Below are 49,732 nucleotides of genomic sequence, written 5' to 3'. Positions count from 1 at the left end.
GACGCTTGAGCAATTTGAGGGCTCCGCGCCCGGCGCGCTTGCCCAATCAGACGACGGAGAATATGAAAACCAGACCCGCAGACTCTCGTTATGAATAAGGGAGCCTCGGGGGGCAGGTCAGCATCTGTTTGCTCCATCAAGAGGTTGAGCAAACTCTACATTAAAGTGCGGGAGATTTCGGGGGGCAGGTCAATCGGAGTAGGGGCGGGCGGCTAAGTCTATACAAACCTTTGGGATTGTCAGTGGCGATCTCACCCACAGGAAAACTGACTGCTAGGAAGCGATAAGATGCCAGCGAGGCGATCAACAAGGTATCCGGCCGTAATGTCTATGCCAGCGGCATGCGCCGTTCTGCCATTGCGACAAACCAGCTGCAGCCGAAGGGAATGACCTCGTCATTGAACTCATAGGACGGGTTGTGAAGATCGGCACTGTCGCCATTGCCTATGAACAGATATGCCCCAGGGCGTTCCAGGAGCATCTCGGAAAAATCCTCTCCCCCCATGATTGGCTTCAGATCACGATGCGCTACACCAGAGACCTCGAGGGCAACCTCTGCGGCAAGATCCGCTTCCCGCGCGTGGTTCACCAGCGCAGGTGGGCCGGAGATATGCGTGACTTCAGCAACCGCGCCGTAGCCAGTTGCCGTGGCCGTCGCCAGCGCATCGATGCGGGCCCGCACCAGCTTCTGAACCCCGGGTTCGAACGTCCGAACCGTGCCACGCATGTGAACGGAATCCGGGATTACATTGTATGTGTCCGTTTCTGTCCGAAAGCCGCAGACCGAGACCACCACGTTGTCGATGGGATCGATGTTGCGTGATGCGATGGATTGCAGGGCCACAACGATCTGCGACGCCACCAATGTTGTATCAACGCTCTTGTGTGGCATGGCACCGTGGCCACCCTTTCCGCGCACGATGATTTCAAACTTGTCCGGAGAGGCCATCTGAGGCCCGCTGCGCACCGCAAATTCGCCGATGGGCATCCCCGGCATATTGTGCATGCCGTAGACTTCTTCGACACCCCATCGCTCCATCAACCCGGCATCGATCATCGCCCGCGCACCACCGCCACCTTCTTCGGCGGGCTGGAAGGCCAAGACTATCCTGCCGTCAAAATTCCGCGTCTCGGCCAGGTATTTCGCCGCGCCCAGGAGCATTGATGTGTGCCCGTCATGCCCGCAGGCGTGCATCTTCCCCGGAACGGTCGAGGCATGAGGCAAATTTGTTGCTTCCTGAATCGGAAGGGCGTCCATGTCTGCGCGAAACCCGATGGTTTTGCCCGAAGTGTTTGACTTGCCGTTGATCACAGCGACTACACCGGTTTCACCGAAGCCCGTCACAATCTCATCGCAGCCAAATTCCTTGAGTTTCGATGCCACAAGCGCCGCCGTTCGATGCTCCTGAAAACGCAATTCGGGATGGGCATGGATATCGCGCCGCCATGCTGAAACTTCTGGCAACATTTCGGCGAAGCGGTTCAAGACAGGCATCGGTTTCCTCCAGGTGAGTGTTATTGCACTTTGGGACCAGGTGACAGCAGAGGCAAGATACCGTGCGCATCCGATCCAAAGGACGTTACCTCTCAAAGCACCCATTCTAGGCATGTGCGCGACGTCAGAGATCCGGGTGACAAATGCAGCCATAAAGTCACCTTGTAGGTCGTCCTTCACAGTCGTAGCAGGCATCGGCCATTAGGGACTGCGCGGCCATAACCGGGTACTGGCCGAACCGCAGATCAGAACTTACAGAACCTTCTGCCCTCACACGTAAAATCCGACTTTGCAGCGTCTGCTATCGCTCATTTCTATTTGGGTCCTGGCAGACCTCAATCGAATGGGCATCTTGGGCCACCGTCTGAGCGGCTGTTTCGTCCGCACTGTGTGAGATCACGGCTTCAGAACCTCGCAGTCGCAGTGAACGGCAGAAACAGCGAACTGCACCGCAGCACAAACCCTCAGCTGGTTGCGTAAAACGGCCAAGTTTGCAGAGGGCACTTCCTGCGCTTGGTGGACCTTCGTTCCCTAGGCAGCGTCAGTCAAGGTGGGCTCTTTCCATACCCCGCAGGCGTTGCTGCATCGTATGGTATTCTGCACGCGTCAACGTCGGGTTGTCTTGGAGGTTATGACATCCGGCAAAATCAAGGAACGCACGTCGGTTCTACAAAGCAAGACGCAGAAACCTGTCCGTTTCGAAATCTCAGAAGGCACGCGGGCATCTCTCGACAGATGGATGCTAGACCCGCTGATGGTTGGCTCCGAATACCTCTGGCCAGGCCGACTTCACGAGCGCCTTCATATCTCGACCCGCCCAAATGCTCGGATCGTCCGCGACTGGGTTACATCGATAAGGTTGGAAGCAAGTGCCTATGGCACGCACTCGATGCGTCGCACCAAGGTGACGCAGATCTACAAAAAGACCGGCAATCTGCGTGCCGTCCAGCTGCTGTTGGGACACACCAAGATGGACAGCACAGTTAGGTATCTGGATGTTGATCTTGAGGAAGCTCTTGCGATCGCAGAGGCGATTGAGATCTAGCAAACTGGGCCGTCTTCACGGACGGTCCGAACTGGACATTAGCCATGTGGGCATTTGGGATGCGCTTCTGCTAGGGTCGGCGCCGCCCGCATGACTGGATTCCCCGTGGCGGCCGGGAAGCTTTGGCTGGGAGGCCCCGTGAACAAGACCGAACCAAGTATGTCCAAACCGGGCACCGACACTGCGCTTTCTTCTTCTGATCCTCGTTCGAAGGCCGACATGACACAGCTATCGCATATGGTCTACGATGTCGCCCTCGACAATTCCCGCTGGGCCGAGATGATTGGCCGGATTGAAGCTCTCATGGCAGCGGGGGATGTGGCAGGTGTTGAGAGTGCGGAGCAGCTGGAGGATCTGCGGCAGCATGTCGAGCGCGCCATGCAGATATCGGATCGTCTAAGTGCCGCGCGGGATGAAAGTGATCTTGGGCGCAAGCTTCTGGCCAGCCTGTCGTTGTCTTTTCAGCTTTTTGATAGCGATGGCCACGAACTGCCGCCGGAGCCGATTTTTACCGATGCCACAGCGGGGAGTTTTACAGACGGGGACGATAGCGCAGGGCTGGCGCGAGATGTTCTTCCGCAAACGCTCCGCAGCCAATACGCGGCGACGCAGAACCCAATGCGTCTTGCCGGTAAAGGAGATGATCCGGCAGAGGAAATCCTGCTGGGGCCTGATCTGGTTCGAAAGCTCGGGTTGCCTGCGCGGGTAGTCTGGGCACGTCTGCGTCTGACACGAGACCCGCAGCGTATTGCAGCCAACCTTGGTGCGACTTACGGGCTCACGGCGGGGCGGCGCAAGTTCCTTGGGGCCTTTCTTGAACATGCAGACCTGCGCAAGGCCGCAACGGCCGTTGACCTGAGCTATGAGAGTGCGCGCACCTACCTCAAGGATATCTGCCAGACGCTCGGCTTGTCAGGACAGGCCGAACTGATCCGCGCCGCCTTGCAGAACCCGCTGTCAGTCATTGACGCTGATTTCTCTCAGACCGAACGATCTGCGGTGCGTTGCCAGATCGAACGCCCCGAGGGGGGCGTGATCGAGTATTTCGCGCTTGGCGCTGCGGGTGCCTATCCGATCATTCATTACGATGCACTGTCTGGGGTAGGTTTGGATGTGCTGCGTTTCCCGGAGGTGTTCGAGGCGGTGCTGAACCGCCTTGGTGCGCGGCTGATCGTTCCCTGTCGGCCGGGAACGTTCCGGTCGACCTTCATACGGCGCAAATCGGCGGCCGGGGATGCAGAGGATGTGCGTCTGTTGTGCGCGGCCCTCGAGATCGACCGGTTCGCGCTGATTAGCAATTCCTTTGGCGCGGTCAGTGCGCTCAATGTTGCTGCCGCGTTGCAGGACCGCTGTGACCGGGTTGTGCTGGCAGCGGTTCATAATCCCGACCGGGAGACCGAGCGAAGCGCCGCCGGGAATTATCTCCACAAGATTTCCGCAGTGATTGGGCGCCGCTCTCCGCTGGTCTTGCGCTGGTTGATCCCATTCCTGTGCAAGTCGGTGATTCAGGACCCCGGCAAGTTCGCAGAAAAGGCCATCGCCGAGGCGACGAGCGATCATGAAAAAGCGATCTTGCGGGCGCCGAGCTTGCTTAAGAGCGTGCAAATGATGCTCGAAGAGCGCACGGCGTCGGGCTTTGACGGCGTCATCCAGGAACATCGTCACATCGGGCGCAACCTTGGTTTCGATCTGTCGGAGTTGCAGGTGCCGTTGCATCTGTTCCAGGGGGACTGTGATCGGATGAACCCGGTGGAAGGTGCGGTCGCCCTTGCGGAGAAAGCGCCGCACGCGACGCTGCATATCATCAAAGGGATGGGCCATTCGATGATCAAGGCCGAGTGGGATTGGCTGTTGGCTGCCGCTGCCGGTGCAGACTACGAGATCCCGGCAGCAGATCGCCGCGGACCACTGGCAGAGGCTCTGGCCCGTTAAATTACAGCGGGGTCCCCAAATGGGAATTGTTTGAAATTCAAGGCAAAATTAAAAACCTGCGAGTTTTGAAATTTTGCCTGAGTGAATTGATGACATATGCTTTTTATCTGAGAAACTGCGCATCGTATGTGGCGATGGTCGCAATGTTGTGCGCGATGACCGGGGCGCAGGCTCTGGCTGGGCCAAAAGGCGGTGCAGTCACCTCGGGCAGTGCTCGGATTTCTTCAGGTGGCGGCGGGGTCACAACGATCCGTCAGAGAAGCAATCGGGCCGTTATAGACTGGCAGAGTTTTGACGTCGGAACGCAGGAGTCGGTTTCCTACCTTCAGCCGGGTCAGCATGCCGCCATCCTCAACCGGGTGACAGGCGGGGCAGGGGCTTCGCAGATCGACGGCAGTCTCACAGCGAACGGACAGGTGTTCGTGCTGAACCCGGATGGCGTGGTTATCGGTGAGACGGGCCGGATCGCATCGCGCGGAGGTTTCGTGGCCTCCACTCTGGATATCGAGGATTCCATGTTCATGCGCGGGGGCGATCTGCGTCTCAACGGCGATGGCTCTGGCGCCGTCATCAATCGGGGTGTGATCGAAAGCGAGGCGGGTGACGTCGTTCTGGTTGCGCCGCGGATCGGAAACTTTGGCACCCTGAGAGCCAAGGCCGGGACCGCGGCGCTTGGCGCGGGGTCCGCGGCATGGTTGCGGCCTGCGGATGACCAGATTCTGCACATTGATACAGGCCTGCAGATTGGCGGTCGCGGCGTAGACAATCAGGGCGTTATCAAGGCTGCGCAGGCAGAGCTGAAGGCCGCTGGCGGGTCGGTTTACGATCTTGCGATCAATCAGAGCGGAACCGTGCGTGCGACAGGCGTTGAGCGCAGGAATGGCCGCATCCTGCTGAGTTCGGGTGGTGGCTCCCTGGAGGTGTCAGGCACACAGGAGGCCCGCAATCAGGATGGCTCCGGCGGCGAGATCTATGCCGGTGGTGGGTTCCAGGGGAGTGATGCCGCGATCGAGAATGCCGAAACGTTGACGGTGAGAGACACGGCAGTCTTCGATGTGTCGGCCAGTGCCGGGGAAGCGGACGGTGGCAGGGTTATTCTGTGGTCTGACGGTCTGACCTCGTTTCAGGGCAGTATCAAAGCAACCGGCGGAGCCGATAGCGGTGACGGCGGGTTTGCCGAGGTCTCCGGGCAGGAGAGGCTGGATTTTAGACCGTCCTCGGTGGATCTCAGTGCGGAAACGGGCAGCGCGGGTACTTTGCTTCTGGACCCGGACGATCTGTTGATTGTTGACGCGCGTATGCAGGGCGAAGCAGCCGTCGTCGACACGGGCAGCGGCACCGTCACCCCGGAGCCGGGCTCGGGTGTGTGGGATCCTGATTTTGCCGGATCCGAAGTATTGGCGGAAACTGTCGAGGGGCTGCTTGAGACAACCAATGTAGTCCTGCAGGCAAGCGGCAGCATCTTTGGTAGGGCCCCAGTCGAGACGACCGCTGGCAGTACCAACAACCTGACCCTGACAGCTGGACAAGACATCATCCTTGAAGAGGTGATCAATCTTCAGCAGGGGGACCTGTCGCTGCTGGCCCAGGGCAGCATTCAAGGTCCTTCGGCCTTCCCCGGTTTCCCGGGGATTGGCGGTAACCCGATCACGGCCAACCGGATTTCCATCGGGGCCTCTGGTGGTGCGGGCCTTGCTTCTGTCGATCTGGGCTCGATTGCTCTTTCCGCGCAGGCGGTCGACCTCGATTTCGGCACGGCGATTTCCGGTGACGTGAACCTCGGGAATGCAGCCAATACTATCGGCGAAGTCAATCTGCTGAACGCCGGGAGCGGGGGCTTCTCTGGCGCGTTGACGCTGGTGAATGATGGGGATGGGCTGACCGTCAACGGCAGCCTCGCTGGCACCGACCTGACCGGCTTGTCCATCGTGACGGACGGTGACCTCTCTCTTGGGGCGGACTTCGATCTCTCCGCTCCGGCGACCTCGGGTGCGCTGGATCTTGTGCTGGCCTCCACCAACGGCGACATCAAGAGCCAGGCGCCTGCAAGCGCCTTTGCCGGGCTGGATGCCGGTGCGAACCAACGCCTGCTGGCCTATTCCACCAACAAGTCCCAGACGACCCTCGCGACCGATCTGTCTCTGACCGAGGTCACGCAGGAAAGCTATGCGTCCGCGCCGCCCTCGGGGTTGCCTGCGGATGGTACCAGCCGGATCTTTTACCTGTCGGGGCTGGGGCAGCTGACGCTGACGGCAGATGACGTCAGCCGCGCCTACGGGAGCGCGAATGGTGCGCTGACCTTTTCGGTCGAGGGTTTGGTCGGCAGCGACACCTTCGACGCGGTAACCACCGGGGCGCCCGCGTTGTCCGTCGCCGCAGATACCGAAAGCAATATTGGCAGTTACGAGATTTCGATTGGCCACGGTGATCTGGAGCTAACCTCTTCCACCTATACCGGTTTTTCCTTTGTGCCGGGTAAGCTGTCGGTGACACCGGCGGAGCTGATTGCCTCTCCGGTCACAACCACAGTGACATATGGGGACAATTTCCGCATTCCTGTGACCTTCACGGGTTTTCGTAATGGGGATACGGCGCACAGTCTTGGTTTGCAAAATGCTGAAGCAGCGGTGCCGGGTGCGGGCGGCACACCGGACGTTGGCCGATACGATGCGATCTTTACTGCAGGAACTTTCGGAAATTACCGGTTCGTCGATAATGGCGCCACTGACGAGCTGGTTGTGACGCCGCGCCCGTTGACCATCCGCCTGCGCGACAGAAATCGCATTTATGGGGAAACCAACAGATTTCTCGATCCGACTTTCGAGGGGCTTGTACGGTCGTCCCATGAAGAGGATTTCACCGTCAGCCAAAGCACTGCCGCGACGGTGGCCAGCGATGTCGGCACCTACGCGATTTCTGGCGCGGCTTCGGCGGCGGGAAGCAGTGCGTCGAACTACGATGTGAGCATTGTGCCGGGGCGCCTGAATATCACGCCTGCGCCGCTCAGCCTGGCGGTCGACGCGACCAGCCGGGAATACGGCGAGGATAATCCCGTCTTTTCCGCAACGCCCACCGCCGGGACCTATTGGCGCAATGGAGATGACGCGTCCGACGTCAATTTGAGCTTTGCAACGGATGCTGACCGCACATCGGATGTTGGCACCTACGGTGTGCGGGTCAGTGGTTCGGCCCGGAATTACACCATCGAACCGCGCCTCAGTGGCAGCGCGCTGACCATCACGCCCGCTCCGCTGACCATCACGGCTGAGAACCTGGCAAAGGAATATGGCGACCTCCTGGATGGCGCGGGGCTAAGCTTTGACGCCGTAGGGCTGAAACTGGAGGACCAAGTGGCAGACCTTGGTTCGTTGCAAGCAACTTCTGATGGGTTTGCCGCCGAAGCCGATGTGGTGACAGATGGCTACGCGGTCAACATCACGGGCCTGTCCAATCCCAATTACAGACTAACCTCGGCAAATACGCCCACCCTGACGGTCACCCCGGCTGAGCTGAACCTGAGCGTTGGCGATGCGTTCCGCGCCTATGGCGACAGCGCGTTCGAGGTTTCCGGGACCACCGCCACGGGCTTGCGGTCCTGGGACAGTATTCAAGATCTTGGGCTGAGCTACGCCTCTGCAATCACTGACAGCAGTCTTGATGCCGGGCAAAGCCGCCCGATCACTGCGCAGCTTGGGGCGGATGTGGTCAACTACACGTTGGCCGATGTGACACCAGGTGCCGCCACCGTCACACGCCGGAAGGTGCGCGGCTATATCTCGCGCTTTCAAAGGTTCTTCGGCAACACCAGTACGCCGAACATGACGGTCTCTGGACTGGTAAATGGGGATACGCTGGCGGATATTGACGGCTTCAGCTTCGACGGCGTGCATGACGATGCCCTGACGGATGTGGGCACCTATACCGTCACCGGTTTGATTGAGGATAACAACTATGAACTGGCCAGCCCTGCGCGGGGCACTCTGACGATCATTCCGCGCCGTATCACTGTAATCGTACCGGAGCAGAACCGGACCTATGGCGACGCAGGCCCAGTGCAGGTCGAGATCGGCAACATGGCGCCGGGGCATACGCTGGAGGACGTCCTGAATGGCGGCGGGTTCTTCAGTGCAGGTGCGGATCCCCATGCCAATGTCGGCACCTATGAGGTCACGGGTCGTTTCCATAACGACAACTACGAGGTCCTGAGTCAGGTTATCGGCGATGTGAACGTGCGGCCAGCGCCCCTGACCATCGATATGAGCGATGTGACCGTGGCCTACGCCGAGAGGCCGAATGCCACATACACGGTAGAGGGGCTGCAGAACGGCGAAACTCTGCAAAACCTCTTTGTCCAATACGGTCCGCAATATCTGCTCAGCGAGTTTTCCCTGCCGGACGGGCGCAAGGAAGATGTGGTGGCATTCAGCTATCAACCCGCAGTCCTTGCCAATGGCGAAAAGCCGATGGACAATTATTTCATCCGTGTCGGCCGCGGCGCGATGGAGGTCATCAAGCGGCAGATCTACATCGCCGCCCATGACATCCTGCGAGAGCTGGCCGCGGACTACCAGCGCGAAGAGCTCTACCCCGGTCTCGTCTACGAGGGCGGCACGCTGGTCGGCGGGCGGCTGGTGAACGGCAACGGCCTGGGCCTGGCCTATATCGGCGACGAGTCGCTCAGCGTGATCCCCGGCAACAACGTTGCGGATGTGCTTCAGGTGGTGGTGACCCTGGACGGGCGGACCGAGGACCCGGATGCGGATCGCAAGTACGACATCACCTATGTCGGAGAGCTGGGCGACGTGATCACCAAGAACAATCAGATCATCGAGCTCATCGAAATCGACACCGAGGTGGAATCGACCACGACCAGCGTCGTGATGGACAACTTCATCGCCACCAACGACCAGGGACAGATCGTCGACCCCGAGGCCTGTGAATCCCTCGGCAAGGTCATGGTGGACGGGGTCTGCGACCTCAGCCACGTCGAATACACGCTGACCAAGGCTCCCGACGTGGTTTCGCCCCTGACGGCGGGCCTGATGGACGATCTGACGACCGAGCCCTCGGATACCCTGGTTGAGGTCTTCTCGAACTACCTGATCGGCGGCATCCAGACAGGCGCCCTGAGCACCGACATGATCTACCTGATCGACGACCTGCGCAACGGCAGGATCAGCGGCGACGCCTTTATGGCGCGGGCGCTGGCCGAACCCGGTGCAGGCAGCGTGCTGATGGAGGCGATGGACGGTTACATTCAGGCGCTGGTCAATGCCGATCCCGGCAGCCTGACCGAGGCCGAAACCCTGCTGCGCGGGCGCTACGAATACCGGGCGCGCCGCATGGCCAACCAGATGTACTGGGACCTGGTCGCGGCCAAGGAACAGGATGACGCCCGGCGCGCCTCGGAGAACGCTACCCTGGGCGGGCTGGTCGCCAAGGCTCCGGCTGGCTACGTGCTGGACGGCGTGCTGGGCAATTACACCCGCGATCTGGGCGACCAGATGCTGGCGATCAGCGGCGGGGCAAGTGTCGCAGGCTTCGCCGGCGGCGCGGCTGCCGTGCCGATCGCCTATGTCGCCCATACGGCGGCACAGGCAGCGCCCCTGGGGGCGATCATCACGAGCAATGCTTCGAGCAAAGCGGCTGTCGTTGCGGCCAACCTCGCCCTCAACAAGATGTCGGCGGTGTTCGGCAGCACCGTCACTGCTTCGACAGCGGGCGTGGCCGGTGGGATCTTCCTGACCGCGGCCATCATCGGCGTGCAAAGCGGCATCGCCCAATCCGAAGCCGCCAACCGCGAGGCGGAACTGGCCTTCTTCATGGAGCGCCTTCACCCCGACAACTTCTATCCGGGCAACGTGCCACCCGCGATGCATGCCCTGATCATGAGCGAACTGGCCACCGGCGCCACGCTGGGCGGGAACTGAGACCAATGAAAATGACCAAGACCCCGGGCCTTTTGGCCCTCCTTTGCGGTGCGCTGCTGGCCCTTGTGCCCGCGCTGCCCGTCACGGCGCAGCAAGGCCCCGCACCGCAGCTTGCGGCCTTATCAGGCGAAGAGGCCCTGTTGCCCCGACTTAACGGCCTGGCCCTGGTGGCCCGTGCGCCGGGCACCACCGCCAGCCGCCAAACCGGGGTGCAAATCTCTCAGCGGCTCGAGGCGCCCGACGAGGCCGCCCTGGCCGCGCGCCTGCAAGGCACCATCGGCCGCCCGGCCTCGCTGGAAAGCCTCCACAGGCTGGTGGCCTATGTGCGGCTGCACTTCCGCGAAGCGGGCTACCCCTTCACCCTGGTGACCCTGCCCGAGCAGGACATCACCCATGGCACCGTGGCGATCCTGGTGCAGCCCTCGCGGCTTGCGCAGGCGCCGGCGGTGGACGGTGCCGAGTATTTCAAAGCCGAAGACTATCGCCGCGCCATACGCGTGCAACCCGGACAGACCATCAATGCCGAGATCCTGGAAGCTGATGTCGCCCTGCTGAACGCCAATCCCTATCGTGATGTGAAACTCGTCTCGGCGCCGGGCCGGGAGCCCGCCACCACGGCGCTCACCTTGGTGACGCAAGAGCAGCGACCCTATGACTTCACGCTGGGGTTCAGCACGGACGTTTTTGATGGTGAAACGAGTACGAACCTGAATGGCAGCGCAGTTTTAGGGAATGTGCTGGGGAGAGGAGATGTGCTGCGCTACGATCTGGGTGCGGATCCGGACAACTCCACCTCCATCGCTCATACGCTGACATTCAGCCATTTCCTGCGGGGCGGGCGAAGGCTCCAGGCATCGGCCTATTACACCAAGCCAAAAAACGAGTTTTCGGGGGTTTTCCGTCAGGTCCAGTCGACTGCGCGCTTTGGCCTGACCTATCACGCGCCAGGCCTTGGCACGAAAGCCGGAGAGCAGCAGGACTGGTATGTCGGCGTTGAGGTCTCCAGCGAGGAATACGAGCTGCAATTCGCGGGCATTCCAGTTTCGCGAACGGATGTGGACCTGGCCTATCTAAAGGCTGGTTGGAGCCGCGCGCGGAGGCTCGAGCGGGGGCAGCGCAGCTACGGGGTGGATCTGCTGCTCAGCCCTGGTGACTTTAGTGGCGGAAATTCCGACGCCCGGTTCAATGCCGCAAGGTCAGGGGCCACAGCTGACTATGCCATCCTGCGGCCGCGGTTCTCGCAGTCAATGGCGCTTCCGGTGGGTGGGACATGGTCGATTGCGGCGCGTGGACAGATGGCGACAGGCAAGCTGTTGCAATCACAGCAATTTAACGCGGTGTCAGGCAACGCCGTTCGGTTTGGCGATGTTTCCGTCTACGGCGATCATGGTCTCGCGCTGCAAAACACCCTGACTGTTTCTGACTGGACCTTCGGCAACTGGCGCTTCACACCGCAGCTGATGGGGGATGTCGCCGCAGTCCGCTGGACCGGAAACAGCACCGGCGCATTGCGGAATACGCGACTGGCGGTTGGCCTTGGCGCAGGGATCAACGCCGATATTTCGGGGCGTGCAACTCTGTCGTTGAATGCAGGGAGATTGTGGTGGCAAACCACCAATGAAACGCGCAGCGAGTTTGCCCTAACGTTCAGTTTGAGTGTCGGGCTTTGAGCGCGGGAAAGCGCCGGTGGTCGGCCCCACCTGAGTGGTCCAGCTTAATTGTTAGTGCATGATCAGTCTTGGGTCCATCGGTACGATGGTTTCCTGGGCTGGAGGGCGGTAGCCCAAAGCACTGTGTGGTTGTTTCGTGTTGTAGTGTTTCCTCCACTGTTGATCAGCGGTCTCCGCTTCCCGGAGGCTGTAGAAGACTTCCCCGTTCAGCAGTTCATCCATTGCCCGGCAGGCGCATGCAACGCATGCTGCCGAGAGGGGCGGAACCGGGCGTTGAAGCTTTCGCAGTAGCCATTCTCCCAAGGTGACCCAGGTTCGATGTAAGCGGTCTTGGCGCCGACAGCCTTGATCCAATCCTGGACGGCCTGAGCTACGAACTCAGGGCCGTTGTCGGACCGGATGTAAACCGGGACGCCTCGCATGATGAACAGATCGCTCAAGGCGCCGATCACGTCACCCGAGTTCAGCTTGCGTTTCACCTTGATCGCCAAGCACTCCCGGCTGTGCTCGTCTAGGATGTTGAGCGTCCGGAAGACCTTTCCATCATCGGTCCGGCAAGGAACAAAGTCATAGCTCCAGACGTGGTTGCGATACTCGGGGCGCAGCCGGACACATGATCCGTTATTCAGCCAGATCCGTCCCTTCTTCGGTTGTTTCATTGGCACCTTTAGCCCCTCTCGCCGCCATAGGCGCTCGACGCGCTTGTCGTTCACCTCCCAGCCCGCATCTCTCAGCAGAGCCGCGATGCGACGATAGCCGTAACGGCCGAACTGGCGTGCCAGCTCAATCATGTCCGCGACCAGCCGTGCTTCGTCGGCCCGGCCTTGCGGCACCTTCCTCTGCGTGGATCGGTGCTGCCCCAGGACACGACAGGCGCGCCGCTCGGACAGCCGGAACCGGGTGCGGACGTGATTGATGCAGGCACGGCGGCGAGCGGGGCTCAGTAGTTTCCCTTTGCTGCCTCTGCCAGGATCAGCTTGTCCAGCGTCAGATCCGAGACGGCCTTTCTAATCCGTTCGTTCTCCTTCTGGAGGCGTTTGAGTTCCCTGAGCTGGTCGGTTCCCATACCGCCATATTGCTTGCGCCAGCGATAATAGGTTTGCTCAGTTATGCGAACTTCGCGGATCGCATCCACGCGTGTCGCGCCCTGTCCGACAAGTACCTCAACCTGCCGCAGCTTCGTGACAATCTCTTCTGGCTTGTGTCGTTTCGTAGCCATTCTGGCCCTCCGTTTTCCTAAACATAACGGCGGACCACTTCAGTGGGGGAAGACCAGGTATGGAGTTGATACTTGCAGTCTGTGACCCTGCCGCCGTATAGGGCGGAGAAGAGGACTACGTTTCTCGCTATGTCTCAACGGTAGTGAAACGCGCCCTGACGAGCACGGATACTGAATACATCGCTGTCTTTTTATCTGTTGGCACGGTCGACAAGAGATGCGTTGAAAGCATACTGGGCTGACCGGTTGGGGCTCCAAGCGGACCAGCGGCAATGCGGCGTGTGATTTTGCGCGAAACACTCTGTCACCCGCCCTGGTCAGTCACACCGGGGCCCGCTCCCAGCCCAAAGTGACCGATGCGAAGCGAGGTTGGCTCTCGTTGCCGCACATGCACAAATCGCGCCTCGACTTCCCGGAACCGGACATTCAAGCTGTCAAACGCGGCATTTTGCCCTCAATGTCGGCAGTGGAGCCCAGTCTACCGCTTTTTCATCTGGCGAGGCGAGGAACCTAGCAGATGGTTGTCAGAAGTGGTTCATGACTGACGCAGTCCCATACGGGATCATCAGACCACCCCTTCGGCGTCTCGGTTGACAAGACGGAACTGGCGCGGCGTGACATTTGCCGTGCGCAGGAAATCACGCTGGAAATGGGCCTGGTCGGCGTAGCCACAGCAATAGCCGATCTCGGCAAGGCTGGTATCGGTTTCCACGAGGTATATGGCAGCCGCCTTCATCCGCGCGCGCCGAAGCACGCGCGAATAGCTTTGGGATTCACCAAGGAGGCGCCGCTGCATAGATCGTTCGGACAGGGCAAGCAGCTTGGCTGCATCGGAGCTTTTCCAGGAACGGCCGAGATCGGTTTCGAACAATGCGGCAAGACGATCAGATAGGCGCGCGTCGCCCGCGCCGGGCAAGGTCGGCGATCCTTGATCGCTGGGGCCGTTCAACGCAGTCCAGGTGATGTGGCAGCGCGCTGTCTCCGTTGCCGGTGCGAATGTGGCATCGCGCAGGTCGTGCGGCCTTAAGGATTTTCCGCCAATTTCCAACCGGCACTCCTGCGCACCGATGGCCATGACTAGGCCGAGAAGAAGCCCGGCGATCAGGCAGTTTTCTCCTGCCGTCGCAGGGCAGTCCCGGCTGGTACGCGCACACAGAAAAGCGCTGGAATGCGTTTCGATCCAGGTATTGTGAGAGGAATGGTAGTAGCGCTCAAGGCGCATGAACTTTTCGGCCAGCACCCGTGGAGTTGCCGAGCGTCTCATGACGGTAAGGGCCGGGGTTTCCGCTGCAGTATCAAGGTACTGTCCGACGCTAAGCAGCAATCCCGGACCGTGGCGCTCCATAACGCGCTGCACGAGCGATTGCTTTTGGCCGACATCAGCCAAGGCACCTCTCATCGGGTCGGCAATGGTGGCGCCTTCAAGAAGCTCGGGGGCCTGATCAGCGATGGCTTGAGCCAGAAGAGCGACCAGCCCGGAGTAGGTAAACTTTTCCATTTCGACCTGGTCCTGTGTCAGAGTATCCAGCGCCATTCTATCATCGTTGCACCGGAGATTATTGAACAATCCCGCCAAGGTTTGCGGCTGTGTGTTTTCGCGGGTGATGGCGCAATACTTCAATAAATCCAGACACCCGATAGCGAGTGTCTTGTCCATTCACATCGAAAGGGCACACGATGCAGTATATTCGGAAATCCATTGTCGTAACCGGCGCCAGCCGTGGAATCGGAGCCGCGCTGGTGAATGCCTATGCCGCGCAGGGCGACGAGGTGATTGCCGTCGCGCGGTCGCTTCCCAAGGCAAGTAGGAGTAATATCCAGCCGCTCGCCGCCGACCTTGCCACCGACGCGGGGATTGCTCGCCTAGTCAGGGCGATCGAGGAATGGGGGCAGGGCGTTGACATCCTGATCAACAATGCGGGTATCCAGAACGAGATCGCGCTGACAGGTTTCATTGAGCCGGCAACCATCGACACGGAGATTGCCCTGAACCTTGCAAGTCCGATCAAGCTGAGCCTGGCGCTCATGCCCTTCCTGCGGGGAGCGGGCAGCACGGTGGTCAACGTCACCTCGCTGGTGGCATTGCACCCCAAGCCCTCGGCCCCGGTCTATTCGGCGACGAAAGCGGGTCTGTCCTCATTCACCCGCGCCCTGCGACATCAGATGAGCGGCAAAGGCATCGCGGTGGTCGAAGTGATCCCTCCAGTCGTCGCCACCGACATGACCGCGGGCCGGGGCCACGGCAAGCTCTCTCCCGAGGACATGGCTGCCGCCATCATCGCCGGTGTTGCGCAGGGCGCGACGCTGGTAGCGCCGGGCAAGTCGAGGCTCGTGATGCGGCTCAATCGCTTTCTGCCCGGTCTCGTTGCGAGGTTCCTCGCCAAGGAGTGAGTACCGGCCCTGCCATTCTCTTCGGCATTTGGCGGAATTTTTCAATAATCCGGACCGCCCGGCAGGCTAACAGACCATATCGAATCCAACCAAGGGAAATAATATTGACATGTTGAAACCCATCATTGCATCGCTCTCAATTACCAGTGCCGCCCTCCCACTGCAGGCCGACACGACCAAGAGCCTTACCCGCCTTGAAATCAACACCTCGATCGACATTCCGGCACCCGCCGATGTGATCTGGGACATCTTGGCCGACACCGACGCCTATCCTGAGTGGAACCCATATCACGTTCGCGTCGAGGGCGAGATGAAGATCGGCCAGAATCTTGCAGTTCACGTCGAGAAGCCCAACGGAACCGCAGTGACTGTGAACCCGCGCCTGATGGAATACGATCGAGGCAAGAGTCTGGTGTGGGGTGGCGGCCCGGTCGGCATCTTTCGCGGCGTTCACCGTTTTGATCTGGAAAGCCTGTCCCCCACCTGCGCGCGACTGCACCATACCGAGGTGTTTTCCGGCCTGTTCATCTCCTTCGCCGAGTTGGATGCGATCGAGCCGGGTTATGTGCTGATGAACGAGGCCCTCAAGGAGCGCGTCGCGGCGCTGCGCGACAACGGGAATGGCTGCTGAACACGGCGAGGCCTCAATGCGCAGAAAACGGCTTAGAACCTGAGACAACCCGTGATTGGCCGCACATATCAAAGTCCGGTCTGTCCGCACACCGGGCCTTGAGTCGTGTCGGCAAAGCTGCACATGGGGGCGAATGTCCGCTAAGAGCCCAAATACGACCTTCCAGAAGGGCGCAGCGCAGGCTCTGCTGCAGGCGCGAGAGGTTTCCGAAGAGCGGACCTTCGGCTCCGCTCAGCTGACCAGGGCGATGCTGCAATCAGTGCAGAAGTCAGCGAAGCGCAGATAGTGACATTTGCAAAGTCGCGGGATTTGGCAGCTGGGCGGCGTTCACATGCTGCATGAGCAATGGAAAGAGCAGACCTTCGCCGCAAGTGCAGTCTGCAAATATCATTTGACGGAAGGCAAGCGGGACTTTCCAGACCATGCAGGGAGACATCCAATATTTTGCGAATGACCCAAACTGGCCGTTACTCAACGGCGCCATGGATGGCTGCATAGCTGTTTACTTCGTGACCAGTCGGTTTACTGATCCCTGAAGTAAGCCCAGGCATCCACTTCGGTTCCGTCCGCGAGAATGCAGACGCCGGTTTCTGAACCGTCATCGGCGCGGCGGATCTCATAAGTGCCGCCTTTGTCGACACAGTAGACCGCGGCGGGATTGGAAAGGCCGGTTGCTCCCGGTTGCTCGCCATTAGCCTCATCCTGCGAACAGCCGGTCATCGTTGCGCCGACCGCGATGAACAAGACAGCCAGTACTTTGCGTTCAACATTCATATGCGCTCCCTCGCAGATTTGGATCAATGCACGCCATGGGCGACCGTCAGCGCATGATGGAGGGCGGCCTCCGTGAATTCCTGTTTGACTTGCGGTCCTCCCGGCAGTTCGAGCGAGGCCTTCCGCTCTGGCTCTCCTGCGGGAAGCATGCGCCCTTCCATGACCGTGCCCCAGACGCCGATATTGCGGATTTCCATTGCATCGACCGAAAGAGGATTCGCATCGAGGATCGTCAGGTTCGCACGCTTGCCGGGGGAAATGGTCCCGATCTCGTCTTCCAGCTTCAGCGAATAGGCAGCCTCGATGGTGACGCCGCGCAGCGCCTCCTCGACCGTCACCCGCTGATCGGAGCCAGCGACGCGGCCCGAGGTGGTGAGACGGTTCACCGCGCACCACATCAGGAACAACGGATCCGCCGGCGCCATCGGCATGTCGGAATGAAGCGACCACCGGACACCCGCGCGCGAGAGGTCGCCGAGACGCACCATCTCGTTCGCGCGTTCGGGGCCGAGCCCGACCTCGCCATACTGATCGGACAACGCCGTGACATAGTAGGGATTGCCGCTGACGATCGCTCCGAGCTTTCTGATGCGGGACACCTGGTCGGCGCCGCTCACCGCGAAATGGGCGATCACCGTGCGGTGGTCATAGCGCGGGTTGCGCCGCAGGTTGGCCTCGAGCGTGTCAAGGACGCGGTTGAGGCCCTCGTCGCCGTTCACGTGAATGTGGATCTGGTACCCCGCATCCCAGTAAATGCGGAAGGCGCGCTCGAAGACGTCCCTGTCCATCATCCACTCGCCGCTGTGACCGTCCAGGTAGGGCTCGCGCACCTGCATGCGTTGGGAATAGATCGCCCCATCCGCGAACAGCTTCGCTTGCCTGGACGTCGTGCTAGTCATGCCGCCGTACCAGGAGGCGAGCTTTTCGGTCTCGGCGATGACCTGTGCGTCATCGTCGTACATCCCGACGAGGCTCTTGCCGTCGGGCATGAAGGACCAGCGGAATGGCATGTCGGGGCTGGAGAAGACAGCATTCACACCGTCCTGCACCGGCCTGGAAAGGATGCCCCCGGGCTCGTTGCCGATCGTGATGCCCTTCGAATGCATGTAGTCCCTTACGATTTCCAGCCCCGCCTGAAGCCGTTCGGGACTGGCAGCCATGGTGGCGATGTACGGCAGAACGGCGAACATCCCCTGTTCCCAGAAATGGCCGTCCTCGAAGCTGCTCTGCTCCCCGGCCGAGGCGGAAAAGGCGTCGTATGCCTCCTGCGTGAGACCGCCGCGTTCCAACGTGGCGGTGTTGAGGAAGAACTGCGTGGCAGGAACGCCCCCAGACGAGGATCGGCCGGGTCGTGCTGATAGCATCGAGTTCGGCCCGCGTCAGAGGTCCGTAAAAGGAAGGATGGTAGCCCCAGGTCAGTACGGGTTCGTCGGGATCGGACCGCGCGGCCACGGCGGCTGTCAGCCGGTCGATGAAGTCCTGCTTGTCCTTCACGGCAGGGACCGTCCCCGTCGGCAGGACCCAGTCCTCGATCGACAGGATCTCGGACGACATGCTGAGCGCGGCCAGAACCGGGTGATCGTGCTGGGACACGAAGCCCGGAACAATCACGTGATCGGCGAAGGTCGTGTCGACCTCGTAGGACTGATCGCCGAGGATCGCGACGGTATCCTCAAGGCTGCCAACCCAGAGGATGCGCCCGTCCACGACTGCGACCGCTTCCGCGGCGGGCCGTGCCGGGTCGAGCGTTACGATTTCTCGAGCAGTATAGATGGTAGCCTTTGGCGAAGCCACGAAGAGGCTTCCGACGTCCTGAAGCGAACCCGTCTGCGCCATGACCCGCCCCACGGGCGTTAGTGCCGTTGCTCCAGCAATACTGGCACGGACAAAGGTTCTGCGGTCTAAAATGGGCATTTTGAAAAATCTCCTCACCGACGAACGCGCGCACCTAGAGCGTACTCGAGATCCGGCGGAGCCAACAAACTTTCTAGTCGCAGTGGCAACTTTTTGCTTAGCATTGATCGAAGGTCCGGTTCGCGCCAGACGATTCAAAGGCGGCGCACTAGGGCAAGGTCGAAATGGGCTCGAAGCGGACCTGCGCCGACGCAGAGGAGGGCTCGACGCTCCAGACACGGTACATCGACCCCCTGCGGGTCAAACCGGCCGTTCGATCCTCTCGCAACCGCAGAGAATATCCACTTGCCACCCGAAAATGCATGGGCTGACACTGCTTGAGTGGTCACGAGGCACGGGGCCGCTTTGGGCTGAGAAAGTCTACCATATCCTGTTTCATATTGGCGTTGTGCACCAATATCGAAGCCATCGAGCGTGGTATCCCGATGCCGTTGTCGGGGTCAGATGCCACGCTCAAAGCACCAAGCCTTGGCTACGCAGGCGTGCGATTTCGGTGGCGATTACGTCAGAAAACGCCTGGCCCACCGCACTGAGCGGGCGGTCGCGGGGGGTGAATTGGGCGATGTCCCAAGCGATGGAGGGCAGGAGCGGGCGGTCCACTACTTGGGCTGGATCCAACAGGCGGCAGGCCACGGGATCAACGATGGCGAGTCCTAATCCCATTTCCACGAGTTTGACCACACCGCGCAGGTTGCGCATCTCGGCGGTGATGTTCCGCTGCACGTCGATGGTCTGCATGAGGTAATCGACTCGGGTGCGCAGTGGACTGCCCGGGGCCAGATCGACAAAGCTCTCGCGCCGCAGGCGGGGCAGGGGGATTTCACCCGGCTGGTTCAAAGGGTGATCCACTGGCAGGATGCAACGCGCTTCGCAGCGGGCCAAGGTGCGGGCCGTGGCGCCAAAAGATTCGGCCTCCAGGGTGATCCCCAGCGCCAGATCGCAACTGCGTTCCGCGATCATGCGCATCATTTCCTCCATTCCGACATCGACCAAGCGGATGCTGACACCGGGGTGACTGCGGCGGAATACGGCGATGGCATCCAGCAGAAACGTATCGCAGAATACTGGTTGGGCGGCGATCACCAGATGGCCGAGTTGCTTATTCGCGATAGCGGCTGCTTCCTCTTCAATGTCGCGCATGGCGGCGAGGGCACGCTGCACCGTCATGTGATATTGAAAGGCCTCGGGTGTTGGGGCCAAGCGGTTGCGTTTCCTGAGAAAAAGAGGAAAGCCCACGTGCTCTTCAAGAGCGCTAAGCAGGCGGCTGACGGCTGGCTGACCCAGCCCCAAGAATTCACCAGCAGTCTGCACGCTGCCGAGGCGCATGAAAGCATCAAAAGCCTCGAGTTCTCGCACTTTGATCATCTTGTTGCTCCCCTCAGTATGCATTTTTTGCATACTAGAGGTGATCCTTGTCAATATTTGAATACTGTGGAACAGGATCCCCATCGTAAACTCCGGTCGGGCTCCCGGCCGCTTTGTGGGAGGATACCATGAAAAAATTCATCTCAGGCTTTGCCCTGGCCGTCTCGATGGTCGCTGGCGCTGCCATGGCAGCTGACTATCCCGAAAAGGCCGTGACCCTGGTGGTTCCCTATGGCCCCGGCGGTGCCTCCGATCTGGCAGGCCGTGCCCTTTCCGAAAGTGCAAAGCCCTACCTGGGACAGCCTGTGACCGTGGTGAACAAGCCTGGCGCCGGCGGCATGAACGGCGCGCGTTTCGTTTCCGAAGCGGATGCGGACGGATACACGATGCTGCTGGCCCGCGTTGGCATGGCGCTGACCCCGGCCGTGAACCCGCAGGCTTCAGTCGATTGGGACGCGTACACCTTCGTGGGTAGCCTGGAAGCCACGCCGATGATCCTCGCGGTGAAGGGCGATGCCGCCTATGACAGCGCGGAAGATCTGGTTGCCGCGGTAAAAGAGTCCGAGGGCCGCATGGCCTATGCGGCCTCCGGCGCGACCGCAATCGATGGGTTCACCGTGCAATCGCTGCTGTCGGATGCCGGTCTGGATCCGCTGACTGCTGCGACCTTGGTGCCTTACAAGGGTGGCGGAGCACTGGCGACCGCGCTGCTGGGTGGTCACGTGGACTTTCTGGCGATCTCGGCGGGTTCGCTGATGCCGCATATCGAGAGCGGAAGCATGAAGCCGCTGATGGTCTTTGCTCCCAAGCGTATGGACAAGCTGCCCGAGGTCCCGACTGCGGCTGAGCTGGGATACGAGCAGGCTGGTCAAGTCACCGGCTGGAGTGCGCTCTATGCACCCAAGGACCTGCCGGAAGACGTGATTGCCAAATGGCAGGACGTGCTGGGCCAAGTGGCTACAGATGAGACTTGGCTGACTCTGGCCGAACGCCGCGGGTCAATCTCGACCGTGGGCGCCGTGGACATGCCCGCCTATGCCAAGGCGCAGTACGAACTGTTCAACGGCTTGGCGAAAAAGTTCGGCTACCTGCCCGCCGAATAAGCCTCCAGCGCTTTCACTCACAAGACCGGAGCGGCCCCGTTCCCATTCGGGCGGGCGGGGCTGCTCCTCCTACAGCGAAAGATCGAGCGATGACCAAACCTCTCTTTCGCGGCCTTTTGATCGCAGCCTTTTTTGCCCTTGTGGCCGCCGTGCTGATCCCGGTCTATGTGCCGCGCCCCGCATTCATTCCCGGATTTGCCCCTCCGCCCGATATGTGGCCGCGTACGGTGGCACTTATCGGAACCGGTCTGGGCCTCCTGGCCATTGTGCAGGCAGTTCTGGGACGCGGCCTGCCAAACGAGGAGTTGATCGAGACCGATGGTGCTCCTGTTGCCACCATGGTGCTTCGGGCGCTGGGCGCCGCTGCTGCCTTTGCGGGCTTTGTTCTGGTGGTGCCGCTGGCCGGATTTCCCATTGCGGCTATGGCTCTGACGGGACTGTGCATCCTGCTGACCGGTGAGCACGGTCACGTCCTGTGGGCGCTGGCGATTTCCATTCTCGGACCGCTCCTCCTTCTGACATTTTTCCAGCAGGCGCTGGGCACGCAGTTTCCCAAAGGGATGCTGACGACGGCGATCGGGATCTGAAGGGACTGACACCATGATGAATGACATTCTGATCGCGTTGCAGGCGGTCGCCACGCTTGAAAACCTCCTGATCATGGTCGCAGGTATCTGGGGCGGTGTGATCATCGGCGCCATACCGGGCATGACTGGTACCATGGCGGTTACGCTGGCGTTGCCCTTTACCTTCTACATGGCGCCGGTCCCCTCGATCCTGCTGCTGGTGGCACTTTACAAGGGGTCGACTTACGGCGGCTCGGTTTCGGCTATCCTGATCAAGACGCCGGGCACCGCCTCGGCTGCCTGCACTGCGCTGGATGGATATCCGCTGGCGCAGCAGGGAAAGGCGGGTAAGGCGCTGAACATGGCGCTCTACTCGTCGGTTACCGGCGATTTCATTTCGAACCTGTCGCTGATTTTTCTCGCCGCGCCGCTGGCGATGCTTGCGCTGCACGTGGGGCCCCCGGAATACTTCATGCTGATGCTATTTGCCCTCACCACGGTTGCCGGGGTGTCGGGAAATTCGCTGCTGTTGGGATTGGTTTCAGCCGCCATGGGCCTGCTTTTGGCCACTGCGGGAGAGGATATGTACGGTTCCTTCCGCTTTGCCTTTACCGATGACATGCAGGCGGGACTGTCGGTGGCGCCTGTTCTGATCGGTCTGTTTGCCCTGCCCGAGCTGATCAAGATGATCGTCATGCGGGCGGCCCCCGATCAGGAGACCGCTAAGCTGGGTGATCAGAAGGTCAGTCGCGCGGAATTTCTCAGCTCGCTGAAGTCGATCCTGCGCGGCAGTTCCATTGGCGTGATCATGGGGGCGATCCCGGGCATCGGCCCTTCGGCTGCGGCGTTCTTCTCTTATGGCGAAGCGCAGCGGAGTTCGAAAAACGGCAAGAACTTCGGCAAGGGAGAGCTGGAAGGCATTGCAGCCTCCGAAAGCGCCAACAACGGTGCCTGCGGGGCGACCATGATCCCGCTCCTGGCGCTGGGCGTGCCCGGTGATGTGATTACCGGCGTGATGCTCGGAGCCTTCATGATCCAGGGCCTGACCCCCGGGCCGCTGCTGTTCCAGACCAACATGCACGAGATCTACATGCTGTTCATCGGCATGCTGTTCTCCTCGGTGTTGCTGTTCGGGGCAGGCAAGCTGACGATGCGGATGTTCTCTTATGTTGCACATATTCCGCAAACCCTGCTGACGCCGACGGTGCTTCTTTTGTGCCTGTTCGGGATCTATTCGATCTCGTCCAGCATGTTCGACGTTACGGTACTCTTGGTGATGGGCTGCGTGGGTTTTGCCATGTTCCTGCTGAATATCCCGGCTGCCCCCTTCCTCATCGCCTTTATTCTGGGACCGATGATCGAAGAGAACCTGCGCCGTGCGCTGGCGCTTTCGCGCGGAGAGCCGGGCATTCTACTGTCTTCCCCGATCACCTGGGTATTTGCCGCCCTGATTGTTTTTGTGGTGGGCCTGACCGTGCGCCGCGAAATCCAGAAATCCAAAGAACGAAAGGCCCTGATCTCATGAGCCAGCCAGCGCGAGCCATCGCCCCAAGCCATCCGCAACTGGAACAGGCCAAAGAGCACCTGCGGGCGCTGATCGGATTTGATACCGTGTCGAAAAATCCGAACCGGCCCCTGATTGAACATATGGCGGTCTACTTCCGGAAGTTGGGGGCGGAGATCACCCTTCTGCCGGACGAGAGCGGGCAGAAGGTAAACTTGGTGGCTCGGTTCGGCCCCGAAGACCAGCCGGGGGTTGTCCTGTCGGGGCATACCGATGTGGTTCCTGCCAATGAGGACACCTGGCTCACACCGCCCTTTCTCATGGATGAGCGTGATGGGCGCCTCTATGGGCGCGGCGCCTGCGACATGAAGGGCTTCGCGGCCTGCGTCATGGCCGCCGCACCGGCCTTTGCCGCGGCAGACCTGAAGCGTCCGCTGTACCTGTGCTTCTCCTATGACGAGGAAGTCGGTTGCCTTGGCGCGCCGGATATCGCCCGCCACCTGGCCGCGCTGCCGGTGCCGCCGGAGTTCGCCATCATTGGCGAACCCTCCGACATGGAGCTGGTCACTGGCCAGAAGGGCAAGATCGCAATGCGAGCCACTGTTACCGGCACCTCGGGGCATTCGTCCTTCTCCCCGCGCCATGTGAACGCGGTGGAATACGCCGGCAGGGTGTTGCAGCTGATTACCGAACGGGCCGCAGCGTACGAGACCGAGGGGCCGTTTGACGGAGAGTTCACCGTGCCTCATGCGACTTTGCTGGCGACCATGATCTCGGGTGGAGTGGCCACCAACGTGACCCCGGATCATTGCAGCTTTACCTTCGAGTTGCGTTCGATCGGGCAGAATGACTCGGAGGGAGAGATGGCGGCGCTGATTGAAAGCGCCGGTGAAATCAACGCCGAAATGCAAGCGCGTGCGCCCGGGTGCGGCATCGCGTTCAGTCGCATCTTTGCCTATCCGGCGATGAACGATGCCCGCAACAGCGCCGGTTTTCGCGCGCTGGCGGATCTGATGCCCGAATATGGCGGTAAGGTATCTTACGGCTCCGAAGGGGGCGTGTTCGAACAGATCGGCGGCATCCCCTCTGTCATTGTGGGGCCCGGTTCGATCGAACAAGCGCACAAGCCCAATGAATTCGTCGAGATCAGCCAGATAGAGGACTGCCTGGAGTTCCTGGAGGAGCTCACCGTGCGCCTGAGTGAAGCCTGAAACTGATTTGGTCCTTCAAAGTGCAAGTAAACAGATGGGCCGGGGTAAATACTCCGGTCTATTATTCTGGAATGCCTGTTCTGGAATCTCGCAGTGCTCTAGCAGGATTAGGATGCATCACGAGTATTGTAGGGTTGCACAGGAAGACATTGTGACCGGCATAGTCTGCGATGAAGAGCGGGTTGAAAATACCTTTTGGCCTTCAGGGCAATGTAGCGAAGTCCACCGGGATACAATTTGACCACGGGTTCCAGCTTTGAACAATCCGCTTCCTTCACACCAAATGGGATCAAACATGGCAGGATGGTTGAGGTAGATGGCGACGGCAGCAGGCTCCCGCAACCAACCTTAATTGGATACTCATGCGTGTTCTCATCAAGCCCTTCCACAGAAGGGCTTTTTGCGTTTTGAACCAAGTCGATGATTGCCGCCAGCGCGCCTTCAAGATGGGTCTACCTGACTGGCGGGATATCGGGGCGCCGAAAGAGGCGACGTATCCGAAGCCGAATAGGCGTTTGCCTCGCGGTGGTGCTGCTTACCTGTCACAGCAGCCAAGGAACCATTCAGTCCTGGTCTCGGAGAACTGGTCTAAGACCCTTTTCCGTGCGACAAGGCTTCACAGCAGCAATGAGGCAGATGAGATGGGCCAAAACGGGTCCAAGGGGTTGTGAAACGGGATCGAAATTCTCATCCCGGCAAGAAACCCTTCAGCATTCTCCTAAAAAAGTAAGTAAAAATAGGAATGTACGACAGAAAACGAGCGTCACAGTTAACAATTTATACCCACTTCTTGCCCAAGAATGGCCGTTCTAACGCGTTAGACCGCCTGAACCCCAAGTCGCGTCAGGCGGCTTGAGTTGACAGCAACTTGGAGAGGCGGGTTCATGCTGCGCTATGTGTTTGCGACACTTATGGCCATGATGATTGTTGGATCAGCGCAGGCTGAGAAGGCAGGGGTCGGGGCCTGGGAAAATTCCAGCTATACCATGTTAAAATGGCTGGAAGATACGCCGGCGCTCGGGTGGTATTACAACTGGCGACCCGATCAGATGTATACCAGCCGCCGCCACCGACGCAGTGTGGAATTTGTACCCATGATCCACAACGTGTCGGATGTGAACAAGCCAATACAATCAGATTTGCCTGTACGGCATCTGCTGGGTTTCAACGAACCGGACGGCGAACGCAGACTGTCCGTTGCACGCGCGGCCGCATTGTGGCCCAAGCTGGAACGGCGTGGTCTGCGCCTAGGCAGCCCGGCCACCACACAGGGCGGAACGCTGGGGAAAAACTCCTGGCAACGCCGCTTCATGAACCAAGTCGAGGCGCGCGGGCTGCGTGTCGATTTTATGGCGGTGCACTACTATTCCACCAACGGAAGCGTGAGGGAATTTCGCGACTGGCTGAAAGCTGTTCACGCGGAATACAATCGCCCGATCTGGGTTACCGAATTTGCTTATGTTGACTGGCATCGACCCGGATCTGCGACCTATCGGAAAAATGCCAAATTCGTTGAAGATGCCATGCGCATGATGGAAGGTTTGCCATTTGTGGAAAGACATGCTTGGTTCGCCGCCAATCCCTACACTTGGAATGGCCACACTCCGCATCTGAACCTCGTCAACGACGATCTGACCCTGACCCCGACGGGGCAGGCATTTGACCGGACCCTCAGCCAACTGGAAGCCCTGCGCGTTTCCAGCCGGGAAAACTAGCGCACTATAATTTTGGTGTCGCCTGAGCATTCTGTATTTGGGTAGGATGCGGCCTGGTAATTCATTCAGCCTCATACCATTGCTAAGGCAATCGAGTTTGGATCGCCTCTGCGCAGGGCTTTGAAATTGAACCGTTTAGATAAGCCAATAGAGCGGCGCGTGTCTCCCGCTACCATAGGATCATACATTTGCCGCATCTGGATTCATTTGACAAAGGCGGCCTCAAAGGCGTCTAATAAAAGGGTAAATAGTGAGGGAAGGGAAATGTCCGTACGTCCTCCTCTATTGAAACGAATTGGCATCGGTCTTGTTGTAATTCTCAGCGCTACCGGGCCAGTCATTCACGCCCAAACAGCTGAGTTTGACGCCTTGCAAGAGGCTGCCGCAGACCCGGGCGCCGTTGACGCTCAACTCCAGCTTGGTGAAATCCTCCTTTATGGCAACAGGGGGCTGCCCCAGGACAAGGATCGGGGGATGGCGCTGATTTCACAGGCAGCGGTGGCCGATCACACGGCAGCGCAAGCGGTGTTGGGCAAAGTCCTGCTCGATGGCTTCTATGTCGAGGCGGACCCTGAAAGGGGGATGCGTCTGCTGCGCACGGCCGCTGACAAGGGCGATCTGCTCGCCGAGGAAACGCTGGGGCAGGCGCTTTTGTGGGGCGTGGGAACACCTGCTGACCCGAGCAAGGCGCGGGACTATCTGAGCTTGGCAGCGCAGAAGGGAGGCCCGGATGCAATGCGCATCCTGGGAGAACAACTCATCAGCGGCCGGATCATGGAGCAGGACCTTGCCACTGGTGTGCAGTTGCTAGAACGCGCGGTGGACACTGGCGATGCCGAGGCCAAGGTGGCTCTGGGCACTTTATTGTTCTTTGGTGGCGACCTACCCAAAGACCGGCCCCGCGCGACCGCGCTTTTCAAAGATGCGGCAATGGCGGGCAATGGCGAAGGCCTGCTCCACCTTGGCGCGGATATGATGTGGCGTCAGAAAGACCGCAAGACCGCAAAGGCCCTGCTGATCCAAAGCGGGGAGCTGGGCACTGGCGCGGCCTGGGCGACCCTGGCTGAAGGGGCGATGTTCGGATACCTTGGAAAGGACCGGCGCGGGCAATTCGAAACCTTTGCCGAAAAGGCGCGTGCGGCAGGTGAACCCCGTATCGCTAAGCTGGAGGCGTTGCGACAGCTATACGGCATCAATATGCGCGCAAGCGGTCCAGATGCGATCGACATGCTTGAACAGGCGTCAGAGGATGGCAACCCCGAGGCGGCTAAATTCCTGATCCAGCTTGTCCGCGACGGTAACCGGCTCAATGTCAGAAAGTCACCAAAAAAGGCAGCAAGATATTTGGAGCGCTATTCCCACCTTCTTGACGAGGCCGATCGGGAGCGGCTGGAGTTTACCCTGAAGCTGGCGGGCACGCGGCGGTCGGACCGGTATGACGAATTTCTCGCAGAATTCAATAGTCGACCAGACCTGAAGAGCACCGACTTTGGCATGGATGTCTTTGCCAGCAACCCGAATTTCGCGATTTTCGTCCTGCAATCCAGGTTCAAACAACAAGGCAAGGCTGTTGGCCCCCTAGACGGGTATGCAGGGCCACGCACCCTGAAAGCTTTGTGGAATGCCTGCCAGGCCTTGCCGGATACGGAACCCTGTCAGGATACCGTGATGCAGCCCAGGGTCATCGGAGCGCTGCTGGCTCAACGATAATGTGCAGGGGCCGGAGACCGGACTGACAGATGCTTGATTGGCAGAAAAGGGTGCCAGATCCACTGGGGGCAGCTTGGCCGGGTCGTGCACCGCAGACCTTCCGTGTCGGCGGCAGACTTGCTCCGGAAAAGCGGAGAGGTCATCTTTTCTAAAGATGTTGGTTTAGATCCAGCCGGGGATCGCGGCGATCACGGCTTTAGCCGCGATAGCAACGCGACTTCTGACCAAACCCTGCCGGCGAACAAATCCACGTGGCCCCGCCGCGCGTGCTCATCCAAGAGGCCCGCCGCGCCGCCTGACGTGCACGTGCTTCGCGTTTGCTCACCTTCTTGCCATTGGCCATCCAGTTGAAAGCATAAACATTCTCGACGCTTTGCTGTTCTGCCTCGGCGGCTGCAGTCATTGGGATCGCAGTGATTGCCACAATAAACCCAACACTGAGCGTCGCAGACACCCAATCGGTCGCTGTCTTCATAAACATTGCTCGCTGCCCCTAGCTTGCTCGGGTGGTTTCCCCACCATTGATGCGCTAAATTAAGGCATGCTTATGGTTAAGCAATGGTTGATTTGTGGCTGCTTTGTGAGTGGCGAATTTTTGCTAGTTGCCAACCTCCTGATCTTCGCCGATCACTCGGTTTTCCAGGCGCCAATCCGGCAAGCCATATCCATCTGGCCAGGGGTAGACCTCTTTCTGGTTGAAGTAGACCACACCGGACAACAGCGGTTTGTCGGGCTGTGGTTGCCGAACTTCCCCTTCCCATTGCGCCACGTAGGCGGCGCTGCCGACAAAGCCAAGCTCTGCAACGATGACCGGCTTGCCGAAAACTTCTACACGAGCATAGGTTTCGTCCAGCCACTGTTGGTACTTGCGCGCGCCGCCGAGAATATCGATCTCCCATTGCTCGAGGCCGAAAATCGACAGGCCTACAATATCAACGTAGTCGTCACCGGGGTAATAATCCTCCAGCCCGTCATCCCCTGCGGGCGACCAGACAACAGTGATGTCGGGGGCCTGATCACGGCAGATGTCAATCATTCGCTTGTACGAGGTGATATAGTCTTCCGGATCCCAATCTGACCAAATGAATTGGCCTTCGTTGCGCTCCATTTCATGCGCCCACCGCACAGAGATCGGGCTTTGCAGATCCTTGAGCACCTGGCAGATGCCGCGCATATTGGCGTCATAATAGCCATTCAGGATGCCATTGCGCAGAAATTCCGGTGTGTTGCGTTCGTCCACGGTCCAGGTCCAGGGTTCGATCGTGACCATCAGGGCGCGCCCGCGTTCCAGCGCATATTCATCGGCATCCAGAAGGGAAATCAGCGACACGTCCTCCCAGGGCAGGAAGACATGCTCAATCACCGCATCGGGTTCGTCGCTATAATCTCCCTCAGGGTCAAATGCGCCATAGGGCATGTTGCCGGGCGGAAGAGGCGCAGCGGACAGGATGAGGGGAGATCCCGCGATTGCAATCGCAGCAAGTATGCGCCTCGCGCGAGAGACTGGTTTGAAACGTTTCATAGACCCGGTCCTCCTATACTGTGGTCACCGCACTGGGTTTCTTCGGTCACCACGCTGGGGTGCGTTCATCACCCCAGTCAAAATTAAACCTATATCCAAACGGATCTCGATGTGCGCTGCCAGCCCCCGCGACGTTGACCTGCACGTCGACGATTTGCACCGATTCAAGGCCAATCGACAGGGCATAGGCGCTTTCTGCTGCGCGGATCGTAAAGGCGCTGAACAGCAATGTCGCTGTGGTCGCCACAACGCCCGTCTGCACTACAACATCCCGCCACTGTAATCTGACGGGCCATCCGTTCTCGTGAAAATGTCTCAACACCGTCACGGTCAGTGTGGCGGTATAAAGGCTCCCGGAAAACAACGTCAGGAGATAAAAACCCTGCGCCTGTTCCAGATGTTCCGCCAGCAATACCGGTAGGATACACCCTAAAGCCAGAATCGCATAGACCGCCCAGACCTTGACCGGCAAACGGGTTGGCCCGGTATTGCCCTTGGGGGTGATCCGGAAATCGACAAAGCGCCCTGTTAGGCTGTCTCGTAGGGCCGAAATGCATCCCCACAATACCCAGGGCCATTGCAGCATCAGGAACAGGGTCCGTTCCCAGCTGATAAGGGGGGCATCCACGGGGCGGAAAACCTTCAGCCGCCGCAGGGCGCTTGCCAGCAGCAGCAAGGCCGCGATCTGTGGCACCGCGTGGAGCAGGTACTGAGGAAACGTGATTTCCGCGTAACGGACATCGAACACAACCGCGAGAATGGGCAGCAGGTACATCAGCAAGAAAGTTACGCCGAAGATGGGATAGAGCATCTGACAGAACAGGAACTGCCATTTCAGCCGCAGTGGTAGTTGTCGCAGATAGTGCGGCGTATGCACCAGCAACAGGGTCACCAGGCTGCGGGACCACTGGAACTCCTGAGTCGCAAGATCGGCCACCGTTGCCGGGCCGTCGCCGATGGCAATCGCATCCAGCGCATGCACCCCCCGCCAGCCTGCCGCATTGATCAGCATTGTTGTGGAATGATCCTCGGCCAGCTCAGGCCCCAATCCGCCAGCCTCCTGCAAGGCACGGGTCCGCACGGCGTAGTGGGATCCGATACACATCGGTGCAAACCCGGCGGTATAGCCCGCCTGCAGCACCCCGTGAAACGCTCCTTCGGTGTGGAGACGCGTGCGCGCCGCCCAGTTCCGGGAGGCGTTGGACGCACAGATGGATGGGGCGCTGACATAGCCCACATCCGCATCTGCAAAGGGGCGCAACATTTCGCGCAGGTAGCCCGGTTGCGGCACGTGGTCGGAGTCTAGCTGGCTTACGATATCGTATTCCGCGTAGCCCCAGTGATCGTAGAAATAGGCAAGATTGCCTTCCTTGCAGCGTGTGCGTCTTGGCCAGGTTGCCTGATGATACTCTTCCACTCCTTTGCGGCTGGAAATCCTCACGCCGTGACGGGCGCACCAATCTATGGTGTCGGCGCTGGGGTCTTCATCCGCGAGCCAGGTGTCATGCGGATAATCCTGCGCCAGCATCGCCTCAAGCGTGGCCTGCACAACCGCGAACGGTTCTGAGGGCGTCTTGGTCACGATCATGGCCACGCGGAATTGCCCAGGCTCTGGATCGGGCGCGCAGGAGCGAACTGCGCGCAACGCGAAATAGACGAAATAGCATTGCAGGAAGCTCAGCCAGCCCAGCAGCCCGGTCACAAGGGCAAACCGCCAGGGAGATGCGATGTGCTCAGGCGAGAACCACCATGTCCAGAACCACAAAGTCGCGCCCGCCCATATCCCCAGCAGGGCCCAGAACAGGACCCGTTTGCGTCCCACAATTATACGGGACAGGTTGCGATATCGGGGGTCACGCTGCGACATTGCATTTCAGCCCGAACCACGGGGCCGCATCTTCAATGATCTGGTCCAGCGAAGACAGCTCGGCCCGGAACCCCAGCACCTCGGCGGCGCGGGAAGGGTCTGCAGTCAACGACGGCGGATCACCGGCGCGACGAGGTTCGATCCGGATGGGCAACTTCCGGCCGGTCTTCGCCTCGATGGCGCGCACGATTTCAAGAATCGAATGCCCCCTGCCGCTGCCGAGGTTCAGCTTGATCGATGGCTTTCCCTGCATCAGGTGCTGCAGGGCCAGAACATGCGCCCTGGCCAGATCCGCCACGTGAATATAATCGCGAATGCAGGTCCCATCCGGTGTCGGATAGTCATCGCCAAAGATCGAAAGGACTTCGCGTCGCCCCGACGCTGCCATCAGCGCAAGGGGGACAAGGTGGGTTTCGGGATCGTGTTGCTCGCCCAGCTCGCCTTCGGGATCTGCCCCCGCCGCATTGAAGTAGCGCAGGCAGGCAAATGTCAGATCCGTCACATGGGCGAGATCTTCCAGCATCTGCTCGCCAATCAGCTTGGTCCGGCCATATGGGTTGATCGGCCGTTGCGGCGTTGTCTCGACGATCGGCAATGTCTCCGGCACACCGTAGGTGGCACAGCTTGAGGAGAATACAATCCGCTTGATGCCGGTCGCGCTTGCAGCCTTCAGCAAGGAGATCATGCCGCCGACGTTGTTGTCGTAATAGGCGTTCGGGTGCTGAACGCTCTCTCCGACATAGGCGGAGGCTGCAAAATGCAAAATCGCGGTGACCTTGTGCTTTGAGATCGCGGCCGCAACCGCATCCTGGTCGCGTATATCGCCCTTTACGAAGGGTCCAAAGCGAACGGCCTCTGCGTGCCCGGTGGATAGATTGTCAAAGACAACGGGAAGGTACCCTGCCATTTTCAAGGCCTTGCAGCTATGCGAACCGATAAACCCGGCGCCGCCCGTAACAAGGATTGAGGAAGCTTGGGTCATTGTCCTGCTGGTGCCTCCGCTTCCTGATCTGCCGCCAATCGCTCACGGTACCACTCGATTGTGGATGCCAGCCCCTCGTCGAGGTTCACCTTTGGCGACCAGCCCAAGATCGTCTTGGCGCGGGTAATATTGGGTTTGCGTTGCCTGGGATCGTCCTGCGGCAGTGGCCGGAAAGTAACACCTGCCCGCGACCGCACCATTTTGACGACCTTTTCGGCCAGCTCCAGCATGGTGAATTCACCAGGGTTCCCCAGGTTCACGGGCATCTTCTCATCCGAAGCCATCAGACGGATCAACCCATCGACAAGATCGCTCACGTAGCAGAAAGAGCGGGTTTGCAAGCCGGTGCCATAGACGGTCAGTTCCTCGCCTTTCAGGGCCTGCACGATGAAGTTTGACACAACCCGCCCGTCTTCGGGGTCCATGTTGGGACCATAGGTGTTGAAGATCCGTGCAATCCGCGTTTCAACCCCATTGTGGGCGCCATATTCCCAGAACAATGTTTCCGCCACGCGCTTGCCTTCGTCATAGCAGGCGCGGGGGCCGCAGGTGTTGACGCAGCCGCGGTAGTTTTCATCCTGCAGAGAAATTTCCGGATCGCCATAGACCTCCGAGGTGGAGGACTGCAATATCCGCGCCTTCTTGCGGCGGGCCAGCTCAAGCAAATTGAGCGCACCCAGAAAACAGGTTTTGCAGGTATGGACCGGGCCTTCTTGATATCTGTCCGGTGAGGCAGCACAGGCCATGTTGTAAATTTCATCTACAGGCCCTGATATATCTAACGGATCACAGATATCATGCTGGATGAGGCGGAAATGACGATGCTGTAAAAACGGTGCAATGTTGCATCTGTTTCCAGTTTGGAAATTATCGACGCAGATAATTTCGTGTTCTTCATCAATTAAACGTCTGCACAGGTTTGATCCTACAAAACCGGCCCCGCCGGCAATAAGGATAACTTTATGATTTCGTGTAACGACACGCGGCATGATACTGGTACGCAAATCCACTCCTCCCCAAGAAGTGTCAGAGAAAAAAGCAACAATCGGCATAAATGCGAAATGGAAGTGCGTGATATTTCCGACGGTTTGAACTTGCCAGTTCAGCTGTCTATACGACCTCCGGATAAGAAGCCTGCCATAGTCTAATAAAATTTTCAACAAAATAAGGAGATTGGTGCAGGCAGCTTCGGCTTCCTACTGAATATGGTGTGGCTTTCCACTTTTTGCCAAATTTGTTCCCGTATGGGTGGTTTGAATCAACGCGTGGTGGTGTCATTTATTGCGAAATTTGCCGTAGGATTTAAGCAATTGACCGCTGCGGCAAAAAGGCCGTGTTAGCGATTCGATACTGCTTCAGATTAATTTCTTGGGTAAAGTTGAGTTTGCGCTTTTACTGTGATGTGGGCGCCGTATTTGTAATTTTGTCACGCATCCTGCCGATGGCTGTGGCTCGCCGCAGGGGAATGGCGCATAATCAATAGAAAAGCTTGCGACGAGTGCGGTTGCTGACAAGAGGGTCTTCGGGGCTCTGTCGTATCAGTGCGCGCGCGCCGCCGATCCTTGAGCCTCCCCAAAACAATCTTGATGGCTGTTTGGCAGTGAATTGCGCAGCAATGTCACGAAAGGGGGGGCAGATGCGCGGTTTGTGGTCGCGCATGTTGTAATTCACGGGTGACGGGCCGCCTGAATCCTTGTGATCGGGAACAGGTTTTGGAGGTCATTCCGGAACCCTATGGATGGCGAATATGCACAGAATATGGGCTCAGGCGTTCGGGGGCCTTAGATCTTGTAGGCAGGCAACCCGTCCAAGGCCTCTTTCAGCGCTTGTCCCCAGCCCGATGAAATCGCCTGATAGGCCGGATCGTCGATTTCAATCCGGGAAATACTTGTCTGATCAAAGCTGTCGTTGTCATACACATGCACATCAAACGGCGGTGCGACGGAGAGGTTTGATTTGACGGTTGAATCGAATGAAACCAGCAAAAGCTTCAGCGCGTCCTCTGTCGACATTTCCGGTCCGAAGGCCCGCACGAGGATGGGTTTGCCGTATTTGGTTTCACCAATCTGGAAAAATGGCGTGTCTTCGGAAATCTCGATGAAATTGCCTTCGGGGTAGACAAGGAACACCGTGGGCGCGCCGCCTTTGATCTGGCCGCCGACGATGACAGAGGCGCTGAAGGCATCCGACGATTGCTGCCCCTCAGGGGTGCTGTAGGAAATCACCTCGCGTAGGGTCGAGCCTACCAGACGGGCCACCTGGAACATGGTGGGCTGGTTCAGAATTCCGGGATCACGGTCATCGGCGGCTTCGGTACGTTCGCGCAGCAGGCTGATCAGGGCCTGTGTTGTTGCAAGGTTACCCGCCGTCATGATCGTTATGCTGCGCTCCCCCGGGACGCCGAACGTGAACATCTTGCGCGTGGAGGCAAAGTTATCGACACCCGCATTGGTGCGCGTATCCGACATGAAAATAAGGCTATGGTTCAGCCGCATCGCCACGCAGTAAGTCATAGGGGGTCACCAACAGATCAAGATCGCGAAACTTTCTTACTGCTGCACCTGTAAAGATACAATGAGTGACTCCTCACCGTGCCCTATCCGCAGGCCTGAGATCGGCGCAGCATCATGGGCGTCGCGTCCAATGGCAAGCCGCACATAGCGCTCGTCCGGTGAGATCTGGTTAGAGACGTCAAAGCCGACCCATCCCAGCCCCGTGATATGGGCTTCAGCCCAGGCGTGGCTGGCATCCTGATCGATCCGGTCGTCCATGACCAGATACCCGCTGACGTAGCGCGCCGGAAACCCCAGCAGGCGAGCCGCGGAAATGAAGATATTCGCGTGATCCTGGCAGACACCGCTGCCCTGACCCGCAGCCTCTTCCGCCTTGGTTTCGGTATGGGTTTCATTGAGCGTATAGGGCACGGCGCCAAGGACAGCTGCAGACAGCAGGTGCATCTTTTCCAGCTCGCTCCCCTTGTCCGGCACGTTATCTGCGATGGCTTTGATCAGCGGGCCAGCCTTGGTCAAAGCGGTGGATTGCTGGAAATACCAAAGCGGGGCGCGGCCATAGACAGGGCCAAGAACCCCGGCTTTGTCCTCGGTGTCCACCTCGCCGCGGGCGGTGATGGTCAACCCGGTTGCCCCTTCGTCCGCGCAGATCAGGCTGACGCGGTTGCCGTGATGGTCACGATAGCTTGCCGCAACGCTGCCGTGCTCCACATCGATGTCCCAAGTCCTGACCTGTTGCAGGGGGCCGTCGACAGGTTGCAATCGAACCTGTTGCAGGGCGCCGGAGACGGGATGATCGTAGATGTAGGTGGTGTTATGGGCGATCTTGATGCGCATCTAACTGATGAACCTGTATTCTTGTTCGATCCTCGTGCCGATGTCGGCGATATCGATGATCGATTGCGATATGAACTCGTGAAGCCCGTCTTCGAAGATGGATCCGATGTCGCGGTGCTGCAACCGTGCCTGCAAGGCACGCGCTGCCTTCAGGCTGCCACTTTCCTCGCCTCCGGTGGGGCAGAGGGCCGCAAGATTCGAGGTGATGTTGCAGGCACAGAACGCCAGTGACCGGGGGAAGCGTTCGTCGAGCAAAAGAAACTCTGCGATGCTGGCAGCGTTGAAATCATCGTCAAACGCGTGCCGAAAGGACCGGTGCGCCGAGACCGAGCGCAGGATCATTTCCCACTGGACATTATCGAGCCTGCTTCCGACGAAGGACGGCGATGGTAGAAGTGCGTGATACTTTACATTCACAATCCGCGCGGTGCTGTCCGCCCGTTCGATAAAGGTGCCAAGACGGCAGAAATTATAGGGATCATTACGCAGCATGGTGCCGTGCAAGGCCCCGCGCACGAGAGCGGATTGATGGCGGATCGCCTCAAGCGTCTGCGGCAGGTCCGCCTCAGAAACGGGTGTTTTAAGAAGATCCGTCAGCACCATCCAGGTTTCGTTCACGGCAATCCAGACTTCGGTGGTCAATGCGGTGCGGACAAGTCGCGCATTGTCTCGCGCTGCCTTGATCACCGACAGGACCGAGCTTGGGTTGCTTGGCTCCCGCAGCAAATAATCGCTGACGTTCTGGCTGGTGTATTCGAGATGCCTTGCGTCAAAGCCCTGTTTTTGCGCTGCGGCAACAATGATCGACCGCCAGTCCGATGCTGGATCCGTGGACCGGGTCAGGGCAATACGGAACCCCGCTTCGATCAGACGTGCGGTGTTTTCGGCCCGTTCAAGCCCGCGGAACATCCAGTACAGACCGCCTGCAGTTTTTCCCAGCATATCAGCTCTCCAGGACCCAGGTGTCTTTGGTACCGCCGCCCTGGCTCGAATTCACCACAAGGCTGCCCTCAGTCAGAGCAACGCGGGTAAGACCGCCCGGCGTAATGTTGATCTCCTTGGGCGAAACCAGCGCAAAGGGCCGCAAATCCACATGGCGCGGGGCCAGGCCCTTTTCAGTAAAAATTGGCACGGTCGACAGGCTCAGCGTGGGCTGGGCAATATAGTTGGCCGGGCGCGCGATCAGTTTTTCCCGGAAGGCTTCGATTTCCTTCTTGCTGGCCGCGGGGCCAACCAGCATGCCGTAGCCGCCCGATCCGTGCACCTCCTTCACCACTAGGTCGGAAAGGTTATCCAGCACGTATTTCAGACTGTCCGGTTCAGAGCAGCGATGCGTCTCCACGTTCTTCAGGATCGCTTTTTCGCCGGTGTAGAATTCAATGATCTCAGGCATGTAGCTGTAGATTGCCTTGTCATCAGCCACCCCCGTGCCCGGCGCGTTGGCTATGGTGATGTTGCCCGCGCGATAGATATCCATGATGCCCGGCACGCCCAGCATGGACTGGGGGTTGAAGGTCAGCGGATCAAGGAAATCATCATCGACACGGCGATAGATCACATCGACGGTGCGATATCCGCGTGTCGTGCGGACCTTGATCCGCCCGTCAATGATGCGCAAGTCATGGCCCTCGACCAGCTCAACGCCCATCTGATCGGCGAGAAAGCTGTGCTCGTAATAGGCCGAGTTGTGAATGCCCGGCGTCAGCACCACGACAAAGGGACGCCCCTCGCAATTCGGCGGGGCCGAAGCTTCAAGCGAGGCGCGCAGGTTCTTGGGGTAGTCGCTGACCCGCTGCACCTTGATCTGGCTGAACAGCTCCGGGAACATCTGCAGCATCGTCTCGCGGTTTTCCAGCATGTAGCTGACCCCGGAGGGCGTCCTAGCATTGTCTTCAAGTACGAAGAACTCATTCTCGCCCGTGCGCACGATGTCGGTGCCGACGATATGGGTGTAGACGCCACCAGCGGGAGTAAAGTCGATCATCTGCGGCAGGAAGGCGTCGTTCTGCGCAATTACAGAGATCGGCACGATGCCCGCCCGCAGGATTTCCTGCCGGTTATAGATATCGTGCAGAAAGGCATTGATCGCCCGCACCCGCTGATCAACACCCCGGGCCAGAGTGGTCCACTCCCGGTTCGAAAGGATCCTCGGTATCAGGTCAAAGGGGATCAGGCGTTCTTCCGCATCATCCTGACCATAGACATTGAATGTAATGCCGGTGCGTCGGAAAAATCGCTCCGCCTCTTCGGATTTCTGGGCAAGGCGCACAACATCCTGCTGGTTGAACCATGTATGGTAGCGGTCGTAGGGACCCCGCACACCGTTTGAGCGACACATTTCGTCGAAAAATTTATCTTCACTCGTCATACCTAACCGTTGCCAGACACTTGGCTAAGCACAAGGCCTGACGACAGTGGCGCCTCTGTGGTGTCCCTATGATGCCTGTTTTTTGGGCGTGGGCGCGTGTTTGTGGGCAGGCGCCAGATTGCGGCTCTGATCCCGCTGGGGTCTATTGGCTGAGAGCAGACGCAACGCAAACCGACCGGCAGGAGCAGAGAATGACTGAAGACGAGCTGTCAAATGTTAGTCCAAAGGCTGTTGCAACTCCGCCATCATGCACCTCCGCTCACAAGTCGAGCTCGATTGTGTCAGAGCCTTTGGCCGGAACCGAGCAACAGAGCAGTGTTTCACCCGGCGGCGGGGTGATAGACGGGTCCGTTGTATAGGTGGTGGTGCCACTTTTCAGCCGGGTGCTGCACATGCCGCAAGTACCCGAACGGCAGCTGAATTCCGGCGTCAGCCCATGGGCTTCGGCCATTTCCAGCAAGGACCCGTCTTCTGGTTGCCATGGCATTTCAAACCCGGATTTCGCAAAGCGCACGACCGCTTGCTCCGCGGCAGGTTCCACAGGCTGAGGTGCGGTGGCTTTCTTGCGGACGAGCGATGACGGGCCAAACGCCTCGGCAAAGATGCGGTTGTCTGGGACGCCCAAGGTCAAAAGGCTGTCATAAATCGCCTGCATGAATCCTTCGGGTCCACAAAGGTGGAAATCAAAATCGTCGAGCCACAGCGCCTGGCGCAGGATATCATCGTCGATGACGCCGGTTTTCCAGGCCGGACCTTTCGCAGCGCCCTTGGCGGGCTTTTCCGACACCAGCGGCAGGTAGCGGATCTGTCCGCCAGAAGCCTGTGCCAGTTCATCCAACTCTCGTGCGAAGGCCTGGACCTTGGTGTTGCGGGCGGAATGCAGCACCGTGATCTGGCGGCGATGCCGGGTGCGCAGACCTTCGCGCAGGGCATGGCGCACCATCGCAACCATCGGCGTGATCCCGACACCGCCTGCGATCAGGACTGCGGGGCGTGTGGCAGAGGCATCCAGCGTGAAACCGCCGCGCGGCGCCTTTGCCTCCAGCTGGTGGCCGGTCTGGATTTTTTCGTGCAGGTGGCGGGAGACGCGGCCCTGTTCCTCTTTCTTCACTGAGATCCGGTAGAAGGGTTCCCCGGGCGCAGATGAGACGGTGTAGGTGCGCAGCAATGGGGTGTCCTCTCCGGGAAGCGGCACCCGCAGGGTTAGGAACTGCCCGGCCTCGAAAGGCAGAAGCGGCAGGCCATCCGCCGGTTCAAGGTAGAAGGACCGGATCTCCGCGCTTTCGTCCTCGATGCGGGACACCCTGAAGGCGCGCCAAGCGTTGCGGTGCTCTTCGGCCTTTTCGCGCGCATCTGCATCGGTCCAGGTGTCGGTCAACAGCGTGTTGGGGGAAAAGGCCCCTTGGCCTGCACGGAAGGGCAGCGCATTCTCGGTCCAGAGGCCCTGATGGAAGGTGAATTGCCAGCCGCGCTGCGCCCCCTGGAAGGAGGAGATGACGGGATCATCCGCTTCCAGAAGCTCTACGGTTCCTGTCAGCTGCAACAGGGTCCCGGTCGCAAAATCCGGGATCAGCAGCCCAGCGCGCGGGTTCAGCAGGAAATTTCCCAGCGTGTTGTAGTAGTTGTTCCCCGGAAATTCGGGAATGGTCAGCGTATTGCCTTCGACGTGGATGAAACCGGGCCGACCGCCGCGGTGGGAGACGTCCACCCCTTCTCTTTCAGGAGTGTCGCCTGGCGGGATATGGCTGGAGACAAAGAAAGTATCGGCGGCTTCGATCAGCGACCGGACGCGTCCTTGCAGATCTTTGATCGGCTCTGACTGACGCCGGGCGTCTCGGATGTCTGCCGCTTCGAGCTGGCGAAGCTGGATATACTGCGGGCAATTGCCGAAGGACTGGTCCACCTTCAGGGTGAGCGCCTTTTCGGACAGGGAGGCGATGCGGCCATTGACCCGGTTGCGGCGGCGACTGTGCAGTTCGATCCCCAAAAGGCCCAGCCGGGCCCCGGTGCGCAATTCCGAATGAACCGGGTCGCCCTCAGCAGCGGACAGGCTGATTGTCAGATGCTCGGCGTCGGGGGAGCGGATGAAGCCCGGGGCACCGGTCAGCAGGGTGGCCCAGGGCCAACCCTCTGCATCAACGGCACCTGCCGCGATAAAGGGCAGCTGAGCGTAAAACTCCCGGTGCTGATCTGGCATGAATGGGCGGATAACCCGGCGGCCGAAGACTTCCATGGCGGCGCGTTTACCTGTGCGGCGCTGCATTTCCTGTTCGCCTTCGTGGAAGGGCGAAAATACGTTTGAGACAGAAGAAGACATCGGACCCTCCGGGGTATCTGTTGTTGTGATATGGGCAGTGCCCGGGGGTTAGGCTGCGAGGCCGACCTTGGTCACGGGCATGGCTTTGAAACCTTTCAGACCTTCGACATTGGCCAGCAGGCGACGCAGGTTCGGGTAGGCTTCCAGCGAGATGCCACCTTCGGGCGCATGCGCGCTGTAGGAGTAGATGGCGATGTCGGCGATGGTCGGCTCGGTGCCCACCAGGAATTCACGGCCTTCCATATGCGCTTCGATCTTGCCAAAGGCGGTTGCGGCCGTTGCCGCACAGAATTCTGCGTCAAACGGTGCGTTGAAGACGTTGATCAGCCGCGCTGCTGCCGGGCCAAAGGCAATCTCTCCGGCGGCGAGGGTAAGGAACTTTTGTACTTCGGCTTCCAGAACCGGATCAGAGGGCAGGTAGGCCGGTGCATATTTGCGCGCCAAGTAAACGAGGATGGCGTTGGAGTCGGCGATTACGGTGTCGCCGTCTTCGATCACCGGCACCTGACCGGCGGGGTTCAGGGACAGGAACGGCTCTGCCTTATGGGCACCTGCAGCGAGATCGACGGTGATCATCTCGTGCTCAATTCCGGCAAGGTTTGCGAACAGCTCTACGCGGTGCGAATGGCCGGACAGGGGAAAGCCGTGAATGCGGATTGGTTGGGTCATGGTCTTTTTCCTTGGATACTGATGTTTCAAGTAGGCAAGGGGACTCTATGCTAGCGTTCTTTTGGCGATAATTGACTTTCTTGCGGAATTACTGTGTACATTTTGTGGATTAATTTATCGCCGAATGGATGCGCTTAACCGGAAGCACAGGTACGGCTGTTGCGGCCCGGACCTCTTTCACGGCCAGCCTTGGCGCACCACGTCGACGTGGGGCCACCGACCGGCAAGCCGGCGGCGCCCTTTCAAAATGGCTCACGTGGAACCGCGCCGGATTTTATCCGATCACTTCCGTTCTCAGAGTGTTGCTGTTGTCTCGCGCGTGCCCGGCGATCTGCTCCAAGGGCGCGAACCACACATCGCCCCGTTCCAGAATCGCCTCGAGCCGACGCTCCATCTCGCGCCAGCGCGCCAGACGACCGGTCAGGAAGGGGTGCAGGACCGGCATCCAGAACCCGCCAGCCTCATACATGGCTTCGAATTCTTCAAAGAACGGCGTGATCCCCTCGCGCGGGCCGCGCACAGGCATCAGGTAGTCAATCTCGGCAAAATGCGCGAAGGGCGGCCAGTCGTCGGTACCCCAGTGCGGCGGCATCTCGATGATGCTGCCTGTGCCTGTTTTGACAAGATAGGGCAGCTCATCCGCCATCATTGAGCTGTCGTACAGGAACTCGTGCGCGATCAGCCGGTCCACCATTGCGGGCGTGATGCTATAGACCGGCGCGCGATAGCCGCGCGGTTTGCGGCCCGTCAGTTTGACATGCACCTCTAGGGCGCGTTCGAACAGTTCCGCTTCTTCAGCATCGGAATGCCCCATCGGGTCTTCATGGCGCCAGGAGTGATGGCCGATCTCGTGCCCGCCTTCGAGAATGGCCTCGACCGTTTTTGGGTAATTCTCCATCACCCAGCCCGGCATAAAGAAAGTCTGGGTCAGGCCAAGTCGGCGATAGGTCTCCAGAATACGGGGAACCGCCACCGTCGGCCCGTAGCGCCCCATGGAAATCGGCTGGAGCCGCAACTCTGCATCATCGCGGCAGGCATCCCGGATCAGGGAATCGGCGTCGATATCAAAGGTGATTGCGGCCGCACATGTCTTGCCATGGGGCCATTTGATGGGATGTAGAAACATGTGAATCCTTGTTTGGTCTTGCCATGCGCCGGACTATCCGCCGGTCAGGACGTTGCGATGTGGAGCGAATACAGCGCCTCAAGGTCGCGGCGGAAGCGGCGCGCGATCTCATCACTGTTGATGTCGTCCGAACTGATGAACTGGATGAAGCGAGCGTTCTGAAGGTGGAACAGCGCCTTGCCCAAGCCTTCGGCATCGACCGAAGGCGGCAGGTCCCCCGCCTCTTGCAGGGCCTTGATTCTGCGCACCAGCACCTGCGCCAGTTCCTGATCCAGTTCGAAATAGGTCTGGCTGAGCGGCGATCCCCCGTTGAGAGTCACCGCAGAAATCACCTGACGCCAGATCTCCTTTTCCAGGTTGGACATAGCGTGATCAACGATGGTCGATGCAAACTTCGCCGCGATTTCGATCAGATTGCCCGATTCTTGGGCAAGTTCGCGGTCGAGCCGGTCGATCAGCTGCGCATCGCTTTGCGTGACCATGGCAAGAAGAATGCCCGCCTTGGTGCCGTAATACTTGTGCACGGTGACGCCGGAAACCCCGGAGGCTTCTGCGATCGCTTCGATCGTCGTCTTTTCAAATCCCTGTTTTAAAAAGAGTTTTCGGGCGGATTCGACGATGCGCCTTTGACGGTCTTCTTTCTGTCGTTCTCTCAAACCCACGGTCGGATACTCCGGTTTTCTGCTGCTACGGGGCCATCTAATCAAACACCATATAGGTTAGTCCACTTAAAAAATTAGTTGCATTAAGTTTTTTACGGGATACGGTTTTTACCAAGTTGCACCCGAAACCGAACAACGAGGAATATCCATGCGTTCTTTTACTAAACTCGCTTCAGCTGCCGCGGTGGCACTGGGCCTGGGGGCAGGTGCTGCCGCCGCTGATACTGTCAAGGTTGGCGTCTGTGTGTCCTGGCCCGGCTACGCGATGCTGGAGGTTGCCCGTCAGAACAATCTGATCCCCGACCACGACCTGCAGATCACCATCTTCGAAGATCCGCTGGGCGGGCACGCGGCCCTCGCGGCGGGTCAGCTTGACGTTTACGGCTGCACGGCGGATTACACCCCGCTGACTGTCGACCGCGGCACCGATGTTGTGAACGTGGCCTTCCTCAACCCCTCTTACGGTGTCGACCACATCATCCTGGCCCCGGAAATTGAGGCCGCCGATCTGCCCGGCAAGAAGGTCGCGGCGCCGCAAGCCTATATCGGTCACCTGTTGATGGGCATCTGGCTGGATTCGCTTGGCGTGACCCCGGATCAGGTCGAATGGGTGAACCTCAATGCAGACGAGGCCGTGGGTCCGATGCTGTCGGGTGATCTGGCGGCGGCTTATATGTACGAGCCGTGGATCTCCAAGGTGCTGGAGGCCAGCCCTGGATCGAAAAGCGCCGTCAACACCGCCGACCCTGAGGTCCTGAAGACCGGGATCTTCATGGACGCGCTCTATATGAACAAGAACTTCATCGCCGAAAAACGCGATGTGGCGCTGGCCGTTCTGAAAGCGCGCTGGGATGGTCTGGGCTACTGGAACCAGAACGTGGCCGAGACAAACAAGGCGATGGCAGAGTTCCTGCAATGGCCGGAAGAGGACATCGGATATGTCATCGGCACCAACGGCAAGAGCTTTGAAGGCGGCATCTACATGCTAGACTTCGATGAATCCGCGCAGCTCTGCGGTGTTCTGGACGGCGAGCCGCCCTTTGGCATGGCTAATGGTTCCATGGTGGATTCCGTTGCGCTGACCAATGACTGGTGGGTTAAGCTGGGCCTGATGGACAAGACCGTCGACGCCGCAGCCGGGATCGACTGTAGCCTGATGGGTGATCTGGCCGCCTCTGGCTATCGTCAGTCGCTGACTGCCAACTAAAACAAATAGCAGAAGCGCCAGTCGGTGCTTCTGCCCCTTCCGCTACAGGAGGTAATCCGGTGCCCTCGCCAACCCGCTCCAAACGCTTTCTGGAAATCCGCATGCCGGTCACCCGTCGGCAACGCATGGTCTCTGCCTTTGGCATCTGGGCCGTGTTCTTTGCCGTCTGGACCTTGGCGGCGGCCACCGGACTGGTGAATGACCTTCTGGTTCCCTCGCCGCAAAAGGTGTTCAGCGCCACCTATGATCTGTTTGTTGCGCGCGATTTCGCCAGCGATGTGCTGGTGTCGATCACCCGCGTGTTGGTGGCCTTTGCCATGGCCTGCGCGGTTGCGGTGCCGCTGGGCGTGATGATGGGCACCTTTGCCTCGATCGAGGCAATCTTTGCCCCCTTCGTGTCGGCCTGGCGCTATCTGCCCGCGCCGTCCTTTATCCCGATCCTGTTGATGTGGTTCGGCACCGGCGAAGCCCCCAAGCTGGCGCTTCTGTTCATCGGGGTCATCTTCTTCCTGATCACCCTGATCATGGATCACACCAAGAACGTACGCAAAGAGCTGATCGAAACTGCGCTGACACTGGGCGCGAACCGCTATGTCGTGGTGTTGAAGGTCGTCTTCCCCGCCGCGCTGCCCGATATCGTGGTGGCGATGCGGCAGATGCTGGCGATGGCCTGGACCTATCTGGTGATCGCCGAGATCGTTGCCTCCACCACGGGCATCGGCGCCATGATGATGCGGGCGCGCCGCTTCCTCAAAACCGATGAGATCCTCGCCGGTATCATCGTCATCGGCGCCCTTGGCCTGCTGTTCGACCTTCTCTTTGCCGCGCTGCACCGCGGCCTGTTCCCCTATCTCAAGGAAAAACGCTGATGACCGCAACGCTGGTTGATATCTCGAACCTGTCCAAGGCGTTCGACATCGGGCGCGGGCAGAAACTTCAGGCGGTGCAGGATGTGTCATTCTCCGTCGAGAAGAACTCCATCTGTGTGCTGCTTGGCCCGTCGGGCTGCGGCAAATCCACCATCCTGCGCATGATTGCAGGGCTTGAAACCGCAACCGAGGGCGAGATTGTCGTCGGCGGGCGCAAGGTCGACGGGCCGGGGCGCGACCGGGGCATGGTGTTTCAGGCCTATACGTCGTTTGACTGGCTGACGGTGCGCAAGAACGTCGAATTTGGCATGAAGATCAACGACGTGCCCGCGCAGGAACGCCGCGAACGGGCCGAGCATTTTCTCAATCTGGTAGGCCTGTCCAAATTCGCCGACGCCTATCCGTCGCAACTGTCCGGTGGCATGCGCCAGCGCGTGGCCATTGCCCGCACCCTCGCCAATGATCCCGAAGTGTTGCTGATGGATGAACCCTTTGGCGCTCTTGATGCTGAAACCCGCTGGCTGATGCAGGAGCTGATGATCGATGTGGCGGAAAAGACCAACACCACCATGGTGATCGTCACCCATGATCTGGAAGAGGCGATCTTTCTGGCGGACAAGATCGTTTTTCTGTCGAGCCACCCGGGCCGCCTGAAGGAAGAGATTATCCCGGCTTTCAAGGATGGGTCGCGCATCGCGGACAAGGAACGCATCGTACGCCTTGAGGGCTACGGTGCGCTGGAAGAAAAACTGATGCGGCTGATGCGCGAAGAAGGGCACCGGGATGAATAAGCCAAACACAGACGGAGGCGCAGCATGAGCGTGAGTTTCGATTTCTCCGGCACATCCGTTCTGGTCACAGGCGCCAGCAGCGGCATCGGCTACGGCGTGGCGATGGGCTTTGCACGGGCAGGGGCCGACCTCACGATCCTGTCGTCGAGCGACGCGATCTTTGACGCCGCCAAAGAGATGCCCGGCAATGTGCAGGCGATTAAATGCGATATCTCGGATGCCGCAGCGGTGACACAGGCGCTGGCGCATATCGAGAAACTGGACGTGCTGATCAACAATGCGGGATTGGAACGCCCGACGCCCCTGACCGGCAAGAACCCTGAGGGCAACGCCACCTTTGAACAAATCGTCGGGATCAATATCATCGGCACCCAGAACGTGACCGATACTCTGGTGAACCGGATCAGCGACGGCGGGCGGATTATCATCACCGCGTCCATCTGGGCCAAGACCGCCGTGGGCGGGTTCTCGGCCTATGTCGCCTCCAAACACGCCAATGTGGGCCTGATGCGCACCTGGGCGCAGGAGCTGGGACCGCGCGGCATCCGTGTCAACGCCGTCTGTCCGGGGTGGGTCAAGACCGGACCTGCGATGAACTCCCTGCGGGAACTGGCTGAAACCAGCGGCCAAAGCGAAGAGGAGTTGTTGCAGGAGATCGTATCTGCGCAAGCCATCGACGGGCTGATGGAACCGGCGGATATGGCCGCGACCTATATGTTCCTTGCCAGCGATGGTGGCGCGAATATCACCGGGCAGGCGATCAACGTCGACCGGGGCGAGGTGACGGCATGAGCCTGCAAGGCCAGACCGCGCTGGTCACCGGCGGCGCGCGCGGTATTGGCCGGGCGATCTGCCTCGCGCTTGCAGATCTCGGCGCGGATGTCGGGTTCTGTCACTATGACGACCCCGAGGCCGATGCGACTTTGGCCGCTATCAATGAACGCGCGCGCGGTTTTGCCATGAGCGCGGATGTCGCCGATGAGCAGGCGGTCGAGGGATTTTTCGACGCGGCCTGCAAGGCCCTTGGCGCGCCCGACATTCTGGTGAACAACGCGGGGATCCTGCGCGAAAGCCCATTGGCCGAAACCGAGGCCGCGGATTTCGACCGGGTCATTGCGGTGAACCTTAGAGGGAGCTTCCTCGCCTCCCGCGCCTTTGTGCGCCGAACGGACAGCGGGCGGATCATCAATATTGCCAGTGATCTTGGCCTGCTGGGACGCGAAAACATGCTGGCCTATACCGCCTCAAAAGGCGCCATCATCACCATGACCCGGACGCTGGCGCGCGAACTGGCGCCGGGGATCCTGGTCAATGCCGTGGCGCCGGGCTCGACGGAAACGGATATGACCAGCCCCCAGAACATGAGCCCCGAGGCCATTGCCAAGGATCTCGACACACCACTTGCGCGCTTTGGCCAGCCGCGCGAAATCGCCGATATGGTCGTCTTTCTCGCCAGCCCGCAAAGCGGTTTCATCACCGGGCAATGCTTTGGCGTCAACGGCGGCAGCGTCATGCTTTGATCAAGGATACCCCCCATGACTGACTCTTTCTTCCACCCGGTTTCCGGTTTCGATGTGCCGCGCTTTGCCGGTGTTCCGACCTTCATGCGCCTGCCGCACCTGTCGCTTGATGATCCGCGCCTGAAGGACGTGCAGGTCGGCCTGATCGGAACCCCGTGGGACAGCGGCACGACCAACCGCCCCGGCCCACGCCACGGACCGCGCCAGCTGCGCGACATGTCGACAATGATCCGGGCGCAGAACGGCGCTACCGGTGTGCGCCCGTTCGAGATGGTGAACTGCGCCGATCTGGGCGATGTCGGGCCGAACCCGGCGGACCTGCATGACAGCATGGACCGGATCACTCAGTTCTACGACCAGGTTGTGGCCGCCGGTGTCATCCCCCTGACCGGCGGCGGAGATCACCTCTGCTCCCTGCCGATCCTGCGGGCCTTGGGCAAGAGCGCCCCCTTGGGCATGATCCATTTCGACAGCCACACGGACCTCTTCAAGGATTACTTCGGCGGCACCCAATACACCCATGGCACGCCCTTCCGCCGCGCCATCGAAGAGGGCTTGTTGGATCCAAAACGGGTCGTGCAGATCGGCATTCGCGGCACCACCTACGACAGCGAGGACCGCGACTTTGCCGATGCGGTCGGCGTGCGGGTGATCGCGATCGAGGAGTTCCATGCCCGTGGCCCAGAGGATGTAATGGCCGAAGCCCGCGAGATCGCAGGTTCGCAGCCGACCTATGTCTCCTATGACATCGATTTCGTTGATCCGGCCTTTGCGCCGGGTACCGGAACGCCCGAGGTCGGCGGGCCGAACTCCTATCAGGCCTTGCAGGTGGCCCGGCTGTTGAAGGGGGTGAACATCGTGGGTGCCGATCTGGTGGAGGTCTCGCCGCCCTTCGATCAAACCGGCGGCACCGCCTTCCTTGGCGTCTCCATCATGTTCGAGATCCTGTGCAATCTGGCACTGGCTCTGGGGGAACACTCAGAATAACTTGGCGAGAGACAGCGCATCGCGGATTTCCAGATGGCACGTGGGCCCGTGAAATGGGTGCCACAGAGCGATAGGAGAAGTGGAGCGCTGTTTCTGCTGCATGCAATGTGACGCAATCTGCTGGGTCACATTGCTGACGTGGTATCAACACTCAATTGCAAAGCGCACGGTTTTTCGCATCAGGCACCCAGGCGATGCTTTTCCGGATTCGAAAAGCACCTGAGGAAATCGCAATGCGCTTCACAACTCTACTGGCGGCCACGCTTGGCCTTGCCATGGCCGCGCCCGGCTATGCCGGTGACAGTATCCCCACCGTCGGCACCAGCCCCTGGGGACCCAAGGATGAACTTGGCGCCTTGAACCTGATGACCGAAGACACTCGGGCAGCGATCCTGTCCCGTGTTGCGGGGGGGCAGGTTTTCGACCTTTCCGTCGAGTATTTCATCGGCATGCCCGGCTGGCACGCGGCGGGCGATCCCCGGTACCAGTTCTGGATGACCCATACCCCGCGCGGTGCGGCGATTGATGACCCGCTGGGCGTTGGCCGGGATATCGGCGAACACGTCAGCTACACCGGATCGGCGGTGTCGATGTATACCCATACCGGCACTCATATCGACGCCCTGAACCACTTTGGTCTCAACGGTGAGATTTTCAACCATTTCAGTGCGGATGAACATCTGGGCGATACCGGTTGGAAGGTCACCGGCGCAGAGACGATCCCCCCCATCGTGGCCCGTGGCGTGCTGATCGATGTCGCCGCGGCAAAGGGTGTGGAGATGCTGACCGAAGGCTACCGCGTCACGCAGGCGGATCTGGAGGCCGCGCTGGAGGCGCAGGGTGTTGCCTTGCAAAAGGGCGATGTTGTCCTGATCCGGACTGGACGCATGCAGGTCTACGAAGAGGCTGACCAGTTCTCGCACAACCCGCCGGGTCTTGGCATGGAAGCGGCGCGCTACCTTGCCGAAGAATCCGGTGCGATGATCGTTGGCGCCGACAATCTGAGCTTTGAGGCCTTCCCGTCGGAGGTCGAAGGCAATTACGTGCCGGTGCATACCTACCTGCTGTCGCAGGTGGGCGTTCCGATCATCGAACTTGCCTATCTGGAAGAGTTGTCCGCCTCCGAGGTTTACGAGTTTGCCTTCGTGGCAGGCTCGCTCAAGCTGCGCGGTGCGGATGCGGCTCCGTTGCGCCCGATTGCAATGCCCCTGCAATAAGGCGCCGGACGGGCGGCTGGAGGTCAGAGGTCAGCCGCCCAACATTGTTTTTTGGATCGCCGCCCATCAGGTGTGGGGCTCGGATGGCTCAGCCTTGCTCGGTCAT

37 protein-coding genes and 2 pseudogenes (1 of these 39 running past the window's edge) are annotated in these 49,732 nt (G+C 59.7%); 19 read left to right on the top strand and 20 right to left on the bottom strand.

The genetic code is table 11. The annotated features are described in order from the left end of the window. Positions 1-328: 328 nt before the first annotated feature. The gene (locus SM764_RS19705) at positions 329-1,495 is read right to left on the bottom strand and encodes a M20 aminoacylase family protein (protein WP_274834398.1); all 1,167 of its coding nucleotides are present in this window, start codon (positions 1,493-1,495) and stop codon (positions 329-331) included. A gap of 619 nt (positions 1,496-2,114) precedes the next feature. Between SM764_RS19705 and SM764_RS19700 the strand changes: the two are divergent. From SM764_RS19700 to SM764_RS19685, 4 genes and pseudogenes are all read left to right on the top strand, one after another. After that, positions 2,115-2,540 (top strand): annotated as a pseudogene (locus tag SM764_RS19700) (tyrosine-type recombinase/integrase); the annotation flags it as partial. A 219-nt stretch (positions 2,541-2,759) separates the two neighbouring features. After that, positions 2,760-4,472 carry a bifunctional helix-turn-helix transcriptional regulator/alpha/beta hydrolase gene (locus SM764_RS19695; protein WP_369002543.1) on the top strand — a complete coding sequence of 571 codons (1,713 nt, stop codon included), beginning with the start codon at positions 2,760-2,762 and terminating at the stop codon, positions 4,470-4,472. Positions 4,473-4,561: 89 nt separating this feature from the next. Beyond that, positions 4,562-10,402 (top strand): MBG domain-containing protein, encoded by a 5,841-nt coding sequence (locus SM764_RS19690; protein ID WP_369002542.1) that lies wholly within the window; start codon positions 4,562-4,564, stop codon positions 10,400-10,402. Between the two features lie 11 nt (positions 10,403-10,413). Beyond that, entirely contained in the window at positions 10,414-12,072 is a 1,659-nt protein-coding gene (locus SM764_RS19685; protein WP_369002541.1) for a ShlB/FhaC/HecB family hemolysin secretion/activation protein, read from the top strand. Between the two features lie 51 nt (positions 12,073-12,123). Here SM764_RS19685 and SM764_RS19680 read toward each other — a convergent pair. Next, positions 12,124-13,291 (bottom strand): annotated as a pseudogene (locus SM764_RS19680) (IS3 family transposase). 565 nt (positions 13,292-13,856) lie between these two features. Further along, positions 13,857-14,948: a helix-turn-helix transcriptional regulator gene (locus SM764_RS19675; protein WP_369002540.1), complete on the bottom strand. Its 1,092-nt coding sequence runs from the start codon at positions 14,946-14,948 to the stop codon at positions 13,857-13,859. Positions 14,949-14,968: 20 nt separating this feature from the next. Here SM764_RS19675 and SM764_RS19670 point away from each other — a divergent pair, with 20 nt between their 5' ends. After that, on the top strand, positions 14,969-15,682 hold the full coding sequence (locus SM764_RS19670) for an SDR family NAD(P)-dependent oxidoreductase (protein WP_369002539.1): 714 nt from the start codon (positions 14,969-14,971) through the stop codon (positions 15,680-15,682). 109 nt (positions 15,683-15,791) lie between these two features. Then, complete coding sequence (locus tag SM764_RS19665) at positions 15,792-16,313, top strand: SRPBCC family protein (protein ID WP_368948673.1); 522 nt, start codon at positions 15,792-15,794, stop codon at positions 16,311-16,313. A 522-nt stretch (positions 16,314-16,835) separates the two neighbouring features. Here the strand turns inward: SM764_RS19665 and SM764_RS19660 are convergent. The 3 genes from SM764_RS19660 to SM764_RS19650 form a co-directional block, all read right to left on the bottom strand. Next, a complete protein-coding gene (locus SM764_RS19660) occupies positions 16,836-17,087 on the bottom strand; it encodes a putative hemolysin (RefSeq protein WP_274838742.1) in 252 nt (83 codons plus the stop codon). Between the two features lie 23 nt (positions 17,088-17,110). Continuing rightward, complete coding sequence (locus tag SM764_RS19655) at positions 17,111-18,451, bottom strand: amidohydrolase (RefSeq protein WP_368948674.1); 1,341 nt, start codon at positions 18,449-18,451, stop codon at positions 17,111-17,113. A 1,003-nt stretch (positions 18,452-19,454) separates the two neighbouring features. Continuing rightward, positions 19,455-20,450: a LysR family transcriptional regulator gene (locus SM764_RS19650; RefSeq protein WP_369002538.1), complete on the bottom strand. Its 996-nt coding sequence runs from the start codon at positions 20,448-20,450 to the stop codon at positions 19,455-19,457. 44 nt (positions 20,451-20,494) lie between these two features. Here SM764_RS19650 and SM764_RS19645 point away from each other — a divergent pair, with 44 nt between their 5' ends. From SM764_RS19645 to SM764_RS19620, 6 genes are all read left to right on the top strand, one after another. Further along, a complete protein-coding gene (locus SM764_RS19645) occupies positions 20,495-21,469 on the top strand; it encodes a Bug family tripartite tricarboxylate transporter substrate binding protein (RefSeq protein WP_274835140.1) in 975 nt (324 codons plus the stop codon). A gap of 89 nt (positions 21,470-21,558) precedes the next feature. Then, positions 21,559-22,056, top strand: a complete 498-nt coding sequence (locus SM764_RS19640; RefSeq protein WP_369002536.1) for a tripartite tricarboxylate transporter TctB family protein — start codon at positions 21,559-21,561, stop codon at positions 22,054-22,056. Between the two features lie 13 nt (positions 22,057-22,069). Further along, a complete protein-coding gene (locus tag SM764_RS19635; protein ID WP_274835138.1) occupies positions 22,070-23,560 on the top strand; it encodes a tripartite tricarboxylate transporter permease in 1,491 nt (496 codons plus the stop codon). Continuing rightward, on the top strand, positions 23,557-24,750 hold the full coding sequence (gene argE, locus SM764_RS19630; protein WP_369002535.1) for an acetylornithine deacetylase: 1,194 nt from the start codon (positions 23,557-23,559) through the stop codon (positions 24,748-24,750). The genes SM764_RS19635 and argE overlap by 4 nt, the downstream gene beginning before the upstream one ends. Before the next feature lie 884 nt (positions 24,751-25,634). Then, positions 25,635-26,465: a glycosyl hydrolase gene (locus SM764_RS19625; RefSeq protein WP_368948679.1), complete on the top strand. Its 831-nt coding sequence runs from the start codon at positions 25,635-25,637 to the stop codon at positions 26,463-26,465. 120 nt (positions 26,466-26,585) lie between these two features. Beyond that, positions 26,586-28,175: a tetratricopeptide repeat protein gene (locus SM764_RS19620; RefSeq protein WP_369002534.1), complete on the top strand. Its 1,590-nt coding sequence runs from the start codon at positions 26,586-26,588 to the stop codon at positions 28,173-28,175. A gap of 196 nt (positions 28,176-28,371) precedes the next feature. Here the strand turns inward: SM764_RS19620 and SM764_RS19615 are convergent, their stop codons facing one another. The 13 genes from SM764_RS19615 to SM764_RS19555 all read right to left on the bottom strand — a co-directional run bounded on the left by SM764_RS19615 (position 28,372) and on the right by SM764_RS19555 (position 43,035). After that, positions 28,372-28,656: a hypothetical protein gene (locus SM764_RS19615; protein ID WP_133245386.1), complete on the bottom strand. Its 285-nt coding sequence runs from the start codon at positions 28,654-28,656 to the stop codon at positions 28,372-28,374. A gap of 117 nt (positions 28,657-28,773) precedes the next feature. Further along, positions 28,774-29,697: a glycoside hydrolase family 26 protein gene (locus SM764_RS19610; protein ID WP_274868838.1), complete on the bottom strand. Its 924-nt coding sequence runs from the start codon at positions 29,695-29,697 to the stop codon at positions 28,774-28,776. A 46-nt stretch (positions 29,698-29,743) separates the two neighbouring features. Then, positions 29,744-31,564, bottom strand: coding sequence for a glycosyltransferase family 2 protein (locus SM764_RS19605; RefSeq protein ID WP_369002533.1), 1,821 nt, complete (start codon positions 31,562-31,564; stop codon positions 29,744-29,746). Continuing rightward, the gene (galE, locus tag SM764_RS19600; RefSeq protein WP_369002532.1) at positions 31,551-32,546 is read right to left on the bottom strand and encodes a UDP-glucose 4-epimerase GalE; all 996 of its coding nucleotides are present in this window, start codon (positions 32,544-32,546) and stop codon (positions 31,551-31,553) included. Before galE ends, SM764_RS19605 begins: the two co-directional genes overlap by 14 nt. Next, complete coding sequence (locus tag SM764_RS19595) at positions 32,543-33,535, bottom strand: UDP-glucuronic acid decarboxylase family protein (RefSeq protein ID WP_369002544.1); 993 nt, start codon at positions 33,533-33,535, stop codon at positions 32,543-32,545. The genes galE and SM764_RS19595 overlap by 4 nt, the downstream gene beginning before the upstream one ends. Positions 33,536-34,327: 792 nt before the next feature. Beyond that, the gene (locus tag SM764_RS19590) at positions 34,328-35,059 is read right to left on the bottom strand and encodes a proteasome-type protease (protein WP_065272802.1); all 732 of its coding nucleotides are present in this window, start codon (positions 35,057-35,059) and stop codon (positions 34,328-34,330) included. 36 nt (positions 35,060-35,095) lie between these two features. Further along, positions 35,096-35,893 (bottom strand): transglutaminase family protein, encoded by a 798-nt coding sequence (locus SM764_RS19585; RefSeq protein WP_369002531.1) that lies wholly within the window; start codon positions 35,891-35,893, stop codon positions 35,096-35,098. Continuing rightward, positions 35,894-36,835 (bottom strand): alpha-E domain-containing protein, encoded by a 942-nt coding sequence (locus tag SM764_RS19580; protein ID WP_065272804.1) that lies wholly within the window; start codon positions 36,833-36,835, stop codon positions 35,894-35,896. Position 36,836: 1 nt separating this feature from the next. Further along, positions 36,837-38,261, bottom strand: coding sequence for a circularly permuted type 2 ATP-grasp protein (locus SM764_RS19575; RefSeq protein WP_065272805.1), 1,425 nt, complete (start codon positions 38,259-38,261; stop codon positions 36,837-36,839). A 259-nt stretch (positions 38,262-38,520) separates the two neighbouring features. Beyond that, positions 38,521-40,578: a pyridoxamine 5'-phosphate oxidase family protein gene (locus SM764_RS19570; protein ID WP_369002530.1), complete on the bottom strand. Its 2,058-nt coding sequence runs from the start codon at positions 40,576-40,578 to the stop codon at positions 38,521-38,523. Positions 40,579-40,626: 48 nt separating this feature from the next. After that, on the bottom strand, positions 40,627-41,247 hold the full coding sequence (locus SM764_RS19565; protein WP_274830219.1) for a glutathione S-transferase family protein: 621 nt from the start codon (positions 41,245-41,247) through the stop codon (positions 40,627-40,629). 274 nt (positions 41,248-41,521) lie between these two features. Continuing rightward, entirely contained in the window at positions 41,522-42,373 is an 852-nt protein-coding gene (locus SM764_RS19560) for a polysaccharide deacetylase family protein (protein WP_369002529.1), read from the bottom strand. 44 nt (positions 42,374-42,417) lie between these two features. Then, a complete protein-coding gene (locus SM764_RS19555) occupies positions 42,418-43,035 on the bottom strand; it encodes a TetR/AcrR family transcriptional regulator (RefSeq protein WP_369002528.1) in 618 nt (205 codons plus the stop codon). 148 nt (positions 43,036-43,183) lie between these two features. Between SM764_RS19555 and SM764_RS19550 the strand changes: the two genes are divergently transcribed. From SM764_RS19550 to SM764_RS19520, 7 genes are all read left to right on the top strand, one after another. After that, on the top strand, positions 43,184-44,242 hold the full coding sequence (locus SM764_RS19550; RefSeq protein WP_274837833.1) for an ABC transporter substrate-binding protein: 1,059 nt from the start codon (positions 43,184-43,186) through the stop codon (positions 44,240-44,242). A 59-nt stretch (positions 44,243-44,301) separates the two neighbouring features. Beyond that, on the top strand, positions 44,302-45,111 hold the full coding sequence (locus tag SM764_RS19545; RefSeq protein ID WP_369002527.1) for an ABC transporter permease: 810 nt from the start codon (positions 44,302-44,304) through the stop codon (positions 45,109-45,111). Next, positions 45,111-45,902, top strand: a complete 792-nt coding sequence (locus SM764_RS19540; RefSeq protein ID WP_369002526.1) for an ABC transporter ATP-binding protein — start codon at positions 45,111-45,113, stop codon at positions 45,900-45,902. The genes SM764_RS19545 and SM764_RS19540 overlap by 1 nt, the downstream gene beginning before the upstream one ends. Before the next feature lie 24 nt (positions 45,903-45,926). Next, a complete protein-coding gene (locus SM764_RS19535) occupies positions 45,927-46,694 on the top strand; it encodes an SDR family NAD(P)-dependent oxidoreductase (RefSeq protein WP_369002525.1) in 768 nt (255 codons plus the stop codon). Then, positions 46,691-47,422 carry an SDR family NAD(P)-dependent oxidoreductase gene (locus SM764_RS19530; RefSeq protein WP_369002524.1) on the top strand — a complete coding sequence of 244 codons (732 nt, stop codon included), beginning with the start codon at positions 46,691-46,693 and terminating at the stop codon, positions 47,420-47,422. Before SM764_RS19535 ends, SM764_RS19530 begins: the two co-directional genes overlap by 4 nt. Before the next feature lie 15 nt (positions 47,423-47,437). Continuing rightward, complete coding sequence (gene speB, locus SM764_RS19525) at positions 47,438-48,409, top strand: agmatinase (protein WP_369002523.1); 972 nt, start codon at positions 47,438-47,440, stop codon at positions 48,407-48,409. 233 nt (positions 48,410-48,642) lie between these two features. After that, a complete protein-coding gene (locus SM764_RS19520) occupies positions 48,643-49,626 on the top strand; it encodes a cyclase family protein (protein WP_369002522.1) in 984 nt (327 codons plus the stop codon). A gap of 88 nt (positions 49,627-49,714) precedes the next feature. Here SM764_RS19520 and SM764_RS19515 read toward each other — a convergent pair whose 3' ends face one another. After that, positions 49,715-49,732, bottom strand: partial view of a hypothetical protein gene (locus SM764_RS19515; protein ID WP_065273753.1) — the end only. The gene runs 549 nt beyond the window's last position; 18 of the gene's 567 nt are visible here — the last part of the coding sequence; its start codon lies beyond the right edge, outside the window; its stop codon occupies positions 49,715-49,717.

Origin of the sequence: Pseudophaeobacter sp. 1A16562 (genome assembly GCF_041008785.1) — a bacterium.
In the GTDB taxonomy this organism is placed as follows: Bacteria; Pseudomonadota; Alphaproteobacteria; order Rhodobacterales; family Rhodobacteraceae; genus Phycobacter; species Phycobacter gallaeciensis_A.
This window is presented reverse-complemented; position numbering and strand designations above follow the sequence as displayed.

Coding starts and splice junctions, on each gene's coding strand:
- SM764_RS19685 (WP_369002541.1), top strand. CDS start 10,414: ATGACCAAGACCCCGGGCCTTTTGGCCCTCCTTTGCGGTGCGCTGCTG.
- SM764_RS19635 (WP_274835138.1), top strand. CDS start 22,070: ATGATGAATGACATTCTGATCGCGTTGCAGGCGGTCGCCACGCTTGAA.
- SM764_RS19605 (WP_369002533.1), bottom strand. CDS start 31,564: ATGTCGCAGCGTGACCCCCGATATCGCAACCTGTCCCGTATAATTGTG.
- SM764_RS19595 (WP_369002544.1), bottom strand. CDS start 33,535: ATGCCGCGTGTCGTTACACGAAATCATAAAGTTATCCTTATTGCCGGC.
- SM764_RS19535 (WP_369002525.1), top strand. CDS start 45,927: ATGAGCGTGAGTTTCGATTTCTCCGGCACATCCGTTCTGGTCACAGGC.
- SM764_RS19665 (WP_368948673.1), top strand. CDS start 15,792: ATGTTGAAACCCATCATTGCATCGCTCTCAATTACCAGTGCCGCCCTC.
- SM764_RS19690 (WP_369002542.1), top strand. CDS start 4,562: ATGACATATGCTTTTTATCTGAGAAACTGCGCATCGTATGTGGCGATG.
- SM764_RS19550 (WP_274837833.1), top strand. CDS start 43,184: ATGCGTTCTTTTACTAAACTCGCTTCAGCTGCCGCGGTGGCACTGGGC.
- SM764_RS19570 (WP_369002530.1), bottom strand. CDS start 40,578: ATGTCTTCTTCTGTCTCAAACGTATTTTCGCCCTTCCACGAAGGCGAA.
- SM764_RS19655 (WP_368948674.1), bottom strand. CDS start 18,451: ATGCTATCAGCACGACCCGGCCGATCCTCGTCTGGGGGCGTTCCTGCC.
- speB (WP_369002523.1), top strand. CDS start 47,438: ATGACTGACTCTTTCTTCCACCCGGTTTCCGGTTTCGATGTGCCGCGC.
- SM764_RS19610 (WP_274868838.1), bottom strand. CDS start 29,697: ATGAAACGTTTCAAACCAGTCTCTCGCGCGAGGCGCATACTTGCTGCG.
- argE (WP_369002535.1), top strand. CDS start 23,557: ATGAGCCAGCCAGCGCGAGCCATCGCCCCAAGCCATCCGCAACTGGAA.
- SM764_RS19590 (WP_065272802.1), bottom strand. CDS start 35,059: ATGACTTACTGCGTGGCGATGCGGCTGAACCATAGCCTTATTTTCATG.
- SM764_RS19695 (WP_369002543.1), top strand. CDS start 2,760: ATGACACAGCTATCGCATATGGTCTACGATGTCGCCCTCGACAATTCC.
- SM764_RS19585 (WP_369002531.1), bottom strand. CDS start 35,893: ATGCGCATCAAGATCGCCCATAACACCACCTACATCTACGATCATCCC.
- SM764_RS19560 (WP_369002529.1), bottom strand. CDS start 42,373: ATGTTTCTACATCCCATCAAATGGCCCCATGGCAAGACATGTGCGGCC.
- SM764_RS19675 (WP_369002540.1), bottom strand. CDS start 14,948: ATGGACAAGACACTCGCTATCGGGTGTCTGGATTTATTGAAGTATTGC.
- SM764_RS19615 (WP_133245386.1), bottom strand. CDS start 28,656: ATGTTTATGAAGACAGCGACCGATTGGGTGTCTGCGACGCTCAGTGTT.
- SM764_RS19660 (WP_274838742.1), bottom strand. CDS start 17,087: ATGAATGTTGAACGCAAAGTACTGGCTGTCTTGTTCATCGCGGTCGGC.
- SM764_RS19645 (WP_274835140.1), top strand. CDS start 20,495: ATGAAAAAATTCATCTCAGGCTTTGCCCTGGCCGTCTCGATGGTCGCT.
- SM764_RS19670 (WP_369002539.1), top strand. CDS start 14,969: ATGCAGTATATTCGGAAATCCATTGTCGTAACCGGCGCCAGCCGTGGA.
- SM764_RS19530 (WP_369002524.1), top strand. CDS start 46,691: ATGAGCCTGCAAGGCCAGACCGCGCTGGTCACCGGCGGCGCGCGCGGT.
- SM764_RS19640 (WP_369002536.1), top strand. CDS start 21,559: ATGACCAAACCTCTCTTTCGCGGCCTTTTGATCGCAGCCTTTTTTGCC.
- SM764_RS19520 (WP_369002522.1), top strand. CDS start 48,643: ATGCGCTTCACAACTCTACTGGCGGCCACGCTTGGCCTTGCCATGGCC.
- SM764_RS19580 (WP_065272804.1), bottom strand. CDS start 36,835: ATGCTGGGAAAAACTGCAGGCGGTCTGTACTGGATGTTCCGCGGGCTT.
- SM764_RS19575 (WP_065272805.1), bottom strand. CDS start 38,261: ATGACGAGTGAAGATAAATTTTTCGACGAAATGTGTCGCTCAAACGGT.
- SM764_RS19565 (WP_274830219.1), bottom strand. CDS start 41,247: ATGACCCAACCAATCCGCATTCACGGCTTTCCCCTGTCCGGCCATTCG.
- galE (WP_369002532.1), bottom strand. CDS start 32,546: ATGACCCAAGCTTCCTCAATCCTTGTTACGGGCGGCGCCGGGTTTATC.
- SM764_RS19540 (WP_369002526.1), top strand. CDS start 45,111: ATGACCGCAACGCTGGTTGATATCTCGAACCTGTCCAAGGCGTTCGAC.
- SM764_RS19705 (WP_274834398.1), bottom strand. CDS start 1,495: ATGCCTGTCTTGAACCGCTTCGCCGAAATGTTGCCAGAAGTTTCAGCA.
- SM764_RS19625 (WP_368948679.1), top strand. CDS start 25,635: ATGCTGCGCTATGTGTTTGCGACACTTATGGCCATGATGATTGTTGGA.
- SM764_RS19650 (WP_369002538.1), bottom strand. CDS start 20,450: ATGGGGATCCTGTTCCACAGTATTCAAATATTGACAAGGATCACCTCT.